At 62.9% G+C, this 57,671-nt stretch carries 48 protein-coding genes, 1 other RNA gene and 1 pseudogene (2 of these 50 cut by a window edge); 14 read left to right on the top strand and 36 right to left on the bottom strand.

Annotated features, from left to right (window positions below):
* Both C5L10_RS16835 and C5L10_RS16830 read right to left on the bottom strand, forming a co-directional pair.
* Positions 1-2,437: the 5' portion of an efflux RND transporter permease subunit gene (locus C5L10_RS16835; protein WP_105430611.1), read on the bottom strand. 767 nt of this gene lie to the left of the window's left edge; the window shows 2,437 of its 3,204 coding nt (coding positions 1-2,437); the start codon lies at positions 2,435-2,437; its stop codon lies off the left edge, out of view.
* Positions 2,434-3,690: an efflux RND transporter periplasmic adaptor subunit gene (locus C5L10_RS16830; protein WP_105430610.1), complete on the bottom strand. Its 1,257-nt coding sequence runs from the start codon at positions 3,688-3,690 to the stop codon at positions 2,434-2,436. The genes C5L10_RS16835 and C5L10_RS16830 overlap by 4 nt, the downstream gene beginning before the upstream one ends.
* A gap of 269 nt (positions 3,691-3,959) precedes the next feature.
* Here C5L10_RS16830 and C5L10_RS16825 point away from each other — a divergent pair, with 269 nt between their 5' ends.
* Both C5L10_RS16825 and C5L10_RS33710 read left to right on the top strand, forming a co-directional pair.
* On the top strand, positions 3,960-6,440 hold the full coding sequence (locus C5L10_RS16825; protein ID WP_105430609.1) for an ATP-dependent helicase: 2,481 nt from the start codon (positions 3,960-3,962) through the stop codon (positions 6,438-6,440).
* 171 nt (positions 6,441-6,611) lie between these two features.
* On the top strand, positions 6,612-7,061 hold the full coding sequence (locus C5L10_RS33710) for a hypothetical protein (protein WP_172717061.1): 450 nt from the start codon (positions 6,612-6,614) through the stop codon (positions 7,059-7,061).
* On the opposite strand, the gene C5L10_RS16820 is transcribed toward C5L10_RS33710, so the two are convergent.
* Positions 7,056-7,868 (bottom strand): IS5 family transposase, encoded by an 813-nt coding sequence (locus C5L10_RS16820; protein ID WP_105423704.1) that lies wholly within the window; start codon positions 7,866-7,868, stop codon positions 7,056-7,058. The genes C5L10_RS33710 and C5L10_RS16820 overlap by 6 nt on opposite strands.
* Before the next feature lie 326 nt (positions 7,869-8,194).
* Between C5L10_RS16820 and C5L10_RS16815 the strand changes: the two genes are divergently transcribed.
* A complete protein-coding gene (locus C5L10_RS16815; protein WP_105430608.1) occupies positions 8,195-9,196 on the top strand; it encodes an NAD(P)-dependent alcohol dehydrogenase in 1,002 nt (333 codons plus the stop codon).
* Positions 9,197-9,279: 83 nt separating this feature from the next.
* Complete coding sequence (locus C5L10_RS16810; RefSeq protein WP_105430607.1) at positions 9,280-10,425, top strand: amidohydrolase; 1,146 nt, start codon at positions 9,280-9,282, stop codon at positions 10,423-10,425.
* A gap of 51 nt (positions 10,426-10,476) precedes the next feature.
* Here the strand turns inward: C5L10_RS16810 and C5L10_RS16805 are convergent, their stop codons facing one another.
* Positions 10,477-11,856 (bottom strand): DUF2778 domain-containing protein, encoded by a 1,380-nt coding sequence (locus C5L10_RS16805; RefSeq protein WP_105430606.1) that lies wholly within the window; start codon positions 11,854-11,856, stop codon positions 10,477-10,479.
* A 763-nt stretch (positions 11,857-12,619) separates the two neighbouring features.
* Between C5L10_RS16805 and pncA the strand changes: the two genes are divergently transcribed.
* The 3 genes from pncA (at position 12,620) to C5L10_RS16785 (ending at position 14,400) form a co-directional block, all read left to right on the top strand.
* Positions 12,620-13,246 (top strand): bifunctional nicotinamidase/pyrazinamidase, encoded by a 627-nt coding sequence (gene pncA, locus C5L10_RS16795; protein WP_105430604.1) that lies wholly within the window; start codon positions 12,620-12,622, stop codon positions 13,244-13,246.
* Between the two features lie 118 nt (positions 13,247-13,364).
* Entirely contained in the window at positions 13,365-14,084 is a 720-nt protein-coding gene (locus tag C5L10_RS16790) for an AzlC family ABC transporter permease (protein WP_105430603.1), read from the top strand.
* Position 14,085: 1 nt separating this feature from the next.
* A complete protein-coding gene (locus C5L10_RS16785) occupies positions 14,086-14,400 on the top strand; it encodes an AzlD family protein (RefSeq protein ID WP_105430602.1) in 315 nt (104 codons plus the stop codon).
* A gap of 15 nt (positions 14,401-14,415) precedes the next feature.
* On the opposite strand, the gene C5L10_RS16780 is transcribed toward C5L10_RS16785, so the two are convergent.
* Positions 14,416-16,248: an aminopeptidase P family protein gene (locus tag C5L10_RS16780; RefSeq protein ID WP_105430601.1), complete on the bottom strand. Its 1,833-nt coding sequence runs from the start codon at positions 16,246-16,248 to the stop codon at positions 14,416-14,418.
* A gap of 253 nt (positions 16,249-16,501) precedes the next feature.
* On the opposite strand from C5L10_RS16780, the gene C5L10_RS16775 reads away from it, so the two are divergent.
* On the top strand, positions 16,502-16,675 hold the full coding sequence (locus C5L10_RS16775) for a hypothetical protein (protein ID WP_037087476.1): 174 nt from the start codon (positions 16,502-16,504) through the stop codon (positions 16,673-16,675).
* 209 nt (positions 16,676-16,884) lie between these two features.
* Here the strand turns inward: C5L10_RS16775 and C5L10_RS16770 are convergent, their stop codons facing one another.
* From C5L10_RS16770 to C5L10_RS33705, 3 genes are all read right to left on the bottom strand, one after another.
* Positions 16,885-17,763: a 50S ribosomal protein L11 methyltransferase gene (locus C5L10_RS16770; RefSeq protein WP_105430599.1), complete on the bottom strand. Its 879-nt coding sequence runs from the start codon at positions 17,761-17,763 to the stop codon at positions 16,885-16,887.
* 77 nt (positions 17,764-17,840) lie between these two features.
* Positions 17,841-18,440, bottom strand: coding sequence for an SCO family protein (locus C5L10_RS16765; RefSeq protein WP_105400792.1), 600 nt, complete (start codon positions 18,438-18,440; stop codon positions 17,841-17,843).
* A 120-nt stretch (positions 18,441-18,560) separates the two neighbouring features.
* Entirely contained in the window at positions 18,561-18,716 is a 156-nt protein-coding gene (locus C5L10_RS33705) for a hypothetical protein (RefSeq protein ID WP_172717060.1), read from the bottom strand.
* A 280-nt stretch (positions 18,717-18,996) separates the two neighbouring features.
* Here C5L10_RS33705 and C5L10_RS16760 point away from each other — a divergent pair, with 280 nt between their 5' ends.
* From C5L10_RS16760 to C5L10_RS16745, 4 genes and pseudogenes are all read left to right on the top strand, one after another.
* Positions 18,997-20,961, top strand: coding sequence for a methyl-accepting chemotaxis protein (locus C5L10_RS16760; RefSeq protein WP_105430598.1), 1,965 nt, complete (start codon positions 18,997-18,999; stop codon positions 20,959-20,961).
* A gap of 1 nt (position 20,962) precedes the next feature.
* On the top strand, positions 20,963-21,430 hold the full coding sequence (locus C5L10_RS16755) for a chemotaxis protein CheW (protein ID WP_037087389.1): 468 nt from the start codon (positions 20,963-20,965) through the stop codon (positions 21,428-21,430).
* Positions 21,431-21,634: 204 nt separating this feature from the next.
* Positions 21,635-21,958, top strand: a complete 324-nt coding sequence (locus tag C5L10_RS16750) for a hypothetical protein (protein WP_105430597.1) — start codon at positions 21,635-21,637, stop codon at positions 21,956-21,958.
* 160 nt (positions 21,959-22,118) lie between these two features.
* A pseudogene (locus C5L10_RS16745) lies at positions 22,119-23,770 on the top strand (FAD-binding dehydrogenase).
* A gap of 5 nt (positions 23,771-23,775) precedes the next feature.
* On the opposite strand, the gene C5L10_RS16740 reads toward C5L10_RS16745, so the two are convergent.
* Together C5L10_RS16740 and C5L10_RS16735 are read right to left on the bottom strand one after the other, a co-directional pair.
* Positions 23,776-24,273 carry a CreA family protein gene (locus C5L10_RS16740; protein WP_105430596.1) on the bottom strand — a complete coding sequence of 166 codons (498 nt, stop codon included), beginning with the start codon at positions 24,271-24,273 and terminating at the stop codon, positions 23,776-23,778.
* 92 nt (positions 24,274-24,365) lie between these two features.
* Positions 24,366-24,956 (bottom strand): 3'-5' exonuclease, encoded by a 591-nt coding sequence (locus C5L10_RS16735; protein WP_105430595.1) that lies wholly within the window; start codon positions 24,954-24,956, stop codon positions 24,366-24,368.
* Between the two features lie 278 nt (positions 24,957-25,234).
* Here C5L10_RS16735 and C5L10_RS16730 point away from each other — a divergent pair, with 278 nt between their 5' ends.
* Positions 25,235-25,774, top strand: a complete 540-nt coding sequence (locus C5L10_RS16730; protein ID WP_371411946.1) for a GNAT family N-acetyltransferase — start codon at positions 25,235-25,237, stop codon at positions 25,772-25,774.
* A 23-nt stretch (positions 25,775-25,797) separates the two neighbouring features.
* Here C5L10_RS16730 and ligA read toward each other — a convergent pair whose 3' ends face one another.
* The 26 genes from ligA to C5L10_RS16600 all read right to left on the bottom strand — a co-directional run bounded on the left by ligA (position 25,798) and on the right by C5L10_RS16600 (position 56,822).
* The gene (ligA, locus tag C5L10_RS16725; protein ID WP_105430594.1) at positions 25,798-27,954 is read right to left on the bottom strand and encodes an NAD-dependent DNA ligase LigA; all 2,157 of its coding nucleotides are present in this window, start codon (positions 27,952-27,954) and stop codon (positions 25,798-25,800) included.
* Between the two features lie 89 nt (positions 27,955-28,043).
* Entirely contained in the window at positions 28,044-29,717 is a 1,674-nt protein-coding gene (gene recN / locus C5L10_RS16720) for a DNA repair protein RecN (RefSeq protein ID WP_105430593.1), read from the bottom strand.
* A 10-nt stretch (positions 29,718-29,727) separates the two neighbouring features.
* Entirely contained in the window at positions 29,728-30,570 is an 843-nt protein-coding gene (locus C5L10_RS16715) for an outer membrane protein assembly factor BamD (RefSeq protein ID WP_105430592.1), read from the bottom strand.
* A gap of 242 nt (positions 30,571-30,812) precedes the next feature.
* A complete protein-coding gene (gene lpxC, locus C5L10_RS16710) occupies positions 30,813-31,769 on the bottom strand; it encodes a UDP-3-O-acyl-N-acetylglucosamine deacetylase (protein ID WP_105400781.1) in 957 nt (318 codons plus the stop codon).
* Between the two features lie 255 nt (positions 31,770-32,024).
* A complete protein-coding gene (ftsZ, locus tag C5L10_RS16705) occupies positions 32,025-33,812 on the bottom strand; it encodes a cell division protein FtsZ (protein WP_105430663.1) in 1,788 nt (595 codons plus the stop codon).
* Between the two features lie 87 nt (positions 33,813-33,899).
* A complete protein-coding gene (gene ftsA / locus C5L10_RS16700; RefSeq protein WP_105430591.1) occupies positions 33,900-35,231 on the bottom strand; it encodes a cell division protein FtsA in 1,332 nt (443 codons plus the stop codon).
* Positions 35,228-36,160 carry a cell division protein FtsQ/DivIB gene (locus tag C5L10_RS16695; protein ID WP_105430590.1) on the bottom strand — a complete coding sequence of 311 codons (933 nt, stop codon included), beginning with the start codon at positions 36,158-36,160 and terminating at the stop codon, positions 35,228-35,230. The genes ftsA and C5L10_RS16695 overlap by 4 nt, the downstream gene beginning before the upstream one ends.
* Positions 36,148-37,074: a D-alanine--D-alanine ligase gene (locus C5L10_RS16690; protein WP_105430589.1), complete on the bottom strand. Its 927-nt coding sequence runs from the start codon at positions 37,072-37,074 to the stop codon at positions 36,148-36,150. The genes C5L10_RS16695 and C5L10_RS16690 overlap by 13 nt, the downstream gene beginning before the upstream one ends.
* Before the next feature lie 349 nt (positions 37,075-37,423).
* Positions 37,424-38,125 carry an aquaporin Z gene (aqpZ, locus tag C5L10_RS16685; protein WP_105430588.1) on the bottom strand — a complete coding sequence of 234 codons (702 nt, stop codon included), beginning with the start codon at positions 38,123-38,125 and terminating at the stop codon, positions 37,424-37,426.
* 273 nt (positions 38,126-38,398) lie between these two features.
* Entirely contained in the window at positions 38,399-39,373 is a 975-nt protein-coding gene (murB, locus tag C5L10_RS16680; protein WP_046633527.1) for a UDP-N-acetylmuramate dehydrogenase, read from the bottom strand.
* Positions 39,374-39,376: 3 nt separating this feature from the next.
* Positions 39,377-40,786: a UDP-N-acetylmuramate--L-alanine ligase gene (gene murC, locus C5L10_RS16675; protein WP_105430587.1), complete on the bottom strand. Its 1,410-nt coding sequence runs from the start codon at positions 40,784-40,786 to the stop codon at positions 39,377-39,379.
* Positions 40,783-41,907, bottom strand: coding sequence for an undecaprenyldiphospho-muramoylpentapeptide beta-N-acetylglucosaminyltransferase (gene murG / locus C5L10_RS16670; protein ID WP_105430586.1), 1,125 nt, complete (start codon positions 41,905-41,907; stop codon positions 40,783-40,785). Before murG ends, murC begins: the two co-directional genes overlap by 4 nt.
* Positions 41,908-41,914: 7 nt before the next feature.
* On the bottom strand, positions 41,915-43,069 hold the full coding sequence (gene ftsW / locus C5L10_RS16665) for a putative lipid II flippase FtsW (RefSeq protein WP_105430585.1): 1,155 nt from the start codon (positions 43,067-43,069) through the stop codon (positions 41,915-41,917).
* Between the two features lie 25 nt (positions 43,070-43,094).
* Positions 43,095-44,492, bottom strand: a complete 1,398-nt coding sequence (gene murD, locus C5L10_RS16660) for a UDP-N-acetylmuramoyl-L-alanine--D-glutamate ligase (RefSeq protein ID WP_105430584.1) — start codon at positions 44,490-44,492, stop codon at positions 43,095-43,097.
* A 7-nt stretch (positions 44,493-44,499) separates the two neighbouring features.
* On the bottom strand, positions 44,500-45,603 hold the full coding sequence (gene mraY, locus C5L10_RS16655) for a phospho-N-acetylmuramoyl-pentapeptide-transferase (protein ID WP_046633517.1): 1,104 nt from the start codon (positions 45,601-45,603) through the stop codon (positions 44,500-44,502).
* 30 nt (positions 45,604-45,633) lie between these two features.
* Complete coding sequence (locus C5L10_RS16650; protein ID WP_105430583.1) at positions 45,634-47,064, bottom strand: UDP-N-acetylmuramoylalanyl-D-glutamyl-2,6-diaminopimelate--D-alanyl-D-alanine ligase; 1,431 nt, start codon at positions 47,062-47,064, stop codon at positions 45,634-45,636.
* Positions 47,061-48,521 (bottom strand): UDP-N-acetylmuramoyl-L-alanyl-D-glutamate--2,6-diaminopimelate ligase, encoded by a 1,461-nt coding sequence (locus C5L10_RS16645; RefSeq protein ID WP_105430662.1) that lies wholly within the window; start codon positions 48,519-48,521, stop codon positions 47,061-47,063. The genes C5L10_RS16650 and C5L10_RS16645 overlap by 4 nt, the downstream gene beginning before the upstream one ends.
* Before the next feature lie 59 nt (positions 48,522-48,580).
* Positions 48,581-50,323, bottom strand: coding sequence for a penicillin-binding protein 2 (locus C5L10_RS16640; protein WP_105430582.1), 1,743 nt, complete (start codon positions 50,321-50,323; stop codon positions 48,581-48,583).
* A complete protein-coding gene (locus tag C5L10_RS16635) occupies positions 50,323-50,784 on the bottom strand; it encodes a hypothetical protein (protein WP_046667577.1) in 462 nt (153 codons plus the stop codon). Before C5L10_RS16635 ends, C5L10_RS16640 begins: the two co-directional genes overlap by 1 nt.
* 3 nt (positions 50,785-50,787) lie before the next feature.
* On the bottom strand, positions 50,788-51,813 hold the full coding sequence (gene rsmH, locus C5L10_RS16630; RefSeq protein ID WP_105430581.1) for a 16S rRNA (cytosine(1402)-N(4))-methyltransferase RsmH: 1,026 nt from the start codon (positions 51,811-51,813) through the stop codon (positions 50,788-50,790).
* A 14-nt stretch (positions 51,814-51,827) separates the two neighbouring features.
* A complete protein-coding gene (gene mraZ / locus C5L10_RS16625) occupies positions 51,828-52,262 on the bottom strand; it encodes a division/cell wall cluster transcriptional repressor MraZ (protein WP_245440363.1) in 435 nt (144 codons plus the stop codon).
* A gap of 449 nt (positions 52,263-52,711) precedes the next feature.
* Positions 52,712-53,146: RNase P RNA component class A (gene rnpB / locus C5L10_RS16620), an RNA gene on the bottom strand.
* Positions 53,147-53,216: 70 nt separating this feature from the next.
* Entirely contained in the window at positions 53,217-54,407 is a 1,191-nt protein-coding gene (locus tag C5L10_RS16615; RefSeq protein ID WP_105430661.1) for an FAD-binding oxidoreductase, read from the bottom strand.
* Between the two features lie 67 nt (positions 54,408-54,474).
* Positions 54,475-55,071, bottom strand: coding sequence for a lytic transglycosylase domain-containing protein (locus tag C5L10_RS16610; protein WP_046667575.1), 597 nt, complete (start codon positions 55,069-55,071; stop codon positions 54,475-54,477).
* Positions 55,072-55,314: 243 nt separating this feature from the next.
* Positions 55,315-56,076, bottom strand: a complete 762-nt coding sequence (locus C5L10_RS16605; protein WP_046667573.1) for an N-acetylmuramoyl-L-alanine amidase — start codon at positions 56,074-56,076, stop codon at positions 55,315-55,317.
* Positions 56,073-56,822 (bottom strand): DnaJ family molecular chaperone, encoded by a 750-nt coding sequence (locus tag C5L10_RS16600; RefSeq protein WP_046667572.1) that lies wholly within the window; start codon positions 56,820-56,822, stop codon positions 56,073-56,075. The genes C5L10_RS16605 and C5L10_RS16600 overlap by 4 nt, the downstream gene beginning before the upstream one ends.
* Before the next feature lie 327 nt (positions 56,823-57,149).
* On the opposite strand from C5L10_RS16600, the gene C5L10_RS16595 reads away from it, so the two are divergent.
* A protein-coding gene (locus tag C5L10_RS16595) for a pyrophosphate--fructose-6-phosphate 1-phosphotransferase (RefSeq protein WP_046667571.1) crosses the window boundary here: on the top strand, positions 57,150-57,671 show its beginning. The gene runs 690 nt beyond the window's last position; the window shows 522 of its 1,212 coding nt (coding positions 1-522); it begins with the start codon at positions 57,150-57,152; the stop codon falls past the right edge of the window.

Genomic DNA, 57,671 nt, shown 5'->3' with positions numbered 1-57,671 from the left:
GGTTGAGCTGCGGCGCCACTGCGCCTTCCTTCAAGGTCGCGATCGTCGACATCGGCACGATCTTGCCGTCGCCGGTCTTGAGGAAGATGTTCTCGAGATCGGTCGGGTCGTCGATCGGTCTCGTGGTCGAGGTGAGCTTAACGGGCAGCGCGTCGCCGTTGACGAAGACGTCGACGACCGAGCGGCCCTCGAGCAGCGACTGCATGGCGGTCGACAGGCCGGTGATGTCGATGCCGAGGTCGGAGGCCCGCTCGCGGTCGATCGCCACCGAGAGCTGCGCCTGGGTCGGCTCGTTGGTGAGACGCGGCGTATCGAAGAACCGGGCGCCTTCGCTTTCCATATGCGACACGAGCTTCAGTGCCGTCGAAGTCAGGACGTCGTAGTCGTTGCCGACCAGGGCCATCTGCAGGCCGTTGCCGGCGCCGCGGATCTTCAGGCTGTTCGCCTGCATGGTGAAGCCGCGCAGGGCCGGAACCCTCAGCGCCGCGGCGTTGACGTCGGCGGCGATCTGGTCCTGCGTGCGGCTGCGCTCGCCCCAGGGCGCCAGCGTCAGAACCATGAAGCCGCTATTGGTGTTGCTGCCGAAACCCGAGATCGAGAAGACATTGGTGATCTCGCCGGAATCGCGCAGCGACTTCAGGTTCTCTTCGACGCGCTGCATCTGGTCGCGGGTATAATCGAGGCTGACGCCCTGCGGCGTCGTCAGGCGCAGCATGATCGTGGCGCGGTCTTCGCGCGGCGTCAGCTCGCTCTTGACCAGCCCGAAGACGTTGTAGGCGGCAATCGAGAAGACCACCGACACGACGATGACGACCAGCGGCGCATTGAGGCAGAACCGCAGCGACGACGCATAGACCCTGGCGAACCCGTTGCCGAAGGCGCCGAGGAGACCGTGATCCTCCTTCATCGGCTTGGTCAGCATGCGCGACGCGAGCATCGGGCAGAGCGTCAGGGCGGTGACCGACGACAGCGCCACCGAGAAGGCGAGCACGAAGCCGAATTCCTTGAACAGGCCGCCGATCTGGCCGGGCAGGAAGGACAGCGGAATGAAGACCGCGGCAAGCGTCGCCGTGGTCGCGATGACGGCGAAGAACACTTCCTGGGTGCCGAGCACGGCGGCGGCGCGCGGACCCATGCCTTCCGCTCGGCGCCGGACGATGTTTTCGAGCACGACGATCGCGTCGTCGACCACGAGACCGGTCGCGAGCACGATCGCCAGCAGGGTCAGGATGTTGATCGAGAAACCGACGAGGTAGATCGCCACCAGCGTGCCGATCAGCGCCACCGGCATGGTGATCGCCGGGATCAGCGTGGCGCGCCAGTCACGCAGGAAGAGGTAGATGACCACGACGACGACCGCGGCCGAGAGCATCAACGCGATCTCGACCTCGTGCAGCGCGCCTTGGATGAAGATCGCGTCGTCGCCGGTGATGGCGATGCGGGTGCCTTCCGGCAGCGCCTTCTGCATCTCAGCGACGGCGGCCTTGACACCTTCGGAAATGTTGAGCGTGTTCGACTGCGCCTGGCGGATGATGCCGAGGCCGACGCCCTGCACGCCGTTGGCGCGCAGCACCGTCGTGCCGTCATCCGGGCCGAGTGCCACGGTCGCCACGTCGCGGACGCGGACATTCGGGCCGATCAGGACGTTTTCGAAATCCTGCGGCGTGGTGAGGTTGGCGGTGGCGCGAACGACGATATCCTGGGTCGTGCTCTTCAGCGACCCGGCCGGAACGTCGAGCGCCGCGCTCGACAGCGCCTTGGAGACGTCGGCGACGGTCAGGCCGCGGCCAGCCAGGGCGGACTGGTTGACATCGACGCGAAACACCTTGTCCTGATCGCCGTAAAGTTCGACGTCCGCGACACCTTCGACGGCGGCAAGCCGGTCGACCACCTCGTTGTTGACGAGCTGGGTGAGGTCTTCCATCGACATGTTCGACGATGTGACCGCAAGGCGCATGATGGCGTCGGAATCGGCATCCGCCTTGACGATGCGCGGTTCGTCGGCATCGTCCGGCAGCTGGTTGACGACACGGCCGACCGCATCGCGTACGTCGTTTGCGGCTTCCGACAGATCGACGCTGTCGGAAAATTCCATCGTCACCCGGCTGGAGCCGAACTGCGACTGCGAGGACAGAGCCTTGAGGCCCGAGACGCGCGCGACGGCGCCCTCGATGACCTGGGTGACTTCCTGGTCCATCGTCTGCGGCGAGGCGCCGTCGTAATTGGTGCGCACGGTGATGACCGGCTGGTCGACGTCGGGAAGTTCGCGCACCTCGACTCCCGCGAGAGCCGCAAGACCCGCAACGACCAGCAGCGTGTTCAGAACCGCGGCAAGGATCGGCCGGCGGACGAAGAGGGCGGTAAAGCTCTGCGCGGATTTCTCCGCCTCGGCCTTCCCCTCCTCGTCATGGCCGACGCCTGGGAGTTCGATCTTCATTGGCGCGCCACCTCAGCCGTTTCCGGCGCGCCGAAGATCCGGACCGGCGCCCCTTCCCTCACACGCTGCAGACCTTCGGTGACGATCCTGTCGCCCTCTTTGAGCTCGCCGCCCACGAGGACCGCATCGGGATTGCGCTGGACGACGCGCACCCGGGTCTTGACGGACTTGTTGTCCCTGACCTGCCAGACATACGAACCTTCGCCGTCCCACTGGATGGCAAGCGGATCGACCGCCGGATAGCGTTCGCCGGCAAAGCGCATGCCGACGTTGAAGGCCATGCCGGCGCGCAGCACGTCGCCGGGATTTTCGACCCGGGCGCGGATGCGCATCGTGCGGCTTGCCGGATCGATGCGGTTGTCGATCGCCTCGACCTTGCCGGAAAAGACCTGGCCCGGACGGGCGATCGAACTCGCCTCGACCGGCTGGCCCGGCTCGATCGCAACCGCGAAACGCTCCGGCGCCCAGAAATCGACCAGAATGGCCGTGCGGTCGTCGATCGTCACGATATTGGTCTGGGTGGTGACGTTGTCGCCGATATTGACCGCGACGATGCCGGCAATGCCGTCGATCGGGGCGGCGATATCGCGGCGCCTGAGATTGAGTTCGGCGGTGGAGAGTGCCAGCTTTGCGGCCTGTTCGGCGATCTGCGCATCGAAAACGTCGAGGCGCGAGAATGACTGCAGGTTCTTGTAGGAAGCGGATTTTTCTTGGGCGCTGGCCAGCGCCACCCGCGCCTTGTCGCGCTCGATCGTCTGCTCTTCGTCGTCGAGGCGGGCCAGAACCTGGCCCTTGGTGACCTTCTGGCCCGACGTCACCATGATCTCGTTGATGGTACCGGAGGCCTGCGGCATGACGACGACCGACTGGATGGCCTGACCGCTGCCGATCGCCGAGAGGCGGTCGTTGACGGTGCCGGTGGCGACCGGCTGGGCAACGACGAGCGTCGCCCGGTTGCCGCCCTGGCCCCCGCCTTGGGCACCACCCTGGCCGCCTGCCCCGCGCTGCCCGTTCTGCGCAGCGCCCTGGGCTCCGCCCTCGCCTTGCGGACGCGCCGCAGCATTGCCGTTGGCACCACCCGCTGGAGCAGGTGCGGGCCGGGCTGAGGTTCTCGGAATGACGGCGGCGATCACTTCACCGGGAACGCCCATCTTTGTCAGGGTTCCGCCGGCGCTCGGCACCAGGTAGACCCACAGGCCGAGCGCTCCGGCCAGGACTACGATACAGAGCAGAAGCTGTTTCCAAATCCGCATTCAATTCTCCGATGGCGGCACCAGGAGGCCATATTGCCCGGGAGTATCCTTTTTTGCGGGTGCTCACGCAATGGGTGTTCGGCAACCTTACAAAAATGTAACCTCACGAAATTTCACGCATATGTTAGATCGGAGGCATACATATACTCCTAAAATCGCCGCTTTCGCAGTGGGTAACTGGCGGCAATTTGGCCTTGCCTTGTGTGAACAGTCAGAATGAAAGCAGAACATTTTCTGGTCTTTCAGGTCCGAATCACTACATTGGCCGCATGACGAACAGTTTCGACGACATTCCGTTCTTCGACGAAGAACCTGAGCAGGCGCAGCGCAAGGGCACGGCCCCCGCCTTGGCGCAGCCGGCCGGAAACGGTGGCCTCGGCATTGCCGCGCGCGCCATGGCGGCCCGCGACCAGCACCGGGCGCCCGATTATCTCGCAGGCCTCAACCCGGAACAGCGCGAAGCGGTCGAGACGCTCGACGGCCCTGTCCTCGTGCTCGCAGGCGCGGGCACGGGCAAGACGCGGGTGCTGACCACCCGCATCGCCCACATCCTCGCAACCGGCAGGGCCTTCCCTTCGCAGATCCTTGCCGTCACCTTCACCAACAAGGCAGCGCGCGAGATGAAGGAACGCGTCGGCGTTCTGGTCGGCGGCGCGGTCGAGGGCATGCCGTGGATGGGCACCTTCCACTCGATCGGCGTAAAACTGCTGCGCCGGCATGCGGAACTTGCGGGCCTTCGCTCCGACTTCACCATTCTCGATACCGACGACGTGGTGCGGCTGATCAAGCAGCTGATCCAGGCCGAGGGGCTGGACGACAAGCGCTGGCCGGCAAAACAGTTCGCCGGCATGATCGACACCTGGAAGAACAAGGGCCTGACCCCGCCTGATATTGCCGAGGGCGACGCCCGCGCGTTTGCCAACGGCAAGGGCCGCGAACTCTATGCAGCCTACCAGGCGCGGCTTCGCACGCTGAACGCCTGCGATTTCGGCGATCTGCTGCTGCACCCGATCGCGATCCTCCGCAAGAACCCGGATTTGCTCAAGGAATATCACGGCAAGTTCCGCTACATCCTCGTCGACGAGTACCAGGACACCAACACGGCCCAGTACATGTGGCTGCGGCTGCTTGCACAGCGGCCGAAGGACATTCCCCAGAACGTCTGCTGCGTCGGCGACGACGACCAGTCGATCTATGGCTGGCGCGGCGCCGAAGTCGACAACATCCTGCGCTTCGAGAAGGATTTTCCGGGCGCCAAGGTGATCAAGCTCGAGCGCAACTACCGTTCCACCGAGCACATCCTCGGCGCCGCAGGCCATCTGATCGCCCATAACGAGGGCCGGCTCGGCAAGACGCTGTTCACCGACCGCTCCGACCCCGACGACGAGAAGGTGGTGGTGCATGCCGCCTGGGATTCGGAAGAGGAAGCGCGCGCCGTCGGCGAGGAGATCGAAAACCTCCAGCGCGGCAAGCACAAGCTCAACGACATGGCGATCCTGGTGCGCGCCTCGTTCCAGATGCGCGAGTTCGAAGACCGGTTCGTGACACTGGGCCTCAACTACCGGGTCATCGGCGGCCCGCGCTTCTACGAGCGGCTCGAGATCCGCGATGCCATGGCCTATTTCCGCATGGTCTGCCAGCCCTCCGACGACCTCGCCTTCGAGCGGATCATCAACACGCCTAAACGGGGCCTCGGCGACACGACCGTGCGCTACCTGCACGACTATGCCCGCGCCCGCGACATCCCCATGCTGCAGGCCGCCGCCGACCTCATCGAGACCGACGAGATGAAGCCGAAGGCGCGCAAGGCGCTGTTCGACGTGGTGACCGACTTCCGCCGCTGGCAGGGCCTGCTCGAAAACACTCTGCACACCACGCTTGCCGAGCAGATCCTCGACGAGAGCGGCTATACCGCCATGTGGCAGAACGAAAAATCGGCGGAAGCGCCGGGACGGCTAGAAAACCTCAAGGAACTCGTGCGTTCCATGGAAGCCTTCGAGAGCATGCGCGGCTTCCTCGAACACGTCTCGCTGGTCATGGATGCCGAGAACAACGAAAACCTCGATGCCGTCTCGATCATGACGCTGCATTCGGCCAAGGGCCTGGAATTCGACACCGTGTTCCTACCCGGTTGGGAGGAAGGCCTGTTTCCGCACCAGCGGGCGCTCGACGAGGGCGGCCGCTCGGGGCTGGAAGAAGAACGCCGCCTCGCCTATGTCGGCCTGACGCGCGCAAAGCACCGCTGCCATATCTGGTTCGTCTCGAACCGCCGCATTCACGGCCTGTGGCAATCGACCATGCCGTCGCGCTTCCTCGACGAACTGCCGGCAGCCCATGTGGACGTCGCCGCCTCGGACAGCAATTACGGCGGTTATGGCGGGCGCGGCGGTTACGGCCAGTCGCGTTTCGACAAGGCCGAACCCTTCGCGAACAATTATTCCACGCCCGGCTGGAAACGCGCCCAGGCCAACAAGACCGATGCCACCCGCGACAACTGGGGCACCCGCTCCGGCCACGCCGTGGAACGCATCGGCTACGGCGAAAGCGGCCCGCGCACCCGCACGATCGACGGAGAGCTGGTGGCCAAATCGGTCGCCGACAAGCCCTCGCAATTTTCGGTCGGCGACCGGGTGTTCCACGTCAAGTTCGGCAACGGCAATATTTCGGCGATCGAGGGCAACAAGCTGACGATCGAGTTTGATCGGGCCGGTCAGAAGCGGGTGCTGGAGGGGTTTGTGGAGCGGGTGTGAATTTTAAAATCTTACGTTGATTTAAAAATAAAATGATGCAACCTTAAAAATATTGATGATCAGGAGATTTCATAGTGAGTAATTTAACCGAACTAAGAACTCTCATCACTGAAAGCCTACGGGTCCAGCGAGGCACCGATGCTATCGATTATATTAATGTGGGAACAGCCCTTGCTGACGCATGCGCAAAGCAAAACCATACGATATTTGCCAGGAGAGGATGCGGGAAGACACTTTTACTGCACAGCTCATCAAAAAAATCTCAAAAAAGATGTATCCACGGTATATTTGAACTGTGAAGACTTCAAGCATCATTCGTTTCCAAATGTATTAATTGAAATACTTATATCAATATTTGCAGAATTCGATAGAAATTTAACAGGATGGTTTGGAAGACGAAAAAGAACAAAAGACACCATCAAAGAGATAGCAAAACATCTTCGTGAATTATACGAGTCTGCCGATAAGGTGGAAGAGAGTATACGCGAATCTTTCTCACGCGAACTTACGAGGACCGGATCCATCGGAGTTTCGTTAGGTCCGTCTGATGCTAACGTTAGCCTCGACAATTCCGGAGAAAGTAAAACGGGCGCAAATAAGAGTCCGTCCGAGAATTCATGATGGGCGTGCGATCCGTCTGACGAGGGTCATGATGGATGCGGCATAAAGGAAGGCCTTGGCGGACTTGATGGTTGCTTCCGGGTCTTTCCATAGCCGGCGGTTTCGGCTGATCCAAGCGAAGAAGCGCTCGACAACCCAACGCTTTGGATGAACGGCAAAGCCGACCTGATCCTTCGGCTTGCGGACGATCTCGACGTCGACCAGCGTCGCATTTTGCGGCCTGTCGCCAGAGTATCCCATGTCGGCAAATGCCTTGGCAACGAACGGGAAGGACTTCCGAGACAGTCGCAGAACCGGGATGGCACCATCGCGATCCTGAACGTCGGCCGGTTGAGGATCAAGCACGAGAGCACGTCCATCCATATCGACCATTGCTTGTCGCTTGCGGCCTTTGATCTTTTTACCCGCATCATATCCACGCGGACCGCCGCTCTCGGTGGTCTTCACGCTCTGGCTATCCAACACAGCAGCACTTGGAGAGGCCTGGCGGCCGGTCCGCTCGCGATCCACCATGACGAGGCAGTGATTGATCCGCGTGAAGACACCAGTGTCACGCCAGCGGCAGAAATACCCGAAAACCGTGCTCTTGGGCGGCAGGTCTTTCGGGATGAGACGCCAAGGAATGCCGCCCCGCAGAACGTAAAAAATGGCGTTGATGATCTCCCGCAGCGGCCAGGCTGGCTTACGCCCCCTTGGCGCAGGCTGCGGAAGAAGGGGCGCTATCACCGCCCATTCCGCGTCCGTCAGGTCGGTTTCGTATCGTGGCTGTTTGCGACTATACTGCCGCCGGGTGGTCGGGTTCCACATGGCGCTTCCATTCAGGCTTCAGACACCTTCTTGGAATCATCATCGGCCCGATCACTCAACCCAATTCTCGGACGGGCTCTTAGGAGAGGATGCGATCTGCTCCTATTTTGAACGAGGAAGAGATAGGAAGCCTTTTCCTAAAGGCACCCACAAATGTCGAAGAGGTCTTGTTCGAAGAGGCGGCTTGAGTAAAATCTGCTAGTGGATTTAGCCAAATCACGATGTCATTTCAGACCACTTAACGGATCGAACAGGTGACCTTGTCAGCCTCCCTGCCTCCCGCTACCTGAAGCACGTGAGATTTTTGAATTTTAAGGGAGGACACCATGAAAGCCATCGTCACAGCCCCCGGCGGCCTCGATGCCCTGAAGCTCGTCGATCTGCCCGACCCCGGCAAACCGGGACGTGGCGAGATCCGCGTCGCGTTGCATGCGAGCTCGATCAATTTCCATGACCTGAGCGTCGCAAGCGGCCGGACGCCGACCGATGGGCGGGTGTTGATGGCGGATGGTGCCGGCGTGGTCGAGGAGGTCGGCGAAGGGGTGATCGAATTCAAGCCGGGCGACCATGTGGTCTCCTGCTTCTTTCCGGACTGGCAGGACGGCCCGCCGCTGCCGGGCGGATTTTCGCGCACGCCGGGCGACGGGATCGACGGGTTCGCGACGGAATACGCGGTACGGCCGGCTGCGGCCTTCACGCTCGCTCCAACAGGGTTCAGCCATGTGGAAGCGGCAACGATCACCACGGCGGGCCTGACCGCCTGGCGGGCGCTGGCCGAGCTTGGGCGACTGAAGGCCGGCGAGACGGTTCTGGCGCTCGGCACGGGCGGCGTTTCCATCTACGCGCTGCAGATCGCGAGAGCCATGGGCGCGCGGGTGGCGATCACCTCCTCCTCCAACGACAAGCTGGAGCGTGCCAGGAAGCTCGGCGCCGAATTTACGGTCAACTACAAGGACCATGCAGACTGGGGCAGACAGGTCTTCGACTGGACCGGCGGCCGCGGCGTCGATCACGTGGTGGAGGTCGGCGGTCCGGCAACGCTCGGCCAGTCCATCCAGGCGGTGAAGATGGGCGGCCATATCGCCATGATCGGCGTGCTGACCGGCCCGCGGGGCGAAGTGCCGACCGCGGCGCTGATGGGCAAGCAGGCGGTTCTGTCGGGCATTCTGGTCGGCAGCCGCCGGCAGCAGCAGGATTTCGTCCGGGCGCTCGATACGGGGCTGGTCCGGCCGGTGATCGACAGGATCTTTCCGCTTGAAAAACTCGCCGACGCGTTTCGCTATGAGATGAGCGGCAGCCATTTCGGCAAGATCGGCATCGAGTGGTGACAACGCCGGCACGCGTTTTTCCTTGCGGAGAACCCCTGCCCCGGTTACCTCGAAAACCAGACCCGGCCCTTAGGAAGCAGCCCATGTTTCTCACCAATCAGGATGTCATCGAACTCACCGCCTGGCGGCGCAAGCTGCATTCAATGCCGGAGATTTCCAGCGAGGAGATCGCGACTGCTGCCGAGGTGCAAGGGTTTCTTGCCGATACGGTGCCCGACCGGGTGGTGACAGGCCTTGGGGGCACCGGCGTCGCGGTCGTCTACGACAGCGGGCTTCCGGGCCCGACCGTTCTGTTCCGCGCCGAGCTGGATGCGTTGCCGATCGAGGAAGTCGGCTCGCCGGAGCATCGCTCGAAAATCCCCGGCAAGGGCCATATGTGCGGGCACGACGGCCATATGGCCATGCTTGCGGCGCTTGGGCGGCAGTTCGGCCGCGAAAGGCCGGAGCGCGGCCGCGTCATCCTGCTTTTTCAGCCGGCGGAAGAGACCGGCGCCGGCGCCGCGGCGGTCGTCGCCGACGAAAAATTCCAGGAACTGGTGCCGGATTACAGTTTTTCGCTGCACAACATGCCGGGCCTGCCGCTCGGTCATGCCTGGCTGAAGGACGGGATCGTCAACTGCGCCTCGCGCGGCCTGAGGATCTCCCTGACCGGGCGCACCGCGCATGCCTCCATGCCAGAGACGGGCATCTCGCCGGTACCGGCGGTCGCAACGCTGATGCCGGCGCTGACCGCCCTCAGCCAGGGCTCGATCGCAACCGGCGACATGGTGCTGGCAACGGTAACGCATGCCGCGATCGGCGAACCAGCGTTCGGCATAGCCCCCGGCCATGCCGAAGTATGGGTGACGCTGCGCACGATGACCGACAGCCAGATGGAAGCGCTGACGACCAGGGCCGAGGACCTGGTCCACGAGATCGCAGCAGCCGGCAATCTCCGATGCGAGATGGATTATCACGACATCTTCGGCCATTGCGAGAACCATGCGGAAGCCGCCGGAATGCTGCGGGCGGCGATGGATGTCGAAGGCGTTCCCCATGATGTCGGTGAAGCGATGCGCGGCTCGGAGGACTTCGGACGATTCGCGACGGTTTCGAAGTCGGCAATGTTCTTCCTCGGCGCCGGCGAAGACATGCCGAACCTGCACAATCCGAACTATGATTTTCCCGACGACCTGATCCCGATCGGCACGAAGATTTTTGTGCGCGTGGCGCGGGATATTCTCGGCTGAGGTCTTGAACGGGTGACGCCTTCATGCGGCGTCACCGTCATCCAGTCGCGATCACGCGTCGCTGTTGCCGAACAGCTTGGCCATGAATCCGCCATCGGTGCCCCGTCCGGGGCGCTTGCCGTCCCATTTGGGCACGATCACCATATGGGTGATGTCGCCGCGCTGGAAAGCCTTCAGGAACTTGTCGTAATCGGCGAAGGCGACGCAGCCGTGCGAGTCGCCGCGCACCCGGAGCAGGAAGCTGTGGGCAAGCAGGCCGGTGCGGCCCTGCGGTGCCTTGCCATCGACCGGCGTCAGGCGGATCGCGGCGACGCCGTGGAACAGCTTTTCGCGCATCGACAGCTTGTAGGTGCCGGGCGGCGTCGGGCCACGCATCGTCACATGGGTGTATTTCGGGTTGTCACGCATTTTGCCGATGCCGGAATGCGCCTCGAGCTTGGAGCCGTTCGGCATATAGACCATGCCGCCGGAAATATCGTAGACGGCCACTTTCGTGCCGATGCCGGGCCAGGCCGGCGCGGATTGCGACGGGCGCGTCGGCTCCTCGCGCATCGGATTGTCGGGCTTGGCAAAGGCGAGCGCGGTCGGCTTGTCGTCGCCGTCATCCGACTTGGCGGGCTTTTGCGGCGCGACAGCGGCGATGGCCGCAAGGGCTGCCGGCTTGGCGGGCTTGTCGGCGGCGGACCCAGGACGGATCACCGGCAGCGGACCGGCCTTCGGCAGATCATAGGAAGGTGCTGCGGGAACGGCCTCCTCGACCACCGCGACCTCGCTCTCCTCGGTATCGTCTTCTTCCAGGGCGGTTTCTTCAAGCGCGGCCATCTCGACCGGCTTCATGTCCTTGAGCCCCGCAACGGTGGTGACCGTCTCGGCATCCTGGATCATATCAGGCAAGCTGCCGCTCGCCGAGCGGGGCGCCACGACCACGAGGCTTTCCATCGCGGGGCCGAGCACCGCGCGAATGGCATTGGCGTCCGGACGGGCTTTTTCGAGCGCGGCGAACCGCTGATCGTGTTCCTGATGCCGGGCGGCCTTGGCCATCGCCACGGTCAGCACCCGACTGACGTTCGAAAGATCCGGCTTGCGAGCCTCAAGGGCGGCCACATCGGCGCCAGCCAGGCGATTGCCCTTGGGCTCGGCAGGCGCGCTGCCCGGAAGGCGGGAGAATTTTGAAACGTCGATTTCGCGTTCACGCGTTGTGGCAGCGGGAACGGCAAGAGCGATCGGTTTTGCCAACGCCGTCTCGAACTTCACATCGGAAGCCGACTTCACCGCGGTCGCCATGGTAACCATCGACGCACCCATCAAGGCGGCGACCGTCAGGCCGAAACCGACCGTGACATTGACCAGGAGAGAGCGGGATTTTTTGCGGCGCTGCGGAGCCTTGCCTGCCTGCCTGCCATTTACCGACGTCTGGACCGAACGCGCCATCACTCGTTACCCGAACCGTTACTCACACCGGCGAGGATCGCTTCCGCGAGACCGCCAACACAACCTTGGCGAGCGCTGAGCAAACGAAGATTTTGCTCACTGCCGCCTATCGACTGCATGTGAGGATGAACGATTATGGTAACCAATGTCTTTACGTCGCCCCGATTTGGTTTCGGTGGTGCACATAAAAGCGCATGCCGTCGGAAGTTTAACCGAATTGCGGCAACAGGGTGTCCGCCCGGTGCACAATTGAGGCCAGTCAAGCCAACGACCGTTGCTGTTTAGCCACAAAATCCAAGTCTTTCAAGGCTTGTCAGAATTTTTATACCATTTCCCTCGCCGCGCGCCGCCGGCCCCCCGACACATATTCCGACAGCAGCGCCTTGACGACGTCCATGACCGCCCGCACCCGAGGTGTATACCGGAGCCTTTCAGGGTGGTCGGACAGGTCTCTGCAGCAGGCGAAATTTAGGGTAAAAACAGTAGATCAAGTCCTTGTGGCCGGTCGCCACGAACTCGAGAACAGTCCAATCCTGAGCTCGCTGTGAATGCTCGACAGCGTTGTAGAGGCTGAGTTCCGCCGCACCACGATGCCCCTCACGGGAGAGTTTTTCCGCACCCCAAAACAGCCGGATGGCCCTTAATCCTGGAAGGATGGAGATCGACAGAACAGAGCTGACTGCTGCGCTGCAAAACATATCGGCCTTGATCCCGCCGCCCGCCCTTGGCATCCTCCGGCGATCCAGGATTCGGAGGACGACCGATGAAAGCGCTGCTCCTGATCGACATCCAGAACGGGTTTTGCCCGGGCGGCAACCTGCCCGTGGCTCACGGCGACGAGATCGTGCCGATCGCAAACCAGTTGATCGAAAGCGGCGGCTACGACGTCATCGTCGCCTCGCAGGACTGGCACCCCGAAAACCACGGAAGCTTTGCCTCTCGGCATCCGGGCAGGAAGCCGTTCGAGATGGGCGAACTGTCCGGCCAGCCGCAGGTCATGTGGCCCGACCATTGCGTGCAGGGCACGCCGGATGCGGAGTTTCACCCGGACCTCAACGTCGAGACCATCGACTATATCCAGCAGAAGGGCGAGAACCCGGCGGTCGACAGCTACTCCGCCTTCCGCGATAACGACCAGGCCGCAATAACGGGCCTTGCCGGCTATCTCAGAGCCCAGCAGGTGACCCAACTCGATCTCTGCGGGCTCGCCACCGATTATTGCGTGAAATTTTCCGCTCTGGACGCCGTGGAAATGCTGCCGGGCGTAAAAGTGCGCTTCATCGAGGATGCAAGCCGCGGCATCGATTCGGAAGGCGTCAAGAGCGCCATCGCCGAGATGAGAGCAAAAGGCGTCGGCATCGTTTCGAGCAAGGACATTCTCGCCGACTGATCGCCGGCACCAGGGCCGGTCGGCCTGATAGTTCAGCGGAATCGATCGTTCCATCAGCCCAATTGAATTGCGCGAGATCCCGCAGGGCTCTAAAGCCGATGCGAAAAGGATTTCTTCGATGAATCGCAGCGAATTCAACCAGGGTCTGAAGGGTGGCCTCATCATCGCCCTGTCCGCGGCGCCCTTCGCGATGCTGTTCGGCGCCGTTGCAAGCGACAACGGCCTCTCGGTCATGGAAGCGGGCCTGATGAGCGCGACCGTCTATGCCGGCGCCAGCCAGCTCGTCGGCATCGAACTTTTCGGCCACCAGGTGGCACCGTGGCTGATCGTGCTCTCCGTCTTCGCCGTGAATTTCCGCCATATCCTCTATTCGGCGGCGCTGACCCGATACATTACCCATTTCACGCCGATCCAGAAATTCTTCACCTTCTTCGTGCTGACCGACCCGCAATTCGCCGAAGCCGTGAAACGCGGCGAAAGCGGCCGGGGCGTCAGTTTCCCCTGGTATATCGGCTTCGGCGCCGCGATCTATTTCCCCTGGCTGTTTTTCAGCATCTTAGGCGCGTTTTTCGGGCGTATGATGGGCGATCCGCGTGCGCTTGCGATCGACGTGCTGCTGCCGGTCTATTTCCTCGGGCTGGTCATCGGCTTTCGCAGCAAGCCGGGCTTTTATCCGGTGGTGGTGGCGAGCGCGCTCGGCTCCGTGCTCGGCTATCATTTCGTCGGCTCGCCCTGGCATGTCAGCATCGGTGCCGCGGTCGGCGTGGTCGTCGCCGCCTTCCTGCCATTGTCCACAGAACCCGCGCCGGTAACGGCCGCCGCCGAGACGGAGAGCTGACATGGCAGACCAGCTCTCCATGGACATGGTGGTCCTGATTCTCGCCGCAGCGGCCGCGACCTTCCTCACCCGCATCGGCGGTTATGTGCTGATCACCCGGATGAAGACGATCCCGCCGCGCATGGAACAGGCCCTCAACGCCGTGCCGGCGGCGGTTCTGACTACGCTCGTCGCGCCCGCCTTCTTCAACGGCGGCTGGGACGTCAAGATCGCCATGCTGGCGGCACTCGTGGTTGGGGTCCGGTATCCGGGCCTCTTGCTGCTCGGCGCCGGCTGGGCGGCAGCGATGATCTGCCGCCACCTCTTGGGCTTCTGACTAAGGCGCCCCGCTTCAGGAAAGCGGCTCCGTCGCCTTCACCAGCCAGGTCTTGATCGCGTCGTCCTCGATCAGCGGCAGCAGCTTTTCGCGCACGGCGGCATGGTAGCCGTTCAGCCAGTCGAGTTCCTCGGCGGTCATCAGGTCAGGCAGCACGAGGCGGCGGTCGATCGGGCACCAGGTCAGCGTCTCGAAGGCGAGCATCGGCTGGTCGCCGCCGTCGATCTCTTCCGCTCCGGTCACATAAATCAGGTTTTCGATGCGGATGCCGAAGGAGCCGGGACGGTAGTAACCGGGCTCGTTCGAAAGGATCATGCCGGGCAGCAGTTCCTGGGTCGCCAGCCGCGAGATCCGCTGCGGTCCCTCATGGACGGAGAGGTATGAGCCGACGCCGTGGCCCGTGCCATGCGCATAATCGCCGCCGGCCTTCCAGAGCGCGATGCGGGCGAGCGGATCGAGATCGCAGCCGCGCGTGCCCTTGGGGAAACGCGCCGTGCTGATGCCGATCATGCCCTTCAGAACCAGGGTGAAGAAACGCTTGTGCTCTTCCGGAACAGAACCGACCGCAACCGTGCGGGTGATATCGGTCGTGCCGTTGACATATTGCGCCCCCGAATCGACCAGGAACAGCTCGCCCGCTTCGAGCTTGCGGTTCGTCTCGGTCGTTACCCTATAGTGGATGACCGCACCGTGTTCGCCGGCGCCGGAGATCGTCTCGAAGGAAATGTCCTTCAGCGGGTTCTGCATGTTTTGTCCGACGCGGGCACGGGTCGCCTCCAGCGCCTTGACCGCGTCGATCTCGGTGATCGTGCCGGGCGCCTGGGCGTCGAGCCAGCAGAGATATTCGACCATTGCGGCGCCATCCTGCAGATGCGCCTTGGCCGAGCCGTCGAGCTCCTCGCGGTTCTTGCACGCCCGCGGCAGTTTCGCCGGATCGGAAGCCTCGACCACCTCGCCGCCGGCGGCGGTGATCGCCCTGGTGAGCGCCAGCGGCGTCAGCTCTGGGTCGATGAGGATCTTCGCGCCATCCGCCGAGAAGGCCGCAAGCCGCGCTAGGAATTCCGAAGGCGGACGCTGGACGGCGATCTGGGCCAAGTAGGCTGCCTGTTCGATACCGGTCTTCATCTGGTCGAGAAAAATCTCGGCCTTGCCCTCGGCCGGGATGATGGCGCGCGACAACGGATAGGGCGTGTGCGGCACGTCGTCGCCGCGGATGTTGAATATCCAGGCAACCGAAGTCGGATCGGCGATGACGACCGCCGCAGCCCCCTTCTCCTTTACCTGGCTCGCAATCGAGGAAATCTTCTCGCTCGCCAGCGTGCCGGCATGCTCCTGTTTCTGGATCGAGACGGCGCCGAGCGGCTCGGCCGGCCGATCGATCCAGATCGCGTCGAGCGGATTGGCATCGAGCAGCACCAGCGAACCGCCGATCTCGGCAAGCGCCTTTTCGAGCCGGCGCACTTCCGCCCCTGCATGCAGCCACGGATCGATGCCGAGCCGGAAACCTTTTGCACCGTGGCGCGGCAGCCAGACATGCGGCGGCTCGTTGACGAGATCGCCGGCGGTAAAGACCGAGCCATCCACCTGTTCGGCAAGCTGGGTGACGTAACGTCCGTCGACGAAAACGATAGCCTCCCGTTGAGTCACGAGCGCCATGCCGGCCGATCCGGTGAAGCCGGTGAGCCAGGACAGGCGTTCGGCCGAGGCCGGCACGTATTCACCCTGATATTCGTCGGCACGGGGGACAAGAAAACCGTCAATGCCGAGATCGGCGAATTTCGCCCTGAGCGCGCTGACGCGATCGCGGCCGAACTGCGGGGCGGACTTCACTTCGAAGGACTGGAACATGAGGTTGTTTTTCCGGGCTGCCTGATTCCGAGAGGTCGGACCATGTTAACCGATCTTCGACGGACATTGCCAGACAGGCCGGATGAGCGGTGATCGTGCATCTGCTCAACAGGTCTGGCGCGGATCTGGCCATCCTATGCAACAAACGCATACCACCAATGAGAGAAGCCCTCTCACTGTGCAGTGCAGCAATCGCTATATTCACTTCATCGAACGGGCGCCGAACAAGGCCCGTGTCAAAAGGATCGCTTCCATGGCCAACTCTTTCTTCCGCAATGCCTTCAACCGCGTGGTCGAAGCTCGCGAGCGTCAGGTTGCCCGCTACGTCAACGGCGCCCTGCTGAACCTCGACGATGAGACGCTGAAGGGCCTCGGCACCAGCCGCGAAGAACTGCGCCGCAAGGGCGCCCAAAGCTACGTATTTTAAGCTACGTATCCCGATCATACGGCCGGCGTGGCTCTCCTCCCTCACCCGCCCCGGCTTTCAGGATACGAGGCCCGCTCGAGCAGATCCTCCCTCACGCTCGCGGGTAGATCAGTCTCAGAACTGATCGCAAGGCGGCACCACTGGTGTCGCCTTTTTGCTGTCTGCACCAGAAGCCATGCAAAGAAATCAATGCTGCATTGCGAAATGAATCACCGGTTGCGCAGATGGATCGTCACCCAGCCATTGCGCCATATGGTGCGGACATGGGCCAGGTGGACGCCGCTATAGGCGGCCAGCACCTTCCAGCGCTGTCCGGCCAGGATGCCGGACAGGATCACCGAACCGCCGGGCGCCAGATGTGCCGCCAGCTGCGGCGCCATCTTCATCAGTGGCCGCGCGAGAATGTTGGCGATGATCAGGTCAAACGGTCCCTCCCGATCGAACGCCGGCGAATGAAATCCCGGCGCCGTCTCCAGGCGGATGCCGGCGGCGATGCCGTTGCGGCGGACGTTTTCACGGGCCACCCGCACGGCGACCGGGTCGATATCGGTCGCCAGAACCGGAATGTTGCGCAGCTTGCGCACGGCGAGCGCCAGCACGCCGCTTCCGGTTCCGAGATCGAGCGCGTTGCGGACAGGTCTTGCGCGCATCACGTCCTCGATGACTTCGAGGCAGCCGGCGGTGGTGCCGTGATGGCCGGTGCCGAAGGCCTGGCCCGCATCGATCTCGATGGCGATGTCGTTGACCTTGACCTTGTCGCGGTCATGCGAGCCGTGAACAATGAACCGCCCGGCCCTCACCGGCTTCAGCCCCTCCAGCGACTTGGCGATCCAGTCGATGTCCGGAATGACCTCCCTCTGGATTTCCAGAGCGGGAAAGGCCTGGGCGAGACCCTCGGCGACACGCTCGCGCACCATCTCCTCGTCATCCGCCATCATGTAGACGGAGGCTTCCCAGATATCCTTCTTCTCATCGACCTCGGTGGTGGCGATGGCGAAATCCTCTTCGCCGAAAACCTCCGACAGGATATCGAGGATCTCGGCCGCACCTTTTTCGGTGGACGTGACGTAAAGGCGGATTTCGCTCAAGGAAACGGTCTCTCAGCTATTGATCGGTGGCGGAGAGGATTGCCACAGAAGCTGTGTCCGCTTCAACGCCAAACGTATCAGCCCTTGATCAGATTTTCGAGCTTCTTGATCGCGACGTCCGGGTTTTCGCCGTAGGCAATGGTGCCGGCGAAGCGTCCGCCATCGTCGAGCAGGAATACCGACGCCGTGTGATCCATGGTGTAGTCGCCGTTCGGATCCTTTTCGTCGACCGGCACCTTCTTGAAATAGACCTTGAACCCCTTGGCCATCTCCTGGACCTTGGCCGGCGGGCCGGAAATGCCCTTCACCCGGTCGGTGACATTGGAAACGTACTGGCCGAGCAGTTCAGGACTGTCGCGCTCCGGATCGATGCTGACGAAATATCCGTTGAGCTTGGTGCCGTCCGGATCGACCTTGCGCAGCCAACCGTTGAGCTCGAAAAGAGTCGTGGGGCAGACTTCCGGGCAATGGGTGAAGCCGAAAAAAAGCGCCGTCGGCTTGTCTTGGAAGGCCTTCTCGGTGATCGGCTGGCCGTTCTGGGCGACGAGCTGGAAAGGCACGCCGAACGGACCCTCGGCAAGCTGCTGTTTCGAACGCGTCAATGTCAGCGTCAGCGCCACCAGCACGCCCGCCAACGCAACGACGGCGACCCACAGAACAATTCGAAAGCTCTTCATCGGTATCTCTTCAGCTCAGGCCCAGTTGACGGAGCGATAGACCCGGGCCGGCGGGCGCGCAATTCAAGAAGTCGTTTTCGAAAGAAATCGCGCTGATTTGTCTCAACGACAAGGCAGTGGTCAGAAACACCAGGAAAGACCGGTTTCATCGAGCGTCAGCAGGATGGATGAGCCGAACCGGAGCCAGCCGTAAAAGGCGATGCCGCCGAGCCCGAGCAAGAACAGGCTCAGGGCAGTAATCAGCGGCAGGCGGTAACTGTCGACAGTGCTATCCATGCTGTTCAATCTACAACCTTTTCCGGCTCCTTGGAAGGCGGCACAACCTCCAAACAAGCTTAGCGTAAGATTAATACCTGTCTGAGATCTTATAAAGGCGAAGGTGGTTCACGAATCGTTGCGGCAAATGGGAGTGAGATGCGACACGCATCGCACTAAGGGCCGCGATATCGTGAGGACCCCCAAAGACATGACGTCGCCGATATCGGCTCGCTCCCTGTTTCCATCTCTATCCGAAAGCCTGCCGGACCTGTCCGGCGCCGGGAGGAATTTCAACAGCATGACGGCACAACCCATTCGCAAGACGTTATCGGTCAATCACCGGCTATGGACGCTGGCAGGATCCGCCTTTGCCGGTATCGGCGCAATGCTGCTTGTCGGCTGGTACGAGGGCCGCCAGGTCAACGAAGCGCTGCAGCGCGCCACCGAGATTCGGGAGCATGTGGATACCGTCAACGGCATGCGCATCGCCAACCTGGAGCTCGTCCTGGCCGCGATGGACACGATCGTCGACCGCGACGACAAACGCGTCGATCCCGCCCGGCTGAAGGCGATGGCGGACTCCATCGACAAGTTGAAAAGCTCTTCGGGCGACCTGAGAAAACTCGCGACCGACATCGGCAATCCCGGCCTCGTCGCAGGTTTTGAAACGGATCTCGCAGCGGTTTCCAGCGCAATCCAGATCGATCTCAGGAAAATGGTCGAAACCGGCGCGCCTGACGACGCCTACGACAAGATCGATGACGTCATCGACAGCGCTGGCGAACGGCTTGGCACAGCTCTCGAGGCAGCAGCCGTCGCAGGCGAAAAACTTGTCAGCAGCCGCGTCCAGGAGGCGAATACGCTTTCCTCGAGCGCTCTTTATGTGCAGCTCGGCTGCGGCCTGATCGCACTGGTCGTCATGGCGATCCTCCAGAGCGTTCATGGCGGCGCCATAAGGCGCGGCATCGACGGGGTTCGCGCCAGCATGCAGCGGATCATCGGTGGCGACTACAAGACCGCCGTGCCCGGCATCGACCGCGGCGACGAAATCGGCGAGATGGCGCGCGCCACCGACATCTTCCGGCTTTCAGCCGTCGAGCGCCAGACCCTGGAGAACAGCCTGGAGGACGAACGCCGCCGGAACGAAACCCAACGGCAGGCGAGCGAATCGGAACAGAAGGCCGAAGCCCAAGCGCTCCAGTTTGCCGTCGATTCGCTTGCGAGCGCACTCAACCGTCTCTCCGAAGGCGACCTCGCAGCCGCCCTCGAGCGTCCCTTCCGCGGAGATCTCGAGCGCCTGCGCACCGACTTCAACCGGGTCGTCGAGCGCCTGCGCCACATCATGACCGAGGTTGCCAACAGCTCCAGTTCCATCGGCGCCAACGCCAACCAGATGCGCTCCGCTGCCGACGACCTGGCGAAGCGGACCGAAAAGCAGGCGGCCTCCCTGGAGGAAACATCGGCAGCCCTCGAAGAAATCACGGCGACCGTCCGCAACGCCACCGGCCGCGCCGAGGAGGCAACGCAGATGGTGAGCGATGCCAAGGACTATACAGAAAAGTCTTCCGGCGTGGTTCGCGATGCCACGGCCGCCATGGGGCGGATCGAGGACGCGACCGCCGAAATCGGCAAGATCATCAACGTCATCGACGAAATCGCCTTCCAGACCAACCTGCTGGCCCTCAACGCCGGGGTCGAGGCGGCCCGCGCGGGCGAGGCCGGCAAGGGTTTTGCCGTCGTCGCCCAGGAAGTGCGCGAACTCGCCGGACGCGCCGCTGGTGCGGCCAAGGACATCAAGGCACTGGTCACCCGTTCGAACCAGGAGGTCAAGACCGGCGTGGACCTGGTGAAGGCGACAGGCGACGCCCTGACTCGGATCGGCGACGACGTGCTGAAAATCAACGATCACGTTCACGCGATTTTCACTTCTGCGCGCGAACAATCGACCGGACTAACCGAGATCAACATGGCGATCGGCCAGATGGACCAAGCAACGCAACAGAATGCCGCAATGGTGGAGCAGAGCACTGCTGCCAGCCATTCGCTGGCCAGCGATGCCGAAAACCTGAACAAGCTGATCGGCCATTTCCAGATCCGTGGAGGCAATGGCCCTCGCGCCGTCGAGGCTGCGAGCGCTTCCACGCCACCCAAACCATCGCCCGCACTGAACTTGATGAACAAGCTCGCGGGAGCCTTCAGCAACAGCCCCACCTCCGCCAAGCCGAAGGCCGTGGGATCCTCAGACAAATGGGAAGAGTTCTGACATGACGAACGCCATCAAGCAGTCCGGCGCCTACCTTGAAATCGTCTCCTTTCATCTCGGAGACCAGGAATTCTGCATCGACATCATGGCGATCCGCGAAATCCGCGGCTGGGCGCCGGTGACCCCGATGCCGCACACCCCGCCTTACGTGCTCGGCCTCATCAACCTGCGCGGCGCGGTGATCCCGGTCATCGACATGGCCTGCCGCCTCGGCATGAAGATGACCGAACCGTCGGAACGCTCCGCGATCATCGTCACGGACATTGCCGGCAAGCTGGTCGGCCTGCTGGTCGAACAGGTATCCGACATGATGACCATCCGTGGGGAAGACCTGCAACCGGCCCCGGAAATCATTCCGGAAGCCCAGCGCGCCTTCTGCCGCGGCATCGTAGCGCTCGAAAAGACCATGGTCTGCTTCCTGAACCTCGACACCGTCATCGCCGACGAGCTCGCGCGCGAAGCCGCGTGATCTGCGGCGCAAAAACGTCCGAAACCATGTTCGGATCTCCCGTTACACGCAGATGTGACGGGAGATTAACTAATTGTAATCATTGCCTATTTGTAACAATTTTAAACGGAACCGGGGAACCGGGGCCACGTTCTCCCGTCGCTAAACGCCCAACCGACGCTTCAAACGCCCCTCGGCTGGTTTACCCAAGATAGGAGAACGACCATGAACAAGGCTTTTGCTCTCGCAGTCCTGATGTCCGCCGCCACGGTGGGAACCGCCTATGCCCGCGATATGGGCATGACGGCAAAACCCGCGGGTGACGTCGCCATCGTCTTTACCAACCCTGAACTCGACGACAGCGCGAAGCGGCTGGACGTTCCGGATAGCATCATCCACCCGGACCAGGCCACCATCCAGAAAGCCCAGAACGAAGTGAAGACCGACCGCGCGCTGCGCGCCGATCTGCTGAGCCAGAACGTCGAGCTCAACAACGTCGTGGCAATCGACACCGCCGCCGACGGCAGCCGGACCGTCTACGTCCGCTGATTCGCCCACCATTACCGACGGATTTCAAAATCGGGTTCGCTTGCCGAGCCCGGTCTTGTCGTTTTGCCGGCCCTCCTGTTGACCTCGGCCACACCGCATGACTGTATTCGCCGAAAGGATGCAGCATGCTCTGCATCTTCACGCTTTGGGAGGAGCGCGCTTGAGCGACAGAGTTGACGCCATCGTGGTGGGTGCGGGCCTTTCGGGCCTCGTTGCCGCGACCGAACTTGCAGATGTCGGCCGCTCCGTCGTCATCCTCGACCAGGAACCGGAACAGAATCTCGGCGGCCAGGCCTTCTGGTCGCTCGGCGGGCTGTTTCTCGTCGATTCTCCCGAACAGCGGCGGATGGGCATCCGCGATTCGCTCGATCTCGCCTGGCAGGACTGGCTGGGCACCGCCGGTTTCGACCGCGAGGAAGACCACTGGCCGCGCCTCTGGGCGGAAGCCTATGTGGCGTTCGCCGCCGGCGAGAAACGCTCCTGGCTCAGGCAGATGGGCCATCGCATCTTTCCGATCGTCGGGTGGGCGGAACGCGGAGGCGGCTCGGCGACCTCGCACGGCAATTCCGTGCCTCGGTTCCACACCACCTGGGGCACAGGCCCCGGTGTCGTCGAACCGTTCGAGCGGCGGGCGCGCGAGGCGGAAGAAAACGGCAGGATCCGCTTTCTCTGGCGGCACCGCGTCGACAATCTGGTCAGGACCGGCAGTGCCGTGACAGGGGTTGCAGGCACGGTCCTTGCGGCGAGCACGGCGCTGCGGGGCGAGGAAACCTCCAGGACACCGGCCGGTGACTTCGAGCTCAATGCGCCGATCGTCATCATCGCTTCGGGCGGCATCGGCGGCGACCAGGACCTCGTACGGCAGATGTGGCCGGCAAGGCTCGGGCGACCGCCGGCTTTCATGGTCTCGGGCGTGCCCAAACACGTGGACGGGCGGATGATCGGCATTACCCGCGCGGCCGGCGGGCAGGTGATCAACCGCGACCGTATGTGGCACTATACCGAGGGCCTGCGGAACTGGAACCCGATCTGGCAAAACCACGGCATCCGGATTCTGCCCGGCCCTTCCTCGCTATGGTTCGACGCGACAGGCAAGCGCCTGCCTGCCCCTTTTTATCCCGGCTACGATACGCTCGGCACGCTGCAGCACCTGATGGCGACGGGCTACGACTACAGCTGGTTCGTGCTGAACCAGAGCATCATCCGCAAGGAATTCGCGCTCTCCGGCTCCGAGCAGAACCCGGACCTCACCGGTCGCGACTGGAAGCTGACGGCGAAACGGGCGATCGGCAGGAAGGCGACCGGGCCGGTGGAGGCCTTCAAGGAACATGGCGAGGATTTCGTGATCGCCGAGAACCTTGGCGAGCTGGTGGCCGGCATGGACCGGGGAGCAATCTTCTGGACGTTGCACAAATGGAGCGCGAGATATTGGCCCGCGACGCCCAGGTGGCCAATCCCTTTGCCAAGGATGCGCAGATCATGGGCATCCACAACGCCCGCCGCTCGCTTGGCGAGAAGCTGGTGCGCACGGCAAAACCGCACCGTATTCTCGATCCGGCGCACGGGCCGCTGATCGCGGTGAGACTGAATATCCTGACTCGCAAGACGCTTGGAGGGATCGAGACGGACCTCTCGGCCCGCGTGCTCGGCGAGAACGGAGAAGCGATCCCGGGCCTCTATGCCGTCGGCGAGGCCGCCGGTTTCGGCGGTGGCGGCATGCACGGCTATCGGGCGCTCGAAGGCACCTTTCTCGGCGGATGCCTGCTTTCCGGCCGCAATGCCGGCCGGGCGGCCGCAGCCGCCCTTGGCTGACCGGATTACGGTTTTGGCTTGCCGTTCTTCCAGGCGACGTTCTGGTTATAGAGCGGAATGGTCGAGATCGCCATCTTGGCCGAGCCGTCCACCACCTGCCGCGAGTGAGCGAGATAGATCAGCGTGTCGTTCGCCTTGTCGTAGATACGCTTGACGAGCAGGTCCTTCCAGATCAGGGAACGGCCCTGCCGGAACACTTCCTCGCCGCCCTTGCCGAGGTCGATCTCGCCGATCTCGATCGGACCCGTCTGGCGGCAGGCAATCGAATTGTTGGAAGGGTCCTCGAACCAGTTGCCGTTCTTAAGCCGGTCTATGATGCCGCGCTCGAAATAGGTGACGTGGCAGGTTACGCCCTTTATCTGCGGATCGGCGACCGCCTCGACGATGATGTCATTGCCGGTCCAGTCGACGCCGACTTCGCCGACAACCTGGGCGGAAGCGGGGGCGGCAAGCATGCCGAGCGAAAAGGCTGCGGCAGATGCAAGGCAGGCAAGGCGGCTCATTGGTTGCGTCATGGCGACTTCGGCTCCGGTAAACGATCCGTGATCTGAGATAAGGATTGCCGGGGCGGAAACAAGCGGATGCTCGGGAACTCTTATTTGAGCCGGCAGGTGCAGGGCGCGTAGCCGCCGGAAAACAGCCGCCCGACCTTCATGCCGATCATCGCCGGAATGTCGCGGACATGCGGCACGGCAAGCGATTTGGCGATCGCGATCGTCGCGCGCGCGCAGACGGCGGCGTCCTCGGCCGCATTGTGGTGGGCGAACCTGAGGCCGAGATGCTGGGCAAGGACGTTGAGCTTGTGCGAGCCGAGCTGCGGCCAGACCTTCTGCGACATCTTTACGCTGCAGAGATAGGAAAGTTCTGGATAGCTCTGCCGATAGACATCGAGGCAGGCCCGCCAGACGCTGAAATCGAAGGCGGCATTATGGGCAATCATCGTCGCACCGCGAAAATCGTCGGCGAACTCGTCCATCACCTCCGGAAACTCGCCGGCATCCTCGACATGTTCCGGCCGAATGCCGTGGATCGCGACGTTGAACGAGGAAAACCGCATGTCCTTCGGGCGGATCAGCCGCTCCTCCACCCGCACCACCTCGTCGCCCTCCAGCCAGGCAAGCCCGACCGAGCAGGCGCTGCCGCGTTGCTCGTTGGCGGTTTCGAAATCGATGGCGATGGTTTTCAAGGGCGAGTTCCGGATGAAGGTCGGAGACCTTCTACAGGCGGGAACTCGATTCGGCAAAGACGACCAGCGCTTTCCTCCCTCTTGACGCCTTGGCGCTTGTTTGAGACCTTAGCGCCGTGACCCGTTTCGCCGCCCACATGCATCTTACCGTGACCATTCACCCCGCAGGGTGCGTGGCGGTCTTGGCGCGTTAACCGGTCATCCGTCCACCAACCCTGCCGAATATGGCAGGGTTCGGTGTTTCCGCTCTGCCTCGGCGAAGACCAAGGAGAGCAAGCATGAAGATAGCCGAAGAGATCCAGGAGAAACCACCCCGACCGTCGAGGCTGGAGGGTCTTGGGATCCGTGCCATGCGAGCGACGGACGCGGAGGCCGTCAACGCATTGGCCAACATGCCGGGTCATCGCTACGGAACCCTGCGTCTGCCGCACGCACGCCTGGAAGAGACCCGCAAATGGGTGGAGAGCCCGACGCCCGGAAACATCGCGCTGGTGGCTACCTACGAGGGCCAGATCGTGGGCAACGGTGGCATCAACCGATTTCAGGGCCGTCGAAGCCACGCGGCTAGCCTCGGCATGGGCGTGCACGACGATTTTGTCGGACGCGGGGTAGGCAGCGCCTTGCTCGGCGAGATGGTACAGGTCGCGGACGACTGGCTGGACATCCGCCGGCTCGAACTGACCGTCTACACCGACAACGAGGCAGCCATCGCGCTCTACCGGAAATTCGGCTTCGAGGTGGAAGGCCGTCTCAGACAATTCGCCTTCCGCAACGGCGAATATGTCGATGCCTATTCGATGGCGCGGCTCAGGGTGTGAACCTCATCACCCGAGGAAGGCCCTCACGCGATGAAGGCCAGCCATTCGTCCTCGTCCATCACCTGGACGCCGAGCTCCCTCGCCTTGTCGAGCTTGGAGCCGGCGCCCGGGCCTGCGACCACATAGTCGGTCTTCTTGGAGACCGACCCGGCCACCTTGGCGCCAAGGCTTTCCGCCCTCGCCTTGGCCTCGTCGCGGGTGAATTTCTCGAGCGAGCCTGTGAAGACCACCGTCTTGCCGGCGATCGGGCTGTTCGAGGCGACCGGCTGTTCGGCGGCCTGCGGCGTTACCTCTTCGCGAAGCCGGGTGATGACCTCGACATTGCGCGGCTCCTTGAAGAACTCGACGATGGCGCGCGCCATCACCTCGCCGATGCCCTCGATATTGTTGAGGTCGTCCCAGGCATCGCCGGAAAGGTCGGCCGCGTCGTCCATGGCCTTCGCAAACGCCTCGTAGGTGCCGTAGGCGCGCGCGAGCAGCTTGGCGGTGGTCTCGCCCACGTGGCGGATACCAAGCGCGTAGATGAAGCGGTGCAGCGCTATCTCGCGCCGCTCCTCGATCGCGTCGAACAGCTTCTTGACGCTGACCTTGCCGAAGCCCTCGATATTTTCGAGCTTGGTCAGCGCCGATCCCTCCTGCCGCCGCTTCAGCGTAAAAATATCCGGCGCGGTGCGGATCTTCAGCGCATCGTCTTCCGCCTCGAAGAAGAAATCGATCTGCTTCGAGCCGAGACCTTCGATATCGAAGGCATTGCGCGACACGAAATGCTTGAGGTGCTCCGTCGCCTGCGCCCGGCAGACGAAACCGCCGGTGCAGCGGGTGACCGAATCGAGCTTGCCGGTCTTTTCGTTGCGCTCGCGCACCGCATGACTGTCGCAGACCGGGCATTTCTTCGGGAATTCGTAAGGGACCGCTTCCGAAGGACGCTTCTCCATCACGACGTCAAGCACCTGCGGGATGACATCCCCTGCCCGCTGGACGATGACGGTGTCGCCGACGCGGATATCGTGGTCCGGCTCGCGGATCGCTTCGCCCGAGTTGCCGAGCCCCTTGATATAGTCCTCGTTGTGCAGCGTCGCATTGGTGACGACCACGCCGCCGACGGTGACCGGCGTCAGCCGTGCGACCGGCGTCAGCGCGCCGGTGCGGCCGACCTGGATGTCGATGCGCTCCACATGGGTGAAGGCCTGCTCCGCCGGGAATTTATGCGCCGTCGCCCAGCGCGGCGAGCGAGAGCGAAAGCCGAGCCGGGCCTGCAGGTCGAGCCTGTCGACCTTGTAGACGACGCCGTCGATCTCGTAGTCGAGATCCGGACGCTTCAGGCCGATATCCTTGTAATGGGCGATGATGTCCTCGACTGCGTGCAGTCGTTTCATCAACGGGTTGACCGGAAAACCCCATTCCCTGAACTTTTCGACCATGCCCATCTGGGTATCGGCCGGCATTTCCGACATTTCGCCCCAGGCATAGGCGAAGAATTTCAGGTTGCGGCTGGCGGTCACCTTGGCATCGAGCTGGCGCAGCGATCCGGCAGCCGTGTTGCGCGGGTTGACATAGGTCTGCCTGCCTTCCGCCGCCATCTTCTCGTTGAGCGCCAGGAAGTCGCTTTTCGTCATATAGACCTCGCCGCGCACCTCGACGACATCGGGCACGCCTGCGGGCAGGCGATTGGGGATTTCCTTGATGGTCTTGATGTTCTCGGTGACGTTCTCGCCGGTCGTACCGTCGCCGCGGGTCGCAGCATTCACCAGCCGGCCGTTCTCGTAGCGGATCGACATGGAAAGCCCGTCGATCTTCGGCTCGGCGGTGAACGCGATCGAGCCGTCCGGCAGCTGGCCGAGGAAACGGTAGACGGAAGAGACGAAGTCGCGAACGTCATCGTCCGAGAAGGTGTTGTCGAGCGACAGCATCGGCCGCGAATGGGTGATCGCCGCAAACGTCGGCAAGGGTGCCGCACCGACCCGGATCGACGGGCTGTCGGCGCGGATAAGCTGCGGGAACCGCTTCTCGATCGCGTCGTTGCGCCGTTTCAGCGCGTCGTAATCCGCATCCGAAATCTGCGGCGCGTCGTGGCCGTGATAGAGCTCGTCATTGCGGGCAATCTGCGCCGCCAAGTAGGCCAGTTCGGCTGCGGCCTGTTCTTCGGTCAGGTTTTCGACGGGCGTCTGTTCGGCGGGCATGCGGGTCTACTCCTCGGGTAGCGAGGAGTCGTTTTGTAGCGCAAATTTTTCCGATGGGAAGGGTGGATGGAAGGTCTCGGTGGATGAGCCTAGCCGTTCCCCGCCAGCAGCCGCTTGGCCGCCGCCCTCGCCTCGTCGGTCACCGATGCGCCGGCGAGCATGCGGGCGATCTCTTCGGTGCGGTGTTCCGGTTCCATGGTGGCGACGCGGGTGGCGATCTTGTCGGTGCCCTCGCCGGCCGGTCCCTTGGAGATCAGCAGATGGGTCGCGGCGCGCGCGGCCACCTGCGGTGCATGGGTGACGGAAAGCACCTGCACCTTGTCCGACAGCCGTTTCAGCCGCTGGCCGATCGCATCGGCGACGGCACCGCCGACACCGGTATCGATTTCGTCGAAGACCAGCGTCGGAGCCGAGCCGCGATCGGCGAGCGCCACCTTGAGCGCTAGGAGGAAACGCGACAGCTCGCCGCCCGAAGCGACCTTCATGATCGGGCCGGGACGCGTGCCGGGATTGGTCTGGACATGGAACTCGACGGTATCGATGCCTTCGGCGCTCGCCGCTTCCGGATCGCTCGCCACATCGACCATGAAACGGGCCCGTTCGAGCTTCAGCGCCGGCAGTTCGGCCATCACGGCTTCGGCCAGCGCCTCGGCACCATGCCGGCGCTTCTCGGACAGGATGGCGGCGGCCTGATCGTAGGCGGCCTTGGCAGCGGCGGTCAGCTTTTCCAGCTCGGCGAGCTTCTCCTCGCCGGCACCGAGATCGGCAAGGTCCGATATCATTTTTTCGGCAAGCGCCGGCAGGTCGGCGACCGGAATCGAATATTTGCGGCCGGCGGCCCGGAGCGCAAACAGCCGCTCCTCGACCCGCTCCAGTTCGCGCGGATCGAATTCGGTGCGCCTCAGCGCCGCCTCAACTTCCATCTGGGCATTGGAGAGGTAGTTGAGCGCCTGGTCGAGAAGCTCGACAGTCTCTTCGAGCAGGCCCGGCGCCTCGTGGCTCTTGCGCTCCAGGCGCCGCACCAGCGAGGCGATCAGCGGCACGGGCGACGCGTTGCCATTGAGGAACTCGGAAGCTTCGGAAATGTCGCCGGCGATGCGTTCGGACTTCTGCATTCGCGAACGCTGTTCGGCAAGCTCGTCCTCTTCGCCGTCGCGCGGCGACAGCGCTTCGAGCTCTTCCACCGAGGCACGGATATAATCGGCTTCGCGGGCCGCGGCGTCGACCTTAGCGCGATGCGTCTTGAAGGCCCGATCCGCGTCCTTCCACGAGCGATAGAGGCCGGAAAGCTGCAGCACCTCGTCGCTTAAGCCCGTAAAGGCGTCGAGCAGCGTGCGGTGCGCGTCGGTGCCGATCAGCGCCCGGTCGTCGTGCTGTCCGTGGATCTCGACCAGAAGCTGGCCGGCCTGGCGCATCAGCTGCACGCTGACCGGCTGGTCGTTGATCGAGGCGCGGGTGCGTCCGTCGGCCGACTGGATGCGGCGGAAGATCAGGTCGCCGTCGTCATCGATGCCGTTGTCGCGCAGAAGCTTGCGGGCGCCGTGGCTGCCGGACACGTCGAAGACGGCCGTCACCTGGCCCTTGTCCTCGCCATGGCGCACCAGGCCGCCGTCACCGCGACCGCCGAGCGCCAGCGAAAGACTGTCGAGAAGGATCGATTTGCCGGCGCCGGTTTCGCCGGTCAGCACCGAAAGGCCGGTCTCGAAGGCAAGATCCAGCCGCTCGATCAGAACGATATCGCGGATCGACAACTGGATCAGCATGTCTCAGACCTTAAGCGCCGATCAGCTTGGCCCCGGCGCGGGAAATCCACGAACCGCGATTCTCGCGCGGCTCGACGCCATTGCCCTTCAGCAGCTTGAAGGAATCCGCATACCACTGGCTGTCGGGATAATTGCGGCCGAGGACAGCGGCAGCGGTCTGCGCCTCTTCCGTGATACCCATGGCATAATAGGCCTCGGTCAGGCGTGCCAGCGCCTCTTCCACCTGATTGGTGTTGGGATACTGCTCGACCACGTTGCGGAAGCGCTGGATCGCGGCAAGGTATTCCTTGCGCTCCAGATAATAGCGGCCGATCTGCATTTCCTTGCCGGCGAGCTGGTCGCGCGCAAAGCGGATCTTCGCCTGCGCATCCTCGACATATTCCGAGGTCGGGTAATTGGTTACGACCTTGTTCATCGCATCGATGGTGCGCACCGCAGCGCGCTGGTCCTGGGTCACGTCGGCGATCTGCTTGGAGTAAGCGAGGCCGACGAGATACTGGACATAGGCCGAATCTTGCGATTGCGGATACTGGCTCATATAGCGGTTGCCGGTGGCGACAGCCTCGTCGTTGCGGCCGAGCCGATACTTGGTGAATGTGCTCATGACGAGCGCCTTGCGGCCCCATTCGGTGAAGGGATTCTGGCGGTCGATCGAATCGAACTTGCGGCCCGCTTCGGCAAGGTTGCCGGCCTTCATGTTGGCGAGGCCCTGGTTGTAGAGCGTCTCCGGCGCATCCGTTTCGAGACCGAGCTTGGTGATGTCGATATCGGGATCCGACTGGCAGGCGGTCATGCCAAAGCCGGCGCCGGCCAGCACCAGCGACATAAGCGCTACTCTTGCCGTCTTACGCATTCCAACAGACCTTACATGGTTCATTCGAGAATTCCTGATCGTCCCGCGCCTGAAAAGCCCGCTGCCCAAGCAGGCCGTTCTAGCCATAAAAGCAAAGGGAGAGCAACGCAATGCTGTGGCATTAATGCATTTTTGTGGCACGTCGCCGCAATACGGCATTTCAAGGTTAAATCGGAACCTTGTCCCCCAAAAAGAAAAAGGCCGCTTCCGGAGAAGCGGCCGAGTCGACTGGGTCAACTTTATCAGGCAAACCAGGACGCAAGTTCCGGCACGTTGACCGGTACGAACTCCCCTGCCCGCACGCGGGCCGCGCGCGACGACGGAGCCTCGACGACCTCATAAGCCGTCGGGTCGCTCATCAGCGCCTTCAGCGCATTGGCATTCATCTTGTGGCCGCCGCGATAGGAACGGTAGCAGCCGATGAACTGGGCGCCGGCAAGCGCCAGGTCGCCGACCGCATCGAGCGTCTTGTGACGGACGAATTCGTCCTTGTAACGAAGGCCCTCGACATTGACGATCGTGTCGTCGTCGGAGATGACGACCGAATTTTCGAGCGAGGAACCGAGTGCATAACCGGCGGCCCAGAGACGCTCTACGTCGCGCATGAAGCCGAAGGTGCGGGCACGGGAGAGTTCCTGCTTGAAGGTCTCGGCGGTCAGGTCGCCCTTCCAGCTCTGGCGGCCGATCAGCGGCGAAGAGAAATCGATCTCGACTTCAAAGCGCGTGCCGTCATAGGGGCGGAACTCGGACCACGAAGCACCGGAGTCGATGCGGACCGGTTTCAAGACACGGATGTAGCGGCGCTTGATGCCGAGATTGACGATGCCGGCCTGCTCGATCGCTTCGATGAACGGATAGGAGCTGCCGTCCATGATCGGCATCTCGCCGCTGTCGACTTCGACCATGATATTGTCGACGCCGAGCGCGTAGAGCGCCGCCATCACATGTTCGATCGTTGCGACGGAGCGGGAAAGCGACGTACCGAGAACGGTGCAGAGATCGGTATTCCCGACCTGGGAGGAAACGGCCCGATATTCGACCGAGCTGCCGTCGTCCAGAAGACGCGTGAAGATCACGCCGGTGCCGGCTTCGGCAGGCTGAAAAGTAAGGCTGACGGGGGCTCCGGAATGAACGCCAATGCCCTTCAGGGTTACCGGGGAGGCGATGGTGGTCTGGAAACCGAACAGTCCGATGGTCATTCCTGCTGCCTTCTTTTCGCCGGATCCGTAAAGCAAAAGGATCCGATATTCTTAACGCCTGCCGGACCGATCGCCTGAATCGGTCGATCTCTGTCGGCGTGTCCTAGCGTCTTTCATACGCAGCCATCCGGCACAATCCAAATCACTGTTCATTTCGGATTGTTACGTTGTTAACCCTGCGTCTTGATTGATAAAACGAGCGAAGGCCCGGATACGTGATCCGGGCCTTCTTCACGTTTCGTGACCGTCTTTAACTCAGTTCGACTGGCGGCGCAGGAAGGCCGGAATTTCGAGCTGATCTTCCTCGTGATGGGCCTGCGGAACCGCACGTCCATGATCGTCGAGATTGCCGCGGCGCGGCGCATAGAGGCTAGCTTCGGCCGACAGCGGACGACGCTGCTGCGGGGCCGGAGCCGGTGCGGCCGGCTCGATGTGAGCAGGCTCTTCCTCTTCGCGGCGGCCAAGCGAGTTGGTGATCCGCTTCAGGAGACCCATCGGGCCGCGTTCTTCCTGCACATGGCTCACCGGCTGGGCACGACGATCCATTTCGGCCTTCACGACCGGCGGGAAATCCTCGACCTTCGGCATGCGAACCGGTTCGACCACCTGCGACATCGATGGCGACATCGGCTCGCGATAGACCGGCTGCGCCGGGCGCGGAGCCGGCTGGCTCATCGCCGGAGCGGGCTGCTGCGCGTGATGATGAACCGGGGCCGGCTGCGGGGCCGGAGCCGGGCGGCTCATGGCCGGGGCCTGTGCTTCGGCCGGAGCAGCTGCGAAGATGCGGCTCTGCGGACGGAACTCTTCCTGCTGATGCATGACCGGCTGCGGAGCGACCGGCTGAGGTGCCGCATGCTGGTGCTGCGGCTCAGCGATTGCGAGTTCGCGTTCCATTTCGGCTTCCGCCATGCGGATCGTCTCGGCGATCGGATCGACGACCGGCTTCGGAGCCGGGGCTGCCTGCATGACCGGAGCCGGCTGAGCAGCAACTGGCGCCGGAGCAATGGCGGCCGACGGACGGATGATCGGCTTTGCGGCGGCGCGCATTTCTGCGGCACGGATGTCGACGGCGCCGGCGGCGCGATCGATACCGGTCGCGACAACCGATACGCGGATCAGGCCTTCGAGCGCTTCGTCGAAGGTCGCACCGAGGATGATGTTCGCGTCCGGATCGACTTCTTCGCGGATGCGGGTCGCAGCTTCGTCGACTTCGAACAGCGTCAGGTCACGGCCGCCGGTGATCGAGATCAACAGCCCCTGAGCGCCCTTCATCGAGGTCTCGTCGAGCAGCGGATTGGCGATCGCGGCTTCTGCGGCCTGCATGGCGCGGCCCGGGCCGGATGCTTCGCCGGTACCCATCATCGCGCGACCCATCTCGCGCATCACCGAGCGGACGTCGGCGAAGTCGAGATTGATCAGGCCTTCCTTGACCATCAGGTCGGTGATGCAGGCGACGCCAGAATAGAGAACCTGGTCGGCCATCGCGAACGCGTCAGCAAAGGTCGTCTTGTCATTGGCGATGCGGAAGAGGTTCTGGTTCGGAATGACGATCAGCGTGTCGACAGACTTCTGCAGTTCCTGGATGCCGGATTCGGCAAGCCGCATGCGGCGCTGGCCTTCGAAATGGAACGGCTTGGTGACGACGCCGACGGTCAGGATGCCCTTGGAGCGGGCGGCCTGCGCGACGACCGGGGCTGCACCGGTGCCGGTGCCGCCGCCCATGCCGGCGGTGACGAAGCACATGTGCGTGCCATGCAGGTGATCGACGATCTCGTCGAGGCATTCTTCCGCGGCGGCGCGGCCGACTTCCGGCTGCGAACCGGCGCCGAGACCTTCGGTGACCCGAGCGCCCATCTGGATGATGCGTTCGGCCTTGGTCATGGTCAGCGCCTGGGCGTCGGTATTGGCGACGACGAAATCGACGCCTTCGAGGCCGGCTGTGATCATGTTGTTTACGGCGTTACCGCCGCCGCCACCGACGCCAAACACGGTAATCCGAGGCTTCAACTCGGTGATATCAGGCTTTTGCAGCTTGATGGTCATTGCACCAGTTCCTTCTTTTGCTGGCCGCATCGCCGCCGGCCAATTCATTGCAACTCTTCTCCGATGCGCAGGCCGAAGCCCCTCGCATCAAAAACTTTCCTTCAACCACTGGCCCACGCGGGCCAGTCTGCCATTGCCGCTTCCCAGTGTGGCCATCAGGCCGCTCTGCGAAGCGTGTGTTTCGAGATCCGCGACCTGCGGATAGATCATCAGCCCGACTGCCGTCGAAAAGGCCGGTCCCTTGGCTGCCGTCGGCAGGCCGGAGACGCCCATCGGACGGCCGATGCGGACATTGCGCGCCAGGATGCGGCGCGCCGTTTCCGAAAGGCCGGTAAGCTGGCTGGCACCACCCGTCAGCACGACGCGCTTGCCGACGATCGGGCTGAAACCCGACTTCTGGATGCGGTCGCGGATGAGCTCGAGCGTCTCTTCGATGCGCGCCTGCACGATGCGGGTGACCAGCGAACGCGGCACCTGGGTCGGCTGATCGCGATCGTCCTCGCCGATCGGCGGAACGGAGATCACATCCCGCTCGTCGCCACCGTTGGCGAGCGCCGAACCATGCACGACCTTCATGCGCTCGGCATCCTCGATGCGGGTCGAAAGCCCGCGGGCAAGGTCGGTGGTCACGTGATGACCGCCCAGGCTGATCGCATCCGTGTGGACGAGCTTGCCCTCGGCAAAGACCGAGATCGTCGTCGTGCCGCCGCCCATGTCGATCGCAGCGCAGCCGAGTTCGACTTCGTCGTCGACGAGGGCCGCAAGGCCGCTGGCATAAGGCGTTGCGACCATGCCTTCGACCGACAGATGTGCACGGTTGACGCAGAGTTCGAGGTTCTTCAGCGTGGCGCGCTCGGCGGCCACGACGTGCATGTCGACACCAAGCGTATCGCCGAACATCGCCAGCGGATCGCGGATGCCGCGTTCGCCGTCGAGCGAGAAGCCGGTCGGAAGCGAGTGCAGGATGGCGCGATCCTGGCGCAGCGACTGCTGGCTTGCCGCGATCAGCACCTTCTTGAGATCGGCCTCTTCCACTTCCTGCCCGCCAAGATCGATCGTCGCCGTATAGACGTCGCTGGTGATGCGACCGGCGGAAACGTTGACGATCAGGCTGTCGACGGTAAGTCCCGCCATGCGCTCGGCGGCATCGACCGCGAGGCGAACGACGCTTTCCGCGGCATCGAGATCGCCGATCACGCCGGACTTCACACCGCGCGAGCGCTGGTGGCCGATGCCGATGATCTCGATACTGTGGGTGCGGCCCGGCAGAACCTGGCTTTCCTGGCGCGGCGTCAGCCGGGCGATCATGCAGACCACCTTGGTGGAGCCGATATCGAGGACCGAAACGACGTGGCTGCGCTTGGAAGACAGCGGCTTCATGCGCGGCAGGCCGAAATGGGAGGAACCGAATACGCTCAAGACTGCTCTCCCAGTTTCTTCAATGCCTTTGTCCGCGCATCGAGCGCCTCTTTGCGGCGATCCATGGCACCGGGAGTGAGCTGGATGGTGGTGCGATCCTCAAGCCTCAGGTCGACGGCGGCGACATCGCGCTCCAGCAAGCCCTGGTCCTTTTCGAGCCGTGCGAGCACGCGCAACGCCTTGGCGACATTGGCTTCCGGCAGCTTCAGCACGACGCCGTTGTCGAGATGCAGGTCCCAGCGGCGACCGGCAATGCGGACATAGGCCTTCACGCGGTTTTTCAGCTCCGGCCAGCCGGCCATGGCGTCCTCGAAGGAGGATGCGGCCGTCTCGGCATCGCGACCGACGAAGAGCGGCAGCGAGGCGAACTTGTTGTCACGCAACGGCGCGATCACGCTGCCGTTCCTTTCGATCAGCGACAGCTCGGCCCCGTGCTGCCAGATGCCGAAGGCCTGACGCTCCTTCAGCATCACCTCGATCGTCTTCGGATAGATCTTGCGGACCTCCGCATACTGGACCCAGGGAAGAGCCGAGAGCTTGCGGCGGGCGGAATCGATGTCGAGAGCGACCAGCGAGGTCGTGCCGTCGAGGCCGAGAAGCTGCAGGATGTCGATTTCCGAAGTCTGGTCATTGCCCGAGACGCGCACGTCCTCGATCGCAAAGCCGACAGCCGCTGTGGTCGCCTGCGCGACCGTCTGGCCGTGACCGCCGAGCGACATGCCGTAGAGACCGACCGCGGCGAAAAAGCTGAGAGCGGAGAGGGTTCCGGTATGGGGCGGAATATGGATGCGGCCGGTGGCGAGGCTGGCGCAGAAACGGAACACCCGGCGAAGCGGGCGCGGAAGAACTCGGCGCTCTTCGGCACCGAGATAATGAGCCTGAGAACGGCCTCGCGGTCCACCCGCTTTTCTGCCGATCAACGCAAACACGTAGCGTCCTCCACCATCCAACGGACGAGTTCACCAAATGAGTGACCGGCATGGCCGGCCATTTCGGGCACCAGTGATGTCGGGGTCATGCCCGGCTGCGTATTGATTTCCAGCCAGATAACCTCGCCGTTCTCGGAGAAGCGGTCGTCGTAGCGAAAGTCGGAGCGACTGACGCCACGGCAGCCCATCGCCTGATGCGCCTTGAGCGCTAGTGTTTGAATCTTTTGGTAAATATTCGGTGAAATTTGCGCCGGGATGACGTGTTTCGAACCACCCTCCGCATATTTCGCATCGTAATCGTAAAAGGCGTGGCTGAGAGGCACCACTTCGGTGACACCAAGCGCCACGTCGCCCATCACACCGCAGGTGAGTTCGCGGCCATAGATATAGCGCTCGACCAGGACTCGATCGCCGTAACGCCATTCGGCCGATCCGATGATCTGCGGCGGATGCGACTGATTTTCCTGAACGATCACGACACCGAAGGATGACCCCTCGCGAATCGGCTTCACCACATAGGGCGGCTTTATCGGATGGGCGTTACCGATATCGAAGCGGCTCATGGCCTTGGCTTCGGCGACGGGAATGCCGGATGCCTTGGCGACGTGCTTGGCCTGATGTTTGTCCATGGCGAGCGCCGAGGCGAGCACGCCGGAATGCGTGTAGGGTATCTCGAGGTATTCGAGAATGCCCTGGATCGTTCCGTCCTCGCCGAAAGGCCCGTGCAAGGCGTTGAAGGCAACGTCCGGGCGGAGATCGGAGAGAACGGCCGCGATATCCCGGCCGACATCGACGCGGGTGACGCGATAGCCTTCGCCTTCGAGAGCATCCGCACAGGCAGTCCCCGAGGACAGGCTGACAGGCCGCTCGGAGGAAAATCCTCCCATCAAAACAGCCACGTGCTTGTCGCTCATCAATCACTCCCGCCAAAAAGGACTACACTCTCTAGTGCGGCGCTTGCGCCAACCTGTTCTCTGACGATTCTCGCCGGACGTTAGGCATGCCTGCATTAGTGCCAGAATATAGTTAACAAACCGTTTACCTTGATTAACCCGGATAGCCAAAAGCATGAAAACAAAGGAAAAATCGAGTCGCTGGATGTTAACGCCGAGTTTGCGGCAACATTCGGAACGGCAATAAAAGGACGGTGGAGCCTTTCAAATCGGACTGCGATTCTTGAGAGTTCGAGGCACGGAAAAGCCCGCGAAGCGTGCGGCTTCGCGGGCTCTCTTACTTCGGCGGAACGCGCCGTTCTTCTGAAAATCAGGCCGCGGCCCGCTCTTCCGAATCGTCCACCAGCTTCCACGCCAGCGCGCCGAGGATGGCGCCGACGATCGGTGCCGCCCAGAAAAGCCAAAGCTGTGCGACAGCCCAGTCCCCGACGATCAGCGCGACGCCGGTCGAACGTGCCGGGTTGACGGAGGTGTTGGTGACCGGGATCGAGATCAGGTGGATCAGCGTCAGCCCAAGGCCGATCGCGATCGGAGCAAACCCGGCCGGTGCCTTCGGTCCGGTCGCGCCCAGGATAATGAAGATGAAGAAACCGGTGAGAACCAGTTCTATCAACAGCGCGGAGGTCAACGAATAACCGCCGGGCGAATGCTCGCCATAGCCGTTGGACGCAAAGCCGCCGAGCTGGAAACCAGCCTTGCCGGAGGCGATGAGATAGAGAACCAGCGCCGCAACGACCGCCCCTACCACCTGGGCGACGACATAAGGCAGCAGGCTCGATGCCGGGAACCTGCCCGCCACCGTCAGTCCCACCGAGACCGCCGGATTGAAGTGCCCGCCGGAAATGCCGCCGACGGCATAAGCCATGGTCAGCACCGTCAGGCCGAACGCGAGCGCGACGCCGACGAAGCCGATACCGAGATCCGGAAATGCGGCAGCCAGAACCGCGCTGCCGCATCCACCGAAGACAAGCCAGAAAGTGCCGAAAAACTCGGCCGCTAATTTTTTAAACATGAATATCCCCCTGCTCGTGCCCCCCGGCACCCTGCCGGCTCCTGGCACGAATCTCGTTTCAAGACAGGGGCATTATGCAATACACGCTCATGAATGCTCAATGAATAAGCACGTTCTGAAGAACACGTTCACATTAAGGCGGCGATTCCCGCCCCGGTCTATGAAACCGACACGTGAGAGAACCGCCGTAAGCCACTGTTCAAAAATAAATTTGGCGATAAAATCGTGTATGTCGGCAGGACGCTCGTGTCTCAGCCTACGGCCGGTCACCTGTCATTCGCTTGTCATGCCCTGGAAGGGTCTCACCTCGCGGCCGGGCATGAAGATGCCGAGGCGCTTGATTTCCCATTCGAGCTTGATGTCGGAATGCTCGAAGACCCGCTGGCGAATGGTCTCGCCGAGATATTCGAGGTCGTAGCCGCTGGCATAACCGATATTGATCATGAAATTGCAATGGAGCGACGACATCTGTGCTCCGCCGCTGACCAGCCCGCGGCAGCCTGCCTCGTCGATCAGCTTCCACGCGGAATGGCCTTCCGGGTTCTTGAAGGTCGAGCCGCCGGTCTTTTCCTTGATCGGCTGCACCGTCTCGCGATGCTGACGCACGGCATCCATCTCGGCGCGGATCTTTGCCCGCTCCTCGGGATATCCTTCGAAGACCGCGTGGGTAAAGATCATGTCCGCCGGGACCGAGGAATGGCGATAGCTGTAGCCCATCTCGGCAGTCGAGAAGACATGCGTGCCGCCCTTGCGGTCGACGGCATGCACTTCGACGACGCGCCCGGCCGTCTCGCCGCCATTGGCGCCGGCATTCATGCGCAGAGCGCCGCCGATCGAGCCGGGGATGCCGTAATAGAAGGCGAAACCGCCGATGCCGTTGTCCATCGCCATTGCGGCAATGTGCTTGTCGGGGCAGATCGCGCCGGCCTTGATGCGGTTGTCACCGACGAGATCGACCCCGCCGAAACCCTTGGCCGAGAGACGCAGAACGACACCGGGAATGCCTCCGTCGCGGACCAGCAGGTTCGAACCGACGCCGACCACCGTCAGCGGCACCTCTTCCGGCAGGATCTGCAGGAAGGTCACGAGATCGTCGACGTCATGGGGCTGGAACATCAGTTCGGCGAGCCCGCCGGCCTGGAACCAGGTGACGCGATCCATCGGCGCGTCCGGCGTCAGCCTTCCGCGCAGTTTGTTGACGTCATCCCCCAACGACGCCAGAAGCTTTTCCCCGTTCACCTGTTTCATTTCCTACTGTCCCGATATGCTTTCCAGTTCCTTCGGCAACGCCGCGGCCCACTGTGTGATATTGCCCGCTCCCAGAAGAACCACGAAATCACCCGGCTTCGCAATGCCCGATACAATCGAAGCGAGTTCCGTCGGCGATGCCATGTATCTTGCGTCGCGATGGCCGCCCGAACGGATGCGCGAAATCAGCGTTTCAGAATTGGCACCTTCGATCGGCTCCTCGCCGGCGGCGTAGACCGGCGCCAGGATGATGCTGTCGGCATCGTTGAAGCAATTGGCAAAATCCTCGAAGAGGCTCGACAGACGCGTGTAACGATGCGGCTGGTGCACCGCGATGATGCGGCCCTGGCACGATTCGCGGGCTGCCCGCAGCACGGCCTTGATCTCCACCGGATGGTGACCGTAGTCGTCGAAGATCGAAACGCCGTTCCAGGTGCCCGTCAGGGTAAAGCGCCGCTTGACGCCGCTGAAATTGGCGAGCCCCTTGCGGATATCCTCTTCCGAAATGCCGAGCCGGTTGGCGACGGCGATCGCGGCAGTGGCGTTGGAAATGTTGTGGCGCCCGGGCATCGGCAGTGCAAGATCCTTGAACTGGAACACCCGGCCGGTGCGGCGACGGCGGATTTCCACGTCGAAGATCGACTTGGTGCCTTCCATGCGGACATTCGAGAAACGCGCATCCGCCTGGGGGTTTTCGCCATAGGTGACGATCTTGCGGTCTTCGATGCGGCCGACCAGCGCCTGCACTTCCGGATGATCCAGGCAGAGCACGCCGAACCCGTAGAACGGCACGTTCTCGACGAACTGCCGGAAGGCGGCGCGCACCGCGTCAAAATTGCCGTAATGGTCGAGATGTTCGGGATCGATATTAGTCACGACGGCGACATCGGCGGGCAACTTCAGGAAGGTGCCGTCCGATTCGTCGGCCTCGACCACCATCCACTCGCCCGCGCCCATGCGGGCATTGGTGCCATAGGCGTTGATGATGCCGCCGTTGATGACGGTCGGGTCGAGGCTGCCTGCCTCCAGCAGCGCGGCGACCATCGAGGTCGTAGTGGTCTTGCCATGTGTGCCGCCGATGGCGATCGCGTTGCGGAAGCGCATCAGCTCGGCGAGCATTTCGGCGCGGCGCACGATCGGCAGCGATTTTTCCCGCGCCGCCATCAGCTCCGGATTGTTCTTCTTGATCGCGGTTGAGACGACGACCACCTCGGAATCGCCGATATTCTCGGCCTGGTGGCCGACGAAGACCGGGATGCCCTTGTCGCGCAGTCGCTGGACATTGGCGCCATCGGCCTGGTCGGATCCCTGGACCTTGTGGCCGAGATTATGCAGCACCTCGGCGATACCGCTCATGCCGATACCGCCGATGCCGATGAAATGGACGAGCCCTATGGCCTTCGGCATCTTCATGCGCGCACTCCCTTAAATTCCGAAATCGATTTCCGCTCCGCGATCGCCACGACCAGATCCGCAAGCTGGCCGGTGGCATTCGGCCGTCCGGCGGACTTGGCCGCAGCCGCCATTCTTTCCAGCTTGTCCGGATCCTTCATCGCACCCGAAATGATCGAGGCGAGCTTTTCCGGAGAAAGCTCCGACTGCGGCACGACTTTCGCACCGCCGGTCGCCACCAGCGCCGCGGCATTGGCGGTTTGGTCGTGATCCAGAGCATGCGGGTAAGGCACGAGAATGGCCGGCCGGCCGATCACCGCAATTTCCGACACGGTCGAGGCGCCGGAGCGGCAGATGACCAGATGTGCCGTCGCCAGCCGGTCGGCCATGTCGGAGAAGAACGACGAGATATCGGCGGGTGCCTTGAGCTTCGCAAAGCAGGAGCTGACCCGATCCTTGTCTTCCGGACGCGCCTGCTGGGTAACGACGACACGATCCCGCTCGGCCTGGTCGAGCAGGCTGAGCGCCGTCGGCACGGCCGACGAGAAGAACTGCGCGCCCTGGCTGCCGCCGAACACGACCAGCCGGAACGGATCGTCGCCGCGGGAGGCGACATAGGGAATATTGGAGGCCGCAAGCACGGCGAGACGCACCGGATTGCCCGTCGTGACGATCTTGTCCGCATAGGGACCGCTGCCCTCCGGCAGGAACCCGCCGGCGATCGCCTGGACCTTGGCGGCCAGTGCCTTGTTGGCGCGGCCCATCACGGCGTTCTGTTCATGGATCATCGTCGGCACGCCCATGGCGGTCGAGGCCATCAGCGGCGGCACGGTTGGGTAGCCGCCGAAACCGACGACGGCGAGCGGCTTCAGGCGGCCTATCAGGCGGCGCGCGGCCCGCAGGCCCGTCCACAGCTTCCAGCCGGTGCGGGCGAGCGCGATCGGGTTCTTCGATCCGAACGTGGCGGATGGAACGACATGGATTTCGTCGGCCGGAAACGTGCCGGCATAACGCTCGGCCCGGCTGTCGGTGACGAGATGCACGGAATAACCCCGCGCCTTCAGTTCGTGTCCCAGCGCTTCCGCCGGAAACACATGACCGCCGGTTCCCCCGGCGGCAAGCAATACGATGCCCTTGGTCATTGGACTTTTACTCCGCGGGTACGCCCTGGGCGACCCGGAACAGGCTCCGCTCTTGCGCTCGCTTCTCCGGACGATGGCGGGTCAGCGCCAGGATGAAGCCTGCAGTGATGCAGATCGCGATCATCGAGGAGCCGCCATAGGAGATCAAGGGGAGCGTCATGCCCTTGGCCGGCATGAGTTCGAGATTGACGCCGATATTGATGAGCGACTGCATGCCGATCTGCAGCACGAGGCCAGCGACCGCGAACCGGTTGAAGTCGTTGCGCTCCTTGAAGGCGTGGTTCAGGCCGCGCAGCACGATGAAGGCGAAGATCGCCACAAGTGCCATACAGAAGATAATGCCGAATTCTTCGGCTGCAACGGAGAACACGAAGTCCGTGTGGCTGTCCGGCAGGATGCGCTTGACGATGCCCTCGCCAGGCCCCTGCCCTAACCAGCCGCCCTGCAGGATCGCTTCATGCGCGGTCTCGATCTGGAAGCGGTCGCCCTCGCCGGTCAGGAACTTGTCGAAGCGGGCAGTCACGTGCGGCAGCATGTAATAGGCGGTGACGATGCCGCCCGCACCGACGCCGCCGAGCAGCACGATCCACAGCCAGGGCATGCCGGCCATGAAGAACATCCCCCCCCAGACGACGCTGGTCAAAATCGTCTGGCCAAGGTCGGGCTGGGCGACGAGCAGTGCCGCGACGATGCCGAACAGGATGATCGCGAAGAGATTGCCGGGGATTTCCGGCTGCCGCGCGTGCTCTGCAAACAGCCAGGCGCAGACGACGACGAAGGCCGGCTTCATGAATTCCGACGGCTGGATCGAGAACATTCCGACGCCGATCCAGCGCCGCGATCCCTTGACTTCGACGCCGAAGAACAGCGCCAGCACCATCAGCGTCAGCGAGATGATCAAGAGGACGATCGCGGTTCGCCGCACCTGCCGCGGCGTCAGGAAGGACAGGCCGACCATTACCACCAGCGACGGCAGCAGGAACAGCGCGTGGCGCTCGACGAAGTGGAAACTGCTGAGGCCGATACGCTCGGCGACCGCGGGCGAGGCGGCGAAGGAGAGCATGAAACCGACGCCCATCAGCAAAACGAAGGCGACGAGGAAGAAACGGTCGATCGTCCAGAACCAGTCTGCGAGCGGCCCACGGTCTGCGCGGCTTACCATCTGTCGTTCCCCTTTTCCGTCTCGATCAATCTAAATCGACCAACATCGTGACGCCGTCGAGACCCGCGACATGGCCGACAAAGGCATCGCCGCGAATCTCGAAATTCTTGAACTGATCGAAGCTGGCGCAGGCCGGCGACAACATCACCGCGGACGGTGTCGTGTCGGCTCCTGCATCCGCCGCTGCGTGCGCGACCGCCTTTTCGAGCGTGCCCGAAATCTCGTAGGGCACCGCCTCGCCAAGCGTCGCCGCGAATGCCGGTGCGGCTTCTCCGATCAGATAGCCCTTGACGATACGCGGGAAGAGTGGAGCGAGGCTGACTATGCCACCCTCCTTCGGCAGGCCGCCGGCAATCCAGTAGATGCGGTCGTAGCTGGAGAGCGCCGGCGCTGCCGCATCCGCGTTGGTCGCCTTCGAATCGTTGACGAACACGACCTGGCCCCGGCGGCCGACCGGCTGCATTCGATGCTTCAGACCGGGAAAGGATTTCAGTCCCGCCCGGATCTCGTCCCGCGACACGCCGACCGCCAGGCAGGCGGCGATCGCCGCCGCCGCGTTCTGGGCGTTGTGGCTGCCCTTGAGGGTCTCGATACCGTCGAGATCGGCAAGCAGCGACGCCGCGCCGCCATGCGCCTCAATGATCCGGCTGCCCTCGGCATAGAGGCCGTCGGCAACGACGACCCGCTTGGAAATCCGCTTGACCGCGACACCGGCCCGCTCGACGCGGTCGGCAATCAGGGCGCAGAACGAATCGTCGACGCCGATCACGGCCGTGCCGCTACCGGCAACCAGCAGTTCCTTGACGTCGGCATAATGCTGCATGGTGCCGTGGCGGTCGAGATGATCAGGCGTCAGGTTGAGCAGGATGCCGGCGGTCGGGTTGAGCGTCGGCGCCAGATCGATCTGGTAGGATGAGCATTCGACGACGAAGTAGCGCTCGGCCTTCGGCGGATCGAGCGTCAGGATCGCGGTGCCGATATTGCCGCCGAGCTGGGTATCGCGGCCACTCGACTTGAGAATATGGGCGATCAGCGCTGTGGTCGTCGATTTGCCGTTGGTGCCGGTAATCGCGATGAACGGGCAATCCGGCGCATGCGCCCGACGCTCGCGAACGAAAAGCTCGACATCGCCGATGATCTCGACGCCGGCGGACCGGGCAAGGTCAACGCTCCAATGGGGCTTCGGATGGGTGAGCGGCACGCCCGGCGACAGCACGAAGGCGGCCTGGACAGACCAGTCGATACCGCGCAGATCGGCGGTCGCGATGCCATCGGCCGCCGCCTTGGCAACGCTGTCGGGATTGTCGTCCCAGGCGACCACCTTCGCACCGCCGGCTACCAGGGCCCTGGCCGTGGCCAGTCCCGAGCCGCCGAGGCCGAACAGCGCGACCGGCTTGTCCTTGAATGTGGTGACCGCGATCATCGCCGTGTCACCGCAGCTTGAGCGTCGAAAGGCCGAGCATGGCAAGGCCGACGGCGATGATCCAGAAACGGATCACCACCTGGCTTTCCGTCCAGCCAAGCTTCTCGAAATGGTGATGGATCGGCGCCATCAGGAAGACGCGCCGGCCGGTCATCTTGAAGAAGCCGACCTGGATGATCACCGACAGCGTCTCCATCACGAACAGGCCGCCGACGATCGCCATGACGATCTCGTGCTTGGTGGCAACGGCGACCGAGCCGATCAGGCCGCCGAGCGCCAGCGATCCCGTATCGCCCATGAAGATGGCGGCCGGCGGCGCGTTGAACCAGAGGAAGCCGAGGCCCGCTCCGATCACCGCTCCGAGAATGACGGCGAGTTCCCCGGTGCCGGGGACAAAATTGATCTGCAGGTATCCCGCAAACACCGCGTTGCCGGCGAGATAGGCGATGACGCCGAAGGAAGCCGCGGCGATCATGACCGGCACGATGGCGAGCCCGTCGAGCCCGTCCGTCAGGTTCACCGCATTGCCGGCAGCCACGATGACGAAACCGCCGAACAGCACGAAAAAGACGCCGAGATTGATGAACAGGTCCTTGAAGAAGGGGAAGGCGACCGAGGTACCGAGCGTCGGATTGCTCGACTGGCCGGTGGCGAGCGCCACCCGCATCATGAAGAAGACCGCAATGCCGGCGATCACGAACTCGATGCCGAGGCGGGCCTTGCCGGAAAAGCCCTTGTCGGTCTGCTTGGTGACCTTGAGATAGTCGTCATAGAAGCCGATCGCGCCGAAACCCAGCGTGACGAGCAGGGTCGCAACCACATAGACGTTGGAAAGGTCGGCCCAGAGCAGCGAGCCGCCGACGATGCCGGCGAGAATCATCAAGCCGCCCATGGTCGGCGTGCCGGCCTTCTTGAAATGGGTCTGCGGCCCGTCGGCACGGATCGGCTGTCCCTTGCCCTGCCGCAGGCGAAGCGATGCGATGATCATCGGCCCGAACAGGAAGACGATCAGCGCAGACGTAAAGAGCGCAGCGCCCGTCCTGAAGGTGATGTACCGGAACAGGTTGAAAAATTGGACTTTGTCCGCCAGTTCCACAAGCCAGATCAGCATTCAGCGCCCTTTCTAGAAGCCGCGTCTCAATTAGTGGCGTTCCGTGTCGGAGAATGCCGGGTAGTTGTCAATAAGCGCGGCCACGATCTTGCCGAAACCGATGCCAAGCGAGGATTTCACCATCACCACGTCGCCGGGGATCACCGAACGCACCACAAAATCGGCGAGATTCGCGGTTTTTTCGTAATATTGCACGTCGACGCTGTCGGGCAGCGCGTCGCGCAGCGCTGTCATTTCCGCACCCCCCAGCCAGACATGTTCGATACCGGCGGCGAGCAGCGGACCTGCCAGCTCCTCGTGAACCTTGGCGGAAAACTCGCCCATTTCCAGCATGTCGCCGAGGACCGCAATCCGCCGGCCGGTCAGCTCCGGCGTCGCCGCCGCCAGAAGCGCGATCCCCGCCCGCATCGAGGCAGGGTTGGCGTTGTAGCTCTCGTCGATCAGGGTCAGATGGCCCTCGCCAATGCCGAGGCGGTGGCGCTCGCCCCTGCCCTTGACCGGCTTCAGCCCCGCAAGCGCCGACATGGCACCAGCCATGTCCGCGCCGACCAGCAGGCAGGCGCCGAGGACCGCCATGGCGTTCTCGGCGATATGGCGGCCGGGAGCACCGATATGGACTTCCGAGGTCTCGCCGTTCAGCACCGCCCAGACGACCGAGTTTTCCCCGTTGCCTTCGAAATCCGCCAGCCGGAAATCCGCCTTGGCGTGCTGGCCGAAGGTGTGGACATGCGAGACGCCCGCTTCCTGCGCCTTTTTCTGCAGGAAGCCGAATTGCTTGATGTCGCGGTTGAGGATCGCCGAACCGCCCGGCTCCAGGCCCTCGAAGATCTCGGCCTTGGCGGCTGCAATCTCCTCGAGGTTCTTGAAATGGCCGAGATGGGCGGCGGCGATCGTGGTGATGATCGCCACATGCGGGCGCACCATCTTGACCAGGGGGCGGATCTCGTCGGGATGGTTCATGCCGATCTCGAAGACCCCGAAATCGGTATCGGCCGGCATGCGGGCGAGTGTCAGCGGTACGCCCCAGTGATTGTTGAAGGACGCGACGGCGGCATGCACCTTTCCGGAAGGCGCAAGCGCATGGCGCAGCATCTCCTTGGTGGTGGTCTTGCCGACCGAACCGGTCACCGCGACGATACGGGCCCTGCTGCGGTCACGCGCCGCAAGCGCCAATTTGCCAAGAGCGGCGAGAACGTCCTCCACCACGATCATCGGCACCGTCAATTTGCCGAGCGCGGGCAATTTCGCCTCGTTGACGACGATCAGCGTCGCACCGTTGGCGACCGCGAGGCTCGCATAGTCGTGGCCGTCGACGCGATCACCCTTGATGGCGAAAAAAGCCTCGTCCAGGCCGATGGAACGGCTGTCGATCGAAATGCCGGTGATGCCCGCCGGAAGCGAACCGATCGGGCGGCCGCCCATGGCAGCCGTCAAATCCTCGGATGTCCATAGCCAGTTCAAGGTCTCAGCTCCTCCAGTGCCTTGCGGACTTCGACGTGATCGGAGAACGGCAGGACCGTCGTTCCGATCGTCTGGCCCTCCTCATGGCCCTTGCCCGCGACGATCAGCGTATCGCCCGACCGAAGCATGTCGACCGCCTCGCGGATCGCCTTCGCCCGGTCGCCGATCTCGATCGCGCCCGGAGCCGCCGCCATGATTTCGGAGCGGATCACCTCCGGAACTTCGGAACGCGGGTTGTCGTCGGTGACGATGACGATATCGGCAAGCCGCGTCGCCACGTCGCCCATGATCGGCCGCTTGCCCTTGTCGCGGTCACCGCCGCAGCCGAACACCACGATGACGCGGCCGGTGGTGAAGGGGCGGACGGATGTCAGCACGTTTTCCAGCGCGTCGGGCTTGTGGGCATAATCCACATAGGCGAGCGCACCGGCTTTTGTCTGGCCGATCAGTTCGAGACGCCCCGCAGCACCGACCAGCTTTTCGAGGGCAGCCATCGCAACGGCAGCCGGAACGCCGGTCGACATGGCAAGTCCCGCCGCGACCAGCGCGTTCGCCACCTGGAAATCCCCCGCGAGCGGAATGTCGACTTCGAAAATCTGCTCGCCGACATGAATTTCGGCCGTCTGCTTGTGACGGAAATGCTCGACCCGCTTCAGGCAGAGGTAATCACCCCGGCGACCGACGGTGCGGACTTCGAGGTCTGCGACCGTCGCCACCCGTATCGCCTCCTCCGACCAGGCATCGTCGGCGAAGATGACGACCGGCGCGCCCTTCGGCATCAGCGTATCGAAAAGCCGCATCTTGGCGGCCATGTAGCTCTCGACGGTCGGATGGTAGTCCATGTGGTCGCGGCCGAGATTGGTGAAACCGGCAGCCGCAAGACGAACGCCATCGAGCCGGCTCTGGTCGAGGCCGTGGCTGGAGGCTTCCATGGCGGCATGGGTGACGCCTTCGGCGGCCAGTTCGGAAAGCAGCTTCTGCAGCTCGACCGGATCGGGCGTGGTCAGCGAGCCGTAGTCGTTGCGGGTCGGCGACACCACGCCGGTCGTGCCGATCTGTGCCGCGGCATGGCCGGCATGCGCCCAGATCTGGCGGGTGAACGAGGCAACGGAGGTCTTGCCGGCGGTGCCGGTCACGGCGACCATGGTTTCCGGTTGCGCATGGTAGAAACGGGCGGCCGCCAGTGCCAGGAGCCGGCGCGGATTGGAGACGGCCAGAACCGGAATGCCCGCTTCCGCCGAATGCCCTGCAATCGCCGCGACCGCGCCGCGGGTGGCGGCATCGCCGATATAGCTCGAACCGTCCGCCTTGGTGCCTGCGAGTGCCGCAAAGAGCATGCCGGGCAGAACCTTCCGGCTGTCGGAAGTAAGGCCGGTCACCTGGAGATCGCCTGCAGGCCCGGCCATCAGGTCGGCTATTTCCGGGAAGTTCTGTCCAGCGAGTTCTCGCAATTTCATCGATTGATCGTCCATTCTGAGCGTCATCCCCTCGAATCGTCCGCTCAAGTTGTTATCGCTCAATAAGACACAAGCAGGGCAGAACCGTCATTGCCGAATTTCGGCTTTACACCGAGAATGGGCGCGGCGCGGGTGATGATCTCCTTGACCATCGGCGCGGCAGAAGTTGCGGCAAGCGCTGCGCCGTTGCCCTTGTCGGTCTTCGGTTCATCGCAGAACGTCAGCACGACATATTGCGGGTTGTCCATCGGGAAGGCCGCGAGAAAGGCGTTGAAGTTCTTGTCATGGGCGTAACGTCCATTGACCACCTTGTCCGCCGTACCCGTCTTGCCGCCGACGTTGAAGCCCGCGACGCGCGCATTCCGGCCCGATCCATTGATGCCGTTCCATTCGAACAGGAAGCGCATGTCCTTGCTGGTCGAGGGCTTGAGCACCTGGCTCGCGACCTTGTCGGCTTCTGCTCGGTTGCGCGGCAGGAAGGTCGGCGGGATGTACTTTCCGCCATTGACCAGCGCCGCACCGGCAACCGCCGTCTGCAACGGCGTCGTCGAGACACCGTGGCCGAAGGAAATGGTGACCGAATTGATTTTCTTCCATTCGCGCGGCTGGCTCGGAGAGGCGACTTCCGGAAGCTCCGTGTGCATTTTCGTCAGCAGGCCGAGCTTGGTCAGGAAATCCTTGTGGCCTTCGATGCCGACCGTATCGGCAATCTTGGCGGTGCCGATGTTGGACGAATACTGGAAGATTTCCGGCACGCTCAGCACACGCCCCTTGCCGTGGAAATCCTTGATGGTGAAGCCGCCGATGCGGATCGGGAACCGGGCGTCGAACGTGCTCTGAAGGTTCACCTTGCCGGAATCTAGACCCATGGCGATGGTGAAGGACTTGAAGGTCGAGCCCATTTCGAACGTGCCGTTCGACATGCGGTTGAACCATCCCTCCTCGCCGCCTTCGGCGGGATTGTTGGGATCGAAATCGGGCGCGGACGCCATGGCGACGATTTCGCCGGTATGGACATCGAGAACGACCGCGCCGGCGCCGATGGACCGGTATTTGCTGATCGCCTCGGACACGACGTCGCGGACGATTGACTGGACACGCAGGTCGATGGACAGCTTGACCGGCTCCAGCGGCTGGCTGGAAGTCATGCCGACCGCTGCGAGATCGGCAAGCCCCTGATTGTCGACGTAACGCTCCATGCCGGCAACGCCGCGGTTGTCGATATTGACATAACCGACGACATGCGCGGCGGTCGGGCCGCCCGGATAGAAACGGCGCTTCTCGGGCCGGAAACCGATACCCGGAATGCCGAGTGCCAGGATCTGGCTCTGCTGCTTCGGCGTCAACTGGCGGCGCAGCCACTGGAAACGCGAGTTCGAGGTCAGCTTCGAATAGGTGCCCTTGACGTCGAGGTCGTTCAGAACCGTCGAGAGCTTCTCGATCACCTCGTCGGCATCGACGATCTTGTTGGGCTCGGCAAACAGCGAAACGGTGCGGATGTCGGTCGCCAGAACCGCGCCGTTGCGGTCGACGAGGTCGGGGCGCGACGCCAGAAGGCGGTCCGCCGGCAGGATGCTCGACGTCGTCAGCGGCTGCGCGACGCCATACTGCATCAGCCGGCCGCCGACGACGCAGTAGAAGACCGTGAAACCGGCGATCAGCAGACCGACGCGGTTTTTCGCCTGGGTGGACTTGCGCTTGCGGGTCCCCTCGAACGAGGCCTTCTCGGAGCCGCGGCCACGGCTGCCGGAGGAGAAATGCGCGCGGCTCTTGACGATCATGATGCGGGACAGGAAGGACATCAGCGTTTCACCGATCCTGTGGAAATGACTTCGATGGGGCCGCGCGGCAGCGGCACGGGGATTTTCGCGGCGGGCTTGGCCTTGGCGGCAGCGACCCCCTTCAGCGCGGCGGCAACCTCGCTGTTCTTGCCGGCAATGATGTCCTCGATTGTGGTCTCGGGCTGCGGAAGCCGGGCCTTGGGCATCGGCAGTTCCTTCGGCATCGCGAGCTGCGTCGTCTCCGTGGGAGCCAGCGCCAGTTCGGAACTGTAGACGTTGATCAGCCGGTGCAGGCGGTTCGGCTGGGTCAGCAGAGCCCAGTCCGCCTTCAGGAGATCGATCGTGTCTTTCTCCAGCTTGATTTCCGACTCCAGCCGGCGAACCTCACTGAGCTTCTCGTCGGCGCGGTGCTTGATCGAATAGGTGACGACGGCCGCTGCCGTCATCACGCCGATTAGGACAAGATCGAAGCTACGCAGCATGTATCAGGCTCCCATCTTTGCAAGGCTGGCGAGATCGGGCAGATCGAAAATGGAGATGTCGGCCGATCGTGGCGGAGCTTCCGTCCGAACCCCAGCGCGAAGTTTTGCAGAACGGGCGCGCGGATTGAGTTCCGCCTCCTCGTCGCTCGCCGAGATCATCGACTTGCCGAGCGGCTCGAAGATCGCAGGCTTGGCCTCGACCATCGGCAGGTGGCGCGAGCCGGAGGCCTTGCCGGAACGATCGGCGAAGAACTGCTTGACGATCCGGTCTTCCAGCGAATGGAAGGTGACGACGACCAGCCGGCCGCCGGGCTTCAGCGCCCGCTCGGCCGCAAACAGCGCCTGCGCAAGCTCGCCGAGCTCGTCATTGACGAAGACACGCAGCGCCTGGAAGACGCGGGTCGCCGGATGGATCTTGTCCTTGGCCTTGCGCGGATTGACTGTCTCGATGAGGTTGGCGAGTTCGCGCGTCGTGGTGAAAGGTTCGGTCAGGCGGCGCTTCTCGATGGCGCGGGCGATACGGCCCGAGTGCTTTTCCTCGCCGAGGAAACCGAAGATGCGCGTCAGATCGCCGACCTTGGCGCGATTGACGACATCCGCGGCCGAGACGCCGCTCGCCGACATGCGCATGTCGAGCGGTCCGTTGCGCTGGAAGGAAAAGCCGCGATCGGCCTCGTCGATCTGCATGGAAGACACGCCGATATCGAGCACGATGCCATCGAGCCCGCCTTCCGGCGCGTGGTCGGCAAGGCTGGAGAACTGCGATTGAATGAGGTGGAGACGGCCCTTATGGGCATCGGCCAGCGCCTTGCCGGCGGCAATCGCATTCGGGTCGCGATCGAGCGCGATCACTTCGGCATCGGCGGCAAGAATGGCGGATGTATAACCGCCCGCCCCGAACGTGCCGTCGAGAATGACCTTGCCGGCCCGAGGATCGAGCGCCTCGAGGACTTCCTTCAGAAGAACCGGAATGTGACGAACCGGTCCGCCTTCGGGCTCGGTGGTTCCGTCGCCTGGATTCGCCGCCATTCCGTTCCCCTGTCTTACGCGGGGCGCGAACCGAAGCGCCCCTCTCTCGCCGCCGCCTGCGCCTCGTGGAACGCCTGCGGCTGCCAAAGTTGAAAATGATCCGAGCGCCCAACGAAGGTAACGTCCGAGCTGATTCCTGTGAAGTCGCGGATGAAATCCGTGACCATCAGCCGGCCTTCCGCATCGAGCCTCATGAAGACGCCGCCACCGTGTACGAGCAGCGACATCCGGTTCGCTTCCGGCGAAAAAGGATCGACGGAAGCGATCTGCCGCTCGTAACGATCGAGCAGATCCGGCCCGCCGACGCTGATCGCCGGATAGGTGAAATCCTGGAGGCAATAAAGCTCCTGGATCCCGCGCTCCGAAAGAACCGAACGAAAACTCGCCGGAACGGAGACCCGTCCCTTCGCATCGATCCTGTTCGTCGCATTCGACAGGAAGCGGCTCATCACGCCAAACATCCGCTCCGTTATGGTTCAGGACGGAAGCCCGCCCACCCGTTGACACAACACCAAACACAGCTTCGCCGCCCGGATGGGCGGATAACCGCCCGGCCGTAGGACGACCGAAACTTAAGGATTGACGGGCGCTCATTCGCCCTTGTGCAGTGCGATTTTGGGATACCATGGGACCATATGGGCGTCAATGGGAGAAGCCCCGCTAGCCACTCCCAAGCAGGATTTATTTATAAGCTGTTAAGTTTAACAAAGGGTTATCGAAGGAAGTGAAGAAACCGCCTCGGCAGTGTCCGACAAGTGAAATTTGGACGCCTGTTAAGCTCCGACAAACAAAGGAGCTTTCGAAACTCCTGATATAAACGCTGCGCCGCAAAAAGCAGTCGCAGGACGCCTCTCCCTCGCCAAGGGCGCAGACCGAATCGCGACGGCGGGAGGAGGTAAACGCCAGTTGGCCTGTAAGCCGGGTTCTGTATGGCCCCGGTGCAAGCACCGGAACGTGGCAGCCATTCATCTGGGACGACATTTGCATGCCGCCTCACGCAACCCACCCGGATGACTGGCCCGGAAACAGGCTGTAGCCACGCTTTCACGCGGCCCGTGTCATCCCTATTCGGTCTTGCTCCCGGTGGGGTTTACCTTGCCGCCGCTGTTACCAGAAGCGCGGTGGGCTCTTACCCCACCCTTTCACCCTTACCCCGCCAGCTCTGCCGCTTTGTTTAAAGCGGTACAGCAAGCGGGGCGGTTTCCTTTCTGTGGCACTTTCCCTAGGGTCGCCCCCGCCGGACGTTATCCGGCACCGTGTTTCCGTGGAGCCCGGACTTTCCTCACCCTACCGCCTTTCGGCATTGGTAAAGCGCGGCTGCCCGGCCAACTGGCAGGCGGTCCATAACCGAGATGGAGAGCGAAAGCCATAGGCGAGAAGCAATCAGGCCGGAGATAATCGGCTCAGAGATAATCCGCCCGGAAATCCGTCGAATAGGCATCGTCCCGGATTTTCCCATGGAAGATCAGCTCGGCGCCGAGCCGGCCGATCTCGTCGGAACTCTTGGCCGCCGCCCCGCAACCGCCGCTGAGGATGCCGATTCGGGAGGCATCGGTCATGGCGATTGCCGGATATCCGGTTGGCGTGAACGAGGTGACGCAGGCCGCCATCGACGAGCGCGAGAGATCGAGTTCCGGCATCAGCCGTGTCATGATCTCGGCAAGCCGCGCCCTGGTGCTTTCCCGCCCGCCCGAGCGGAACCAGGCGCGGATGTCCGGCTCGGTCGGCAGCAGCAGATCGTCCGGATCGCCGCCGATCTTCAAATAGATCCTGCCATCGGGATACCGCACCGGCGGAAGGAGATAGATGCCGTCCTCGCCCTCGCCCCATTTCCAGATCAGCGAAGGCACCCTGCCCCAGATGTCCATGGCGGCCTCATCGACCTCGAAGAAGGCGACAGTGCGGGCATAAACGCTCAGGTCGAGGCGTGCGCCGAGCAGCCGTTCGTTGATCGAAAAACCTCCGGCGGCGACCAGCACTTTTTCAGCAAGATAGCTGTTGCCCTCGCTGGTCGTAACGGTGACCTGATCGCCATCTTGGCGCACCGAGAAAACCGTTTCCGGAATGATTTCCGTGCCCTGGCGTTCGGCGATTAGAGCCTGGGCTTTCACCAGCCGGCGCGGATTGATGTGCCCGGCATTCCTGGGCTCCCAGACCCCCTCGCTCGCCTGCGGGAACGAGAAGAAACCGAACCGGTCGGCAAGATCGAGATCCGACAGCGTCTCGGTCGAAACGCCGAGCTTGTTTGCCGCATCGAGGACGTTCGCGACATAGGAAGGTCCCTCGCCCCGCTTCGGCCCGACCAGCAGGCAGCCCGATTCGCTATAGAAATCCACGCCGCTTTCGCGGGCGATCTCGCCGTAACGCTCGATCGAACGGTTGGCGAGGCGCGCCCACACGGGATCGGGATCGATCGTCCGGGTGATGCGCGCCTCGTCGTAGTGGCTGGCAAAGACGCCTTCATGGCGCCCGTAGTCCGCCGGCTCACCGGGACCGACCAACGCAATACCGTCGGTCCAGTTCGAGAGGTAGCGGGCCGCCGCAGCGCCCATCATGCCCCTCCCGATCACGATAAATCTGAACCGTTCCGTCATGCCCTCGCCTTTCGATTCCACCGGCCGAAATGTCTTCTGTCAGAAGCACTTCTAGCCGTTTTCGGAATCAAAATGCCACAGGCGAAAGCGACGCAGTCTGTTCGGCCGTCTGCTCGGCGGTCTCGATCACTGCCTGCACCCGGTTGCAATAGCGCTTGGAAACCGGGTTCATGCGCTTGGCGCCGTGCCCGGCATTGTATTTGAGGATGGTGCCGCAGACCTTGCCGCCGCCGAGTTCGTGTGCGCCGGCCAGATATTTCATCCCGTAGCGGATATTGGTTTCGGGATCGTAGAGGCCGTAGTCGGGGCCTTCATAGCCCATCAGCCGGGCAGTCGCCGGCTTGATCTGCATCAGCCCGATCTCGCCCGCACTGCCCTTGACGGTCGGACGGAAATTGCTCTCGATCTGCACCACCGCCAGCGCAAGCTCTTCCGGAACATCGTATTCGTCCGCATATTTCGCGATCAGCTGGGTATAATGAAGCTGCCGAACCAGGCGCCTGGCTTCGTCGGTGGGCGCGGCAAAACCGGTTTCGCGCGTTTCCCATGGAATGATGAGCGGCTTGGTATAGGTGGTGACGGCGGCGTCCTCAGCACGCACGAGTTCGGTACCCGCGACCAGCATGGCAAGGCCCGCCGCGGCAGCAACAATCATTGTATTCATGTAGGTGAAGTGTCTCCGGACCAACAGGAGCCGCGGGTGTCGTTACGCAAACACCCTCTCAGCGCGTCGCCGGATTGACGGCGCGATGTTTTCACGAATCCTGGTCGTTTATCTCTGCAACCCCCGTCCAACATGGCGGCTGCCGTTAGCGGGTCCTTTAGACCGGGCTAATAAGGAGATGATGTGGCACTGCAAAATTTTGCGATTTCGACGCGGTCCCGAACGACGGGTGCGGCGCCCGCATTAATTGAATTTTGGCAAGGACTTGAGCAGGCGATGCAAGGTGTCGATCGTCGAGAAATCGGCAATCCCGTCGACGAGCTGCGGCCGGAAATGACGCTGGAACGCCTCGACCACGCCCTTCGTTCGCTCGCAGAAATTTCCCGTGATTTCAATTCCGTAGCCGTACAGCGACAGCATCGACTGCAGGGCCTCGATAGGCTGGCCGCTCTCGCCGAACTGGAAAAACCGTCCGCCGCTGATTTGCGCTGGATCGATCCAATGACCTATCCCGTCAAGGTGCAATTTTTCCCAGGGGAAATTTTCGCCCGGATCGACCTTGCGGATAGGGGCGATATCGGAATGTCCAAGCACCCTTTCCGGCCGGATTTGCCACCTTTGGCCGCAATCGCGACACAATTCGACGACGGCCTGGATCTGCGCGGGCGGATAGTCCGGCAGGCCGCCGGGGTGGCCCGGATTGGCGATCTCGATGCCGATCGAACAGGAATTGATATCGGTCTCGCCGGCCCAGGAGCTCTTGCCGGCATGCCAGGCGCGGCGATCCTCCGGCACGAGCTGCACCACGCCTCCATCCTCGCGGACGAAATAGTGGCTCGAGACCTGGCTCTCCTCATTGCAGAGCCAGGAGAGCGCCTGATCGCCGCTCGGCATGCCCGTATAGTGCAGGATGATCATGTCGGGCCTGCGCCCGCCGGCGCGCTCGCCGTGATTGGGAGAAGGCCTTACCGTCGCGCCGGCATAGTCGGCGTAAAACGGCGTCATGCGGCGCGGCGCTCTTTCTCGATTGCCGAATATGCGGCATTGAGTGCCGCCATGCGCTCATTGGCGGCGGCATGTAGCGAAGCCGGAACGCCGCGAGCGATCAACCGGTCCGGGTGATGTTCGGACACCAGCGAGCGGTACTGCTTGCGGATCTTGGCGAAATCGTCTTGCGGCGAAACGCCGAGCACAAGATAGGGGTCCCGTCCGTCAAGATGCACGTGCCGCGCCATGATGCGGCGGAAATGCCCCTCGTCGATGCGGAAGATTTCGGCGATGCGCGACAGGAACGCCAGCTCCGCCTCATGCACCAGGCCGTCCGCCTTGGCGATATGGAACAGCCCGTCGACCACGTTTTCCAGCATCGGGCAGTTTGCAGCCTTGCCCGCACCGGGGCTGCACAGGCCGGCGAGCTTCGTCGCATAGGCTTCGTAACCCGCGACGTCCTGGCGCGCGAGGTTATAGAGGCGCGCGACGTTGCGGGCTTCCTCGTCGGGAAAGTCGAATATCTGCTGAAAGGCCTTGACCTCGGCCTCGCTGACGATACCGTCAGCCTTCGCCATCTTGGCCGACAGCGCGATGATGGCGACCGAGAAAGACACCTGCCGGCGTGTTTCCGGATCGCCCTCGAACGTCGTGCGGATCACCTCGATGACACGGCCGAGCGCATTCCCGGCCGCGTCGCCCATGGCGCCGAGAAGCCGTTCCCAAAGGGAGGAAAAGTGAAGGCAGGCAAAATCCCAGATCATGAGCGCAGTGGACCAGATTATAATTGGGATTGCAAGGCGACCGACGGCCCGTCTTAGATTAAACTATGTTCATGTTTTCCGAACAATCACCGGCGCTCACGGACAGGTGACCCTGCACTTCGGGACAATTGCAAAGCCTCCGAATCTCTTTTTCCACAAGCACGATCAAGGGGCGGCGGCAGTTGAATCGATTATATTAGGCTCTCCTGCGCCGAGAAGTCGAAGCTGCGGTTTTTCTTGAGAAATTCACTTTACAGGGGCCTGTCTCTGTCGCATCCATTCCAGCGGTTTTGAACTGTACGCGAGCATGCGCGTCAAGGAGGATCGATGGCCAAACAGAAAGTAGCAATGCTGACCGCAGGGGGCCTCGCGCCTTGCCTGTCTTCCGCCGTCGGCGGCCTGATCGAGCGCTACAACGACGTCGCGCCGGATATCGAGATGGTCGCCTACCGTTCCGGTTATCAGGGCGTCCTGCTCGGCGACCGCATCGAAATCACCAACGACATGCGCGAAAACGCCTATCTGCTGCACCGCTACGGCGGCTCGCCGATCGGCAACAGCCGCGTCAAGCTCACCAATGCCGCGGACTGCGTCAAGCGCGGCCTCGTCAAGGAAGGCGAGAACCCGCTCCGCGTCGCCGCCGAGCGGTTGGCGGCCGATGGGATCACCATCCTCCACACGATCGGCGGCGACGACACCAACACGACGGCCGCCGACCTCGCAGCCTATCTCGGCGCCAATGGCTACGACCTGACCGTCGTCGGCCTGCCAAAGACCGTCGACAACGATATCGTGCCGATCCGCCAGTCGCTCGGCGCCTGGACGGCCGCCGAAGTCGGCGCCTCTTTC

Source organism: Neorhizobium sp. T6_25 (genome assembly GCF_002968555.1).
Classification (GTDB): domain Bacteria; phylum Pseudomonadota; class Alphaproteobacteria; order Rhizobiales; family Rhizobiaceae; genus Neorhizobium.
The sequence above is the reverse complement of the archived record's forward strand: the minus strand, read 5'-3'. Positions and strand labels throughout refer to the sequence as shown.

Excerpts from the sequence above, each read along its gene's own strand:
- C5L10_RS16830 (WP_105430610.1), bottom strand. The coding sequence starts at position 3,690 with ATGCGGATTTGGAAACAGCTTCTGCTCTGTATCGTAGTCCTGGCCGGA.
- C5L10_RS16825 (WP_105430609.1), top strand. The coding sequence starts at position 3,960 with ATGACGAACAGTTTCGACGACATTCCGTTCTTCGACGAAGAACCTGAG.
- C5L10_RS16820 (WP_105423704.1), bottom strand. The coding sequence starts at position 7,868 with ATGTGGAACCCGACCACCCGGCGGCAGTATAGTCGCAAACAGCCACGA.
- C5L10_RS16815 (WP_105430608.1), top strand. The coding sequence starts at position 8,195 with ATGAAAGCCATCGTCACAGCCCCCGGCGGCCTCGATGCCCTGAAGCTC.
- C5L10_RS16810 (WP_105430607.1), top strand. The coding sequence starts at position 9,280 with ATGTTTCTCACCAATCAGGATGTCATCGAACTCACCGCCTGGCGGCGC.
- C5L10_RS16805 (WP_105430606.1), bottom strand. The coding sequence starts at position 11,856 with ATGGCGCGTTCGGTCCAGACGTCGGTAAATGGCAGGCAGGCAGGCAAG.
- pncA (WP_105430604.1), top strand. The coding sequence starts at position 12,620 with ATGAAAGCGCTGCTCCTGATCGACATCCAGAACGGGTTTTGCCCGGGC.
- C5L10_RS16790 (WP_105430603.1), top strand. The coding sequence starts at position 13,365 with ATGAATCGCAGCGAATTCAACCAGGGTCTGAAGGGTGGCCTCATCATC.
- C5L10_RS16785 (WP_105430602.1), top strand. The coding sequence starts at position 14,086 with ATGGCAGACCAGCTCTCCATGGACATGGTGGTCCTGATTCTCGCCGCA.
- C5L10_RS16780 (WP_105430601.1), bottom strand. The coding sequence starts at position 16,248 with ATGTTCCAGTCCTTCGAAGTGAAGTCCGCCCCGCAGTTCGGCCGCGAT.
- C5L10_RS16775 (WP_037087476.1), top strand. The coding sequence starts at position 16,502 with ATGGCCAACTCTTTCTTCCGCAATGCCTTCAACCGCGTGGTCGAAGCT.
- C5L10_RS16765 (WP_105400792.1), bottom strand. The coding sequence starts at position 18,440 with ATGAAGAGCTTTCGAATTGTTCTGTGGGTCGCCGTCGTTGCGTTGGCG.
- C5L10_RS33705 (WP_172717060.1), bottom strand. The coding sequence starts at position 18,716 with ATGGATAGCACTGTCGACAGTTACCGCCTGCCGCTGATTACTGCCCTG.
- C5L10_RS16760 (WP_105430598.1), top strand. The coding sequence starts at position 18,997 with ATGACGGCACAACCCATTCGCAAGACGTTATCGGTCAATCACCGGCTA.
- C5L10_RS16755 (WP_037087389.1), top strand. The coding sequence starts at position 20,963 with ATGACGAACGCCATCAAGCAGTCCGGCGCCTACCTTGAAATCGTCTCC.
- C5L10_RS16750 (WP_105430597.1), top strand. The coding sequence starts at position 21,635 with ATGAACAAGGCTTTTGCTCTCGCAGTCCTGATGTCCGCCGCCACGGTG.
- C5L10_RS16740 (WP_105430596.1), bottom strand. The coding sequence starts at position 24,273 with ATGAGCCGCCTTGCCTGCCTTGCATCTGCCGCAGCCTTTTCGCTCGGC.
- C5L10_RS16730 (WP_371411946.1), top strand. The coding sequence starts at position 25,235 with ATGAAGATAGCCGAAGAGATCCAGGAGAAACCACCCCGACCGTCGAGG.
- ligA (WP_105430594.1), bottom strand. The coding sequence starts at position 27,954 with ATGCCCGCCGAACAGACGCCCGTCGAAAACCTGACCGAAGAACAGGCC.
- recN (WP_105430593.1), bottom strand. The coding sequence starts at position 29,717 with ATGCTGATCCAGTTGTCGATCCGCGATATCGTTCTGATCGAGCGGCTG.
- C5L10_RS16715 (WP_105430592.1), bottom strand. The coding sequence starts at position 30,570 with ATGCGTAAGACGGCAAGAGTAGCGCTTATGTCGCTGGTGCTGGCCGGC.
- lpxC (WP_105400781.1), bottom strand. The coding sequence starts at position 31,769 with ATGACCATCGGACTGTTCGGTTTCCAGACCACCATCGCCTCCCCGGTA.
- ftsZ (WP_105430663.1), bottom strand. The coding sequence starts at position 33,812 with ATGACCATCAAGCTGCAAAAGCCTGATATCACCGAGTTGAAGCCTCGG.
- C5L10_RS16690 (WP_105430589.1), bottom strand. The coding sequence starts at position 37,074 with ATGAGCGACAAGCACGTGGCTGTTTTGATGGGAGGATTTTCCTCCGAG.
- aqpZ (WP_105430588.1), bottom strand. The coding sequence starts at position 38,125 with ATGTTTAAAAAATTAGCGGCCGAGTTTTTCGGCACTTTCTGGCTTGTC.
- murB (WP_046633527.1), bottom strand. The coding sequence starts at position 39,373 with ATGAAACAGGTGAACGGGGAAAAGCTTCTGGCGTCGTTGGGGGATGAC.
- murC (WP_105430587.1), bottom strand. The coding sequence starts at position 40,786 with ATGAAGATGCCGAAGGCCATAGGGCTCGTCCATTTCATCGGCATCGGC.
- murG (WP_105430586.1), bottom strand. The coding sequence starts at position 41,907 with ATGACCAAGGGCATCGTATTGCTTGCCGCCGGGGGAACCGGCGGTCAT.
- ftsW (WP_105430585.1), bottom strand. The coding sequence starts at position 43,069 with ATGGTAAGCCGCGCAGACCGTGGGCCGCTCGCAGACTGGTTCTGGACG.
- murD (WP_105430584.1), bottom strand. The coding sequence starts at position 44,492 with ATGATCGCGGTCACCACATTCAAGGACAAGCCGGTCGCGCTGTTCGGC.
- mraY (WP_046633517.1), bottom strand. The coding sequence starts at position 45,603 with ATGCTGATCTGGCTTGTGGAACTGGCGGACAAAGTCCAATTTTTCAAC.
- C5L10_RS16645 (WP_105430662.1), bottom strand. The coding sequence starts at position 48,521 with ATGAAATTGCGAGAACTCGCTGGACAGAACTTCCCGGAAATAGCCGAC.
- C5L10_RS16640 (WP_105430582.1), bottom strand. The coding sequence starts at position 50,323 with ATGTCCTTCCTGTCCCGCATCATGATCGTCAAGAGCCGCGCGCATTTC.
- C5L10_RS16635 (WP_046667577.1), bottom strand. The coding sequence starts at position 50,784 with ATGCTGCGTAGCTTCGATCTTGTCCTAATCGGCGTGATGACGGCAGCG.
- rsmH (WP_105430581.1), bottom strand. The coding sequence starts at position 51,813 with ATGGCGGCGAATCCAGGCGACGGAACCACCGAGCCCGAAGGCGGACCG.
- mraZ (WP_245440363.1), bottom strand. The coding sequence starts at position 52,262 with ATGAGCCGCTTCCTGTCGAATGCGACGAACAGGATCGATGCGAAGGGA.
- C5L10_RS16615 (WP_105430661.1), bottom strand. The coding sequence starts at position 54,407 with ATGACGGAACGGTTCAGATTTATCGTGATCGGGAGGGGCATGATGGGC.
- C5L10_RS16610 (WP_046667575.1), bottom strand. The coding sequence starts at position 55,071 with ATGAATACAATGATTGTTGCTGCCGCGGCGGGCCTTGCCATGCTGGTC.
- C5L10_RS16605 (WP_046667573.1), bottom strand. The coding sequence starts at position 56,076 with ATGACGCCGTTTTACGCCGACTATGCCGGCGCGACGGTAAGGCCTTCT.
- C5L10_RS16600 (WP_046667572.1), bottom strand. The coding sequence starts at position 56,822 with ATGATCTGGGATTTTGCCTGCCTTCACTTTTCCTCCCTTTGGGAACGG.